The 57,523-nt window shown below is 65.9% G+C and carries 49 protein-coding genes (1 of these 49 cut by a window edge); 23 read left to right on the forward strand and 26 right to left on the reverse strand.

Annotation, left to right across the window (positions count from 1 at the left end; translation table 11 throughout):
* Positions 1–94: 94 nt before the first annotated feature.
* The 4 genes from HMI57_RS02480 (at position 95) to HMI57_RS02495 (ending at position 6,028) form a co-directional block, all read left to right on the forward strand.
* Positions 95–1,393: an extracellular solute-binding protein gene (locus HMI57_RS02480; RefSeq protein WP_171584335.1), complete on the forward strand. Its 1,299-nt coding sequence runs from the start codon at positions 95–97 to the stop codon at positions 1,391–1,393.
* An 84-nt stretch (positions 1,394–1,477) separates the two neighbouring features.
* Positions 1,478–2,791, forward strand: a complete 1,314-nt coding sequence (locus HMI57_RS02485) for an extracellular solute-binding protein (protein WP_171584336.1) — start codon at positions 1,478–1,480, stop codon at positions 2,789–2,791.
* A gap of 82 nt (positions 2,792–2,873) precedes the next feature.
* Positions 2,874–4,895 (forward strand): DUF6807 family protein, encoded by a 2,022-nt coding sequence (locus HMI57_RS02490; protein ID WP_171584337.1) that lies wholly within the window; start codon positions 2,874–2,876, stop codon positions 4,893–4,895.
* Positions 4,892–6,028: an aminopeptidase P family protein gene (locus HMI57_RS02495; protein ID WP_228720895.1), complete on the forward strand. Its 1,137-nt coding sequence runs from the start codon at positions 4,892–4,894 to the stop codon at positions 6,026–6,028. The genes HMI57_RS02490 and HMI57_RS02495 overlap by 4 nt, the downstream gene beginning before the upstream one ends.
* 80 nt (positions 6,029–6,108) lie before the next feature.
* Here the strand turns inward: HMI57_RS02495 and HMI57_RS02500 are convergent, their stop codons facing one another.
* The 5 genes from HMI57_RS02500 to HMI57_RS02520 are packed head-to-tail and all read right to left on the reverse strand — an operon-like array spanning position 6,109 to position 11,946.
* Entirely contained in the window at positions 6,109–7,557 is a 1,449-nt protein-coding gene (locus tag HMI57_RS02500; RefSeq protein ID WP_171584338.1) for an aldehyde dehydrogenase family protein, read from the reverse strand.
* Between the two features lie 57 nt (positions 7,558–7,614).
* Positions 7,615–8,682, reverse strand: coding sequence for a mandelate racemase/muconate lactonizing enzyme family protein (locus HMI57_RS02505; RefSeq protein WP_171584339.1), 1,068 nt, complete (start codon positions 8,680–8,682; stop codon positions 7,615–7,617).
* Positions 8,679–9,590, reverse strand: a complete 912-nt coding sequence (locus HMI57_RS02510) for a 5-dehydro-4-deoxyglucarate dehydratase (protein ID WP_171584340.1) — start codon at positions 9,588–9,590, stop codon at positions 8,679–8,681. Before HMI57_RS02510 ends, HMI57_RS02505 begins: the two co-directional genes overlap by 4 nt.
* Positions 9,587–10,591 (reverse strand): NAD(P)-dependent oxidoreductase, encoded by a 1,005-nt coding sequence (locus HMI57_RS02515; RefSeq protein ID WP_171584341.1) that lies wholly within the window; start codon positions 10,589–10,591, stop codon positions 9,587–9,589. The genes HMI57_RS02510 and HMI57_RS02515 overlap by 4 nt, the downstream gene beginning before the upstream one ends.
* The gene (locus tag HMI57_RS02520) at positions 10,588–11,946 is read right to left on the reverse strand and encodes a Gfo/Idh/MocA family oxidoreductase (RefSeq protein WP_171584666.1); all 1,359 of its coding nucleotides are present in this window, start codon (positions 11,944–11,946) and stop codon (positions 10,588–10,590) included. The genes HMI57_RS02515 and HMI57_RS02520 overlap by 4 nt, the downstream gene beginning before the upstream one ends.
* A gap of 220 nt (positions 11,947–12,166) precedes the next feature.
* Here HMI57_RS02520 and HMI57_RS02525 point away from each other — a divergent pair, with 220 nt between their 5' ends.
* The gene (locus HMI57_RS02525) at positions 12,167–13,183 is read left to right on the forward strand and encodes a LacI family DNA-binding transcriptional regulator (protein ID WP_171584342.1); all 1,017 of its coding nucleotides are present in this window, start codon (positions 12,167–12,169) and stop codon (positions 13,181–13,183) included.
* A 34-nt stretch (positions 13,184–13,217) separates the two neighbouring features.
* Here HMI57_RS02525 and HMI57_RS02530 read toward each other — a convergent pair whose 3' ends face one another.
* Positions 13,218–14,567, reverse strand: coding sequence for a glycoside-pentoside-hexuronide (GPH):cation symporter (locus HMI57_RS02530; protein WP_171584343.1), 1,350 nt, complete (start codon positions 14,565–14,567; stop codon positions 13,218–13,220).
* A 278-nt stretch (positions 14,568–14,845) separates the two neighbouring features.
* On the opposite strand from HMI57_RS02530, the gene HMI57_RS02535 reads away from it, so the two are divergent.
* The 3 genes from HMI57_RS02535 to HMI57_RS02545 are packed head-to-tail and all read left to right on the forward strand — an operon-like array spanning position 14,846 to position 18,143.
* On the forward strand, positions 14,846–16,012 hold the full coding sequence (locus tag HMI57_RS02535) for a Gfo/Idh/MocA family oxidoreductase (protein ID WP_171584344.1): 1,167 nt from the start codon (positions 14,846–14,848) through the stop codon (positions 16,010–16,012).
* Positions 16,009–17,223 (forward strand): DUF993 family protein, encoded by a 1,215-nt coding sequence (locus HMI57_RS02540; protein ID WP_171584345.1) that lies wholly within the window; start codon positions 16,009–16,011, stop codon positions 17,221–17,223. The genes HMI57_RS02535 and HMI57_RS02540 overlap by 4 nt, the downstream gene beginning before the upstream one ends.
* Positions 17,220–18,143 carry a TIM barrel protein gene (locus tag HMI57_RS02545; protein ID WP_171584346.1) on the forward strand — a complete coding sequence of 308 codons (924 nt, stop codon included), beginning with the start codon at positions 17,220–17,222 and terminating at the stop codon, positions 18,141–18,143. Before HMI57_RS02540 ends, HMI57_RS02545 begins: the two co-directional genes overlap by 4 nt.
* A 156-nt stretch (positions 18,144–18,299) precedes the next feature.
* On the opposite strand, the gene HMI57_RS02550 is transcribed toward HMI57_RS02545, so the two are convergent.
* Both HMI57_RS02550 and HMI57_RS19465 read right to left on the reverse strand, forming a co-directional pair.
* Complete coding sequence (locus tag HMI57_RS02550) at positions 18,300–18,938, reverse strand: alpha/beta hydrolase (protein WP_171584347.1); 639 nt, start codon at positions 18,936–18,938, stop codon at positions 18,300–18,302.
* Between the two features lie 9 nt (positions 18,939–18,947).
* Entirely contained in the window at positions 18,948–19,925 is a 978-nt protein-coding gene (locus HMI57_RS19465; RefSeq protein WP_171584348.1) for a ring-cleaving dioxygenase, read from the reverse strand.
* A gap of 372 nt (positions 19,926–20,297) precedes the next feature.
* On the opposite strand from HMI57_RS19465, the gene HMI57_RS02560 reads away from it, so the two are divergent.
* From HMI57_RS02560 to gcl, 4 genes are all read left to right on the forward strand, one after another.
* Positions 20,298–21,239, forward strand: a complete 942-nt coding sequence (locus HMI57_RS02560) for a type IV toxin-antitoxin system AbiEi family antitoxin domain-containing protein (protein ID WP_171584349.1) — start codon at positions 20,298–20,300, stop codon at positions 21,237–21,239.
* 217 nt (positions 21,240–21,456) lie between these two features.
* Entirely contained in the window at positions 21,457–22,251 is a 795-nt protein-coding gene (locus tag HMI57_RS02565) for a TIM barrel protein (RefSeq protein ID WP_171584350.1), read from the forward strand.
* 12 nt (positions 22,252–22,263) lie between these two features.
* Positions 22,264–23,139 (forward strand): 2-hydroxy-3-oxopropionate reductase, encoded by an 876-nt coding sequence (locus HMI57_RS02570; RefSeq protein WP_171584351.1) that lies wholly within the window; start codon positions 22,264–22,266, stop codon positions 23,137–23,139.
* Positions 23,140–23,168: 29 nt separating this feature from the next.
* Entirely contained in the window at positions 23,169–24,950 is a 1,782-nt protein-coding gene (gene gcl, locus HMI57_RS02575; protein ID WP_171584352.1) for a glyoxylate carboligase, read from the forward strand.
* A gap of 269 nt (positions 24,951–25,219) precedes the next feature.
* Here the strand turns inward: gcl and HMI57_RS02580 are convergent, their stop codons facing one another.
* The 5 genes from HMI57_RS02580 to HMI57_RS02600 are packed head-to-tail and all read right to left on the reverse strand — an operon-like array spanning position 25,220 to position 32,221.
* Positions 25,220–26,407 carry a CoA transferase gene (locus tag HMI57_RS02580; protein WP_171584353.1) on the reverse strand — a complete coding sequence of 396 codons (1,188 nt, stop codon included), beginning with the start codon at positions 26,405–26,407 and terminating at the stop codon, positions 25,220–25,222.
* Entirely contained in the window at positions 26,407–27,234 is an 828-nt protein-coding gene (locus tag HMI57_RS02585) for an enoyl-CoA hydratase-related protein (protein WP_171584354.1), read from the reverse strand. The genes HMI57_RS02580 and HMI57_RS02585 overlap by 1 nt, the downstream gene beginning before the upstream one ends.
* 44 nt (positions 27,235–27,278) lie before the next feature.
* Positions 27,279–28,040 carry a fumarylacetoacetate hydrolase family protein gene (locus HMI57_RS02590; RefSeq protein WP_171584355.1) on the reverse strand — a complete coding sequence of 254 codons (762 nt, stop codon included), beginning with the start codon at positions 28,038–28,040 and terminating at the stop codon, positions 27,279–27,281.
* Positions 28,018–30,981, reverse strand: a complete 2,964-nt coding sequence (locus tag HMI57_RS02595; protein ID WP_216607081.1) for an FAD-binding and (Fe-S)-binding domain-containing protein — start codon at positions 30,979–30,981, stop codon at positions 28,018–28,020. The genes HMI57_RS02590 and HMI57_RS02595 overlap by 23 nt, the downstream gene beginning before the upstream one ends.
* A gap of 58 nt (positions 30,982–31,039) precedes the next feature.
* Positions 31,040–32,221 (reverse strand): aminotransferase class V-fold PLP-dependent enzyme, encoded by a 1,182-nt coding sequence (locus HMI57_RS02600; RefSeq protein ID WP_171584356.1) that lies wholly within the window; start codon positions 32,219–32,221, stop codon positions 31,040–31,042.
* A gap of 310 nt (positions 32,222–32,531) precedes the next feature.
* Here HMI57_RS02600 and HMI57_RS02605 point away from each other — a divergent pair, with 310 nt between their 5' ends.
* The 4 genes from HMI57_RS02605 to HMI57_RS02620 all read left to right on the forward strand — a co-directional run bounded on the left by HMI57_RS02605 (position 32,532) and on the right by HMI57_RS02620 (position 37,527).
* A complete protein-coding gene (locus HMI57_RS02605; RefSeq protein WP_318779220.1) occupies positions 32,532–33,887 on the forward strand; it encodes an SLC13 family permease in 1,356 nt (451 codons plus the stop codon).
* A gap of 130 nt (positions 33,888–34,017) precedes the next feature.
* Positions 34,018–35,169, forward strand: a complete 1,152-nt coding sequence (locus tag HMI57_RS02610; protein ID WP_171584357.1) for a glycerate kinase — start codon at positions 34,018–34,020, stop codon at positions 35,167–35,169.
* A 52-nt stretch (positions 35,170–35,221) separates the two neighbouring features.
* Positions 35,222–36,571, forward strand: a complete 1,350-nt coding sequence (locus HMI57_RS02615; RefSeq protein WP_171584358.1) for a hypothetical protein — start codon at positions 35,222–35,224, stop codon at positions 36,569–36,571.
* Positions 36,572–36,681: 110 nt separating this feature from the next.
* Complete coding sequence (locus HMI57_RS02620) at positions 36,682–37,527, forward strand: CoA ester lyase (protein ID WP_171584359.1); 846 nt, start codon at positions 36,682–36,684, stop codon at positions 37,525–37,527.
* Positions 37,528–37,566: 39 nt separating this feature from the next.
* Here HMI57_RS02620 and HMI57_RS02625 read toward each other — a convergent pair whose 3' ends face one another.
* The 5 genes from HMI57_RS02625 to HMI57_RS02645 all read right to left on the reverse strand — a co-directional run bounded on the left by HMI57_RS02625 (position 37,567) and on the right by HMI57_RS02645 (position 41,514).
* On the reverse strand, positions 37,567–38,646 hold the full coding sequence (locus HMI57_RS02625; protein ID WP_171584360.1) for a tartrate dehydrogenase: 1,080 nt from the start codon (positions 38,644–38,646) through the stop codon (positions 37,567–37,569).
* A gap of 127 nt (positions 38,647–38,773) precedes the next feature.
* Positions 38,774–39,829, reverse strand: a complete 1,056-nt coding sequence (locus HMI57_RS02630; protein ID WP_171584669.1) for an acyl-CoA desaturase — start codon at positions 39,827–39,829, stop codon at positions 38,774–38,776.
* A 209-nt stretch (positions 39,830–40,038) separates the two neighbouring features.
* Positions 40,039–40,467, reverse strand: coding sequence for a hypothetical protein (locus HMI57_RS02635; protein ID WP_171584361.1), 429 nt, complete (start codon positions 40,465–40,467; stop codon positions 40,039–40,041).
* On the reverse strand, positions 40,457–40,648 hold the full coding sequence (locus HMI57_RS02640) for a helix-turn-helix transcriptional regulator (protein ID WP_171584362.1): 192 nt from the start codon (positions 40,646–40,648) through the stop codon (positions 40,457–40,459). The genes HMI57_RS02635 and HMI57_RS02640 overlap by 11 nt, the downstream gene beginning before the upstream one ends.
* A gap of 92 nt (positions 40,649–40,740) precedes the next feature.
* Positions 40,741–41,514 (reverse strand): IclR family transcriptional regulator C-terminal domain-containing protein, encoded by a 774-nt coding sequence (locus HMI57_RS02645; RefSeq protein ID WP_171584363.1) that lies wholly within the window; start codon positions 41,512–41,514, stop codon positions 40,741–40,743.
* Between the two features lie 167 nt (positions 41,515–41,681).
* On the opposite strand from HMI57_RS02645, the gene HMI57_RS02650 reads away from it, so the two are divergent.
* Positions 41,682–42,494 (forward strand): aspartate/glutamate racemase family protein, encoded by an 813-nt coding sequence (locus tag HMI57_RS02650; RefSeq protein WP_171584364.1) that lies wholly within the window; start codon positions 41,682–41,684, stop codon positions 42,492–42,494.
* A gap of 8 nt (positions 42,495–42,502) precedes the next feature.
* Positions 42,503–43,864 carry an SLC13 family permease gene (locus tag HMI57_RS02655; RefSeq protein ID WP_171584365.1) on the forward strand — a complete coding sequence of 454 codons (1,362 nt, stop codon included), beginning with the start codon at positions 42,503–42,505 and terminating at the stop codon, positions 43,862–43,864.
* Positions 43,865–43,904: 40 nt separating this feature from the next.
* On the opposite strand, the gene HMI57_RS02660 is transcribed toward HMI57_RS02655, so the two are convergent.
* Together HMI57_RS02660 and HMI57_RS02665 are read right to left on the reverse strand one after the other, a co-directional pair.
* The gene (locus HMI57_RS02660) at positions 43,905–44,519 is read right to left on the reverse strand and encodes a flavin reductase family protein (protein WP_171584366.1); all 615 of its coding nucleotides are present in this window, start codon (positions 44,517–44,519) and stop codon (positions 43,905–43,907) included.
* 10 nt (positions 44,520–44,529) lie between these two features.
* Positions 44,530–45,372, reverse strand: a complete 843-nt coding sequence (locus HMI57_RS02665; protein ID WP_171584367.1) for an SDR family oxidoreductase — start codon at positions 45,370–45,372, stop codon at positions 44,530–44,532.
* Positions 45,373–45,692: 320 nt separating this feature from the next.
* On the opposite strand from HMI57_RS02665, the gene HMI57_RS02670 reads away from it, so the two are divergent.
* Together HMI57_RS02670 and HMI57_RS02675 are read left to right on the forward strand one after the other, a co-directional pair.
* Complete coding sequence (locus HMI57_RS02670; RefSeq protein WP_171584368.1) at positions 45,693–46,604, forward strand: SDR family oxidoreductase; 912 nt, start codon at positions 45,693–45,695, stop codon at positions 46,602–46,604.
* Positions 46,605–46,727: 123 nt separating this feature from the next.
* Entirely contained in the window at positions 46,728–47,051 is a 324-nt protein-coding gene (locus tag HMI57_RS02675) for a metalloregulator ArsR/SmtB family transcription factor (RefSeq protein ID WP_171584369.1), read from the forward strand.
* A gap of 64 nt (positions 47,052–47,115) precedes the next feature.
* Here the strand turns inward: HMI57_RS02675 and HMI57_RS02680 are convergent, their stop codons facing one another.
* Positions 47,116–47,706: a vitamin K epoxide reductase family protein gene (locus HMI57_RS02680; protein ID WP_171584370.1), complete on the reverse strand. Its 591-nt coding sequence runs from the start codon at positions 47,704–47,706 to the stop codon at positions 47,116–47,118.
* Positions 47,707–47,815: 109 nt separating this feature from the next.
* Here HMI57_RS02680 and HMI57_RS02685 point away from each other — a divergent pair, with 109 nt between their 5' ends.
* A complete protein-coding gene (locus HMI57_RS02685; RefSeq protein WP_228720896.1) occupies positions 47,816–49,924 on the forward strand; it encodes a cytochrome c oxidase assembly protein in 2,109 nt (702 codons plus the stop codon).
* A 99-nt stretch (positions 49,925–50,023) separates the two neighbouring features.
* Here the strand turns inward: HMI57_RS02685 and HMI57_RS02690 are convergent, their stop codons facing one another.
* Positions 50,024–51,112 (reverse strand): YrzE family protein, encoded by a 1,089-nt coding sequence (locus HMI57_RS02690; RefSeq protein ID WP_346655115.1) that lies wholly within the window; start codon positions 51,110–51,112, stop codon positions 50,024–50,026.
* Between the two features lie 108 nt (positions 51,113–51,220).
* Here HMI57_RS02690 and HMI57_RS02695 point away from each other — a divergent pair, with 108 nt between their 5' ends.
* Entirely contained in the window at positions 51,221–51,721 is a 501-nt protein-coding gene (locus HMI57_RS02695) for a DUF456 domain-containing protein (RefSeq protein ID WP_171584371.1), read from the forward strand.
* Between the two features lie 49 nt (positions 51,722–51,770).
* On the forward strand, positions 51,771–53,408 hold the full coding sequence (locus tag HMI57_RS02700) for an amidohydrolase (RefSeq protein ID WP_171584372.1): 1,638 nt from the start codon (positions 51,771–51,773) through the stop codon (positions 53,406–53,408).
* A gap of 9 nt (positions 53,409–53,417) precedes the next feature.
* Here HMI57_RS02700 and HMI57_RS02705 read toward each other — a convergent pair whose 3' ends face one another.
* From HMI57_RS02705 to HMI57_RS02715, 4 genes are all read right to left on the reverse strand, one after another.
* Positions 53,418–55,208: a glycoside hydrolase family 15 protein gene (locus HMI57_RS02705; protein WP_171584373.1), complete on the reverse strand. Its 1,791-nt coding sequence runs from the start codon at positions 55,206–55,208 to the stop codon at positions 53,418–53,420.
* Positions 55,209–55,217: 9 nt separating this feature from the next.
* The gene (locus HMI57_RS19350; RefSeq protein WP_263971921.1) at positions 55,218–55,346 is read right to left on the reverse strand and encodes a hypothetical protein; all 129 of its coding nucleotides are present in this window, start codon (positions 55,344–55,346) and stop codon (positions 55,218–55,220) included.
* 101 nt (positions 55,347–55,447) lie between these two features.
* Positions 55,448–56,947: a peptidase S10 gene (locus HMI57_RS02710; protein ID WP_171584374.1), complete on the reverse strand. Its 1,500-nt coding sequence runs from the start codon at positions 56,945–56,947 to the stop codon at positions 55,448–55,450.
* Between the two features lie 182 nt (positions 56,948–57,129).
* Positions 57,130–57,523 carry the 3' end of a potassium transporter TrkG gene (locus HMI57_RS02715; RefSeq protein WP_228720897.1) on the reverse strand. The gene runs 965 nt beyond the window's last position, so the window shows 394 of its 1,359 coding nt (coding positions 966–1,359); its start codon lies off the right edge, out of view — the gene reads right to left on this strand; its stop codon occupies positions 57,130–57,132.

Here is a 57,523-nt window from a genome sequence, read left to right on the forward strand (position 1 = left end):
GAAATACCTCGTCAAAGGCATCGCCACCACCGGCGGCAAATAACCCCACCGCACGTCTTCAGGACTACCCGGCACGCAATGAAAGAAGCGTTCAATGAAGAATTTATCCACCCGTATCAGGACCGCCACCGCGGTCACCATGGTCGCAGGCCTCAGCCTCTCGCTCGCAGCCTGCGGTGGTAGCGGTGGCAGCGAAGGCGACGGAAACCTCAGGTTCTCCTGGTGGGGATCGGATCCCCGCCACGCAGTGAACGAGCAGATCATTGAGGACTACACCGCTGCCAACGAGGACGTCACTATCGAGGGCGAGTTCTCCGACTTCTCCGGCTACTGGGATCGCCTGGCCACCACCACCGCCGGCCGGGACGCGCCGGACGTCATCACGATGGACGAAAAGTACCTGCAGGAGTACGCGGGCCGCGGCGCCCTCGCGGATCTCTCCGAACTTCCTAACATCGATCTCTCCAAGTTCGACGAGGCCACCCTCGACCTGGGCCGGTTTGAAGACGGACTGTACGGCCTGAGCACCGGACGCAACGCCCTCACCGTTGTCGTCAACGCTGACCTCTTCGCCGAGGCGGGAGTGGAGATACCGGACGACACCACCTGGACCTGGGACGACTACTATCGGGTCTCCAAGGAAGTCTCCGAGAACCTTGACGGCGTCAGCGGCTCCGATTACGGCAATTCCGCCGACGGAAGCCTCCGGGTCTGGCTGCGCCAGCAGGGTGAGTCGCTCTACAACGAGACTAACGACGGCGTGGGCTACACCCCCGAGTCCGCCGAGGCGTGGTTTGAGCACCTGATCAAGGTGCGCGACGAGGCTGGCGGTGCCAGCCCCGCCGAGTGGACTGAAGCCCAGGCCGGAACCTTCGAAGGCCAGAGCTTCCCCACCAACAAGACCGCCATGAGCTGGTACTGGTCCAACCAGCTGGAGGTGCTGCGGACCTCTTCCGGCAGCGACATCAGGATGCTGCGCGCTCCCTCCATGACCGGCAACGAAGCCGACAACGGCATGTACTACAAGGCATCCATGTACTGGTCCATCTCCAGCCAGTCCGAGAACCAGGACGCCGCCGCCGACTTCGTGAACTACCTCGCCAACAACGAGGAGCCGGCCAAGAAGATGCTGGTCGACCGCGGCGTGCCAGTGAACCCGGACATGGCGGCTGCCGTCCGGCCGGAGCTCGGCGAGGCCGACCAGGCAGTGGTCGACTTCCTCGAGGAAATCGAACCCAACGTTGCCACCAGCCCCGCTCCCTCACCGGTCGGCGCGGGCGGCGTCCAGGACGTGATCCTGCGGTACGACTCGGAGGTCCTGTTCGGGGATATGACCCCCGCCGAGGCTGCCGAGCAGATGACCGCCGAGATCGAGGGTCTGATCCAGGGCTAGCCACGCCATCACCAGTACCACCCCGTTCCCATCCATACCCGAACCAGACCCAGCAGACGAACCGAAACGAAGAAGAGGAAATCAATGACGAAATTCTCCCGCACCACTAAAAGCCGTAGCGCAGTAGCGATGGCCATGGCACTCGGCCTGGGCCTGACCGCCTGCGGCGGGGGCAGCGACTCCGGATCGGATGCCTCCGGCGATGCGAGCTTGCGCTTCTCCTGGTGGGGTTCGGACCCCCGCCATGAGGCGAACGAGCAGCTGATCACCATGTTCGAGGAGAACAATGAGGGCGTCGACATCTCCGGCGAGTACGGCGACTTCGGGGGCTACTGGGACCGGCTGGCCACCACCACGGCTGGCGGTGACGCTCCCGACGTCATCACCATGGATGAGAAGTACCTGCAGGAGTACGCGGGCCGCGGTGCCCTGGCCAACCTGAACGACCTTCCCAACCTCGACCTCTCGAAGTTCGACGACTCGGCGCTGAGCCTGGGCCAGTACGAGGACGAGCTGTACGGCCTGAGCACGGGGCAGAATGCCTACGTGGTCATGGTGAACGAGGACCTTTTCGAGGAAGCGGGCGTGGAACTGCCGGATGACTCCACCTGGACCTGGGATGACTACTACAACATTTCCGCCGAACTGCAGGAGAAGCTTGGCGGGGACTCCCGCGGTACCGAGTTCGGGGCCCAGGATGTTGACCTGCGCATCTGGCTGCGCCAGCAGGGCGAGTCCCTCTACAACGAGGAGGAAGGCTCGGTGGGCTACAGCCCCGAGAACGTCACCTCCTGGTTCGAGCACCTGTTGACCGTGCGCGACGACGGTGGCGGCCCCACCGCCTCCGAGTTCACCGAGAACTCCTCGGGCACCTTTGAGGCAGGGGAGTTCCCCACCAACCGGGCGGGAATGGGTTGGTACTGGTCCAACCAGCTGGCTGCCCTGCGCACGGCATCGGACAGCAACATCAGCATGCTCCGCGTCCCCTCCGAGTCGGGCAACGCCGCCGAGAACGGCATGTACTTTAAGGCGTCAATGTACTGGTCCATTTCGGAACAGTCGGAGAACAAGGAAGCCGCTGCTGACTTCGTGAACTTCCTGGCCAACGACGCGGAGGCAGCGAAGGTGATGCTGGTCGACCGCGGCGTGCCGGTAAACCCGGACATGGCTGAAGCGATCACCCCCGAACTGGGTGAGGCAGACCAGTCGGTGGTCTCCTTCCTCGACGAGATCCGCCCGGATATGGCTGAAGCGCCACTGCCATCACCGGTTGGTACCGGTGGAGTGCAGGACGTGGTGGGACGCTACGTCTCCGAGGTGCTCTTCGAGCGTCTCACCCCTGAGCAGGCCACCGAGCAGATGACCAGCGAGATCGAAAACCTGATCAGCGCCGGCTAGGCACCCGCAACTGGGAGGGGACGGCACCACGCCGTCCCCTCCCAGTTGTTCCCTACCCCTTACCCACGAGAAGGATCCACCGATGCCACTGCCCGATTCACGCGTTGCGGCCACTCGCCAGACGGGCCACCTAGCCCCCGCCTCGACGGTCGCGTTGGTCGGCGTGCACGGTTACGGAGCACGCCACCTGGTCAACCTTGCGCGGCTGGAGGATGCGGGACAAACCCGGCTGGTCGCCGTGGCCGACCCGACACCCCCGGAGCCAGGATCGGTCGGCGCGGCGGTGGAGGTGCACTCCGACCTTGCCAGCCTGGCCGGATCGGGGGCCACGCCGGACGTCGTCGTGATCGCCACCCCCATCCAGTCCCATGCTCCGCTGGCTCGCACGGCTTTCACCCTGGGCAGCGATGTCTACCTGGAAAAGCCCCCGGTTGCCTCCATGGCACAGTTCGAGGAGCTGCTGGCCGAGGCGGCTACGGCTGGCGTCGCCGTCCAAACCGGCTTCCAGAGCCTCGGCTCGCTGGCACTGGACCGCATCGACGAGCTCCTGGCCTCCGGTGAAATCGGCACCGTGCGCGGCATCAGCGCCGAAGGCCGGTGGGTGCGGACCCGAGGCTATTTCAAGCGCTCCCGCTGGGCAGGAAAGCGGACCCTCGACGGGGTCGACGTGGTTGACGGCGTCGCCACGAACCCGCTGGCCCACGCAGTCGCCACGGCACTGCGCGTCGCCGGAGCACGAACCCGCGAGGACATCCTGTCGGTGGAAACCGACCTGTTCCGTGCCCACGACATCGAGAGCGACGACACCTCCTCGCTGCGGATCCGCACCAGCGCGGGCCTGACAGTGATGTGTGCCCTCACGCTGTGCGCCGCGACCCAGGAGCGGCCGAGCGTCACGGTCGAGGGGACCACGGGACGCATCGTCTTCTACTACACCGAGGACGAGCTGGCCATCACCACCACCGACGGGGACGAACGGGTGGAACACTTCGGCCGGACTGACCTTCTGGAGAACCTGCTGCGGCACAGGGCCACCGGGGAGACACTGCTCAGCCCACTCGAGGCCAGCGGCGCCTTCATGACGGTGATGGAAGCGATCCGCACGGCGGACGCACCCCGCGCCATCCCCGATGGGTATGTGACCTGGGAGGGGGACGGCGACGACGCCCACCCGGTCGTGCGCGACGTCGAAACCCTCATCCAGCGGGCACAAAAGGCCCAGGCGCTCTTCAGCGAGATTCTCCCCGACTGGGCCGGATCGGCTCCCTCCGGAAGCCTGCTGGTGAACGGGACAAATGTCGCCGACTACCGCGACGGCGCCAGCATCGCCCCCACTCTGGCACCGCGCCCCTACCTCCACCCGGTCCGCACCCTCAACGGAACGGTCGTCACCGACCACCTGCCGCTCGACCATGTGTGGCACCTAGGGGTCGGCGTCGCGATCCAGGACGTCAACGGCGTCAACTGCTGGGGTGGGCGCACCTACCGCAGGGAAGCCGGGCGATACATCTGGCGGGAGGACCACGGACGTATCCACGCCTCCAGCCAGGAGTTCACCGGCGCCTCCCTCCAGGAGAACCTGGTTTGGTCCGGGCCCGACGGCACCGCGCTACTGGACGAAACCCGCCGGTGGGAAGGGGCCCCCGTCAACGACACCACCTGGCTGCTCTCGCTCTCCTTCACCCTGGCCGCACGGGACGCCCGCGTCGACCTGGGTAGCCCCGGGTCCAACGGCCGTGCAGGCGGCGGGTACGGAGGATTCTTCTGGCGGCTCCCCGCTGCAGCAGAGCCGGAGATCCGGACCGAGGACGCAGCCGGAGAGGCAGGGGTGCACGGCTCCACCTCACCCTGGCTGTCCTTCAGCGCACAGTTCAGCGGAAGCGAGGCCACCCTGGTGTTCCTCGCCGCCCCCGAGGCCCCCGACCCCTGGTTCGTCAGGTCCGAGGGGTACCCAGGGGTGGGGCTGTCGCTTGCCTGGGAGACCCCGTTGACCGTTGCCCCGGGTACCCCCGTGACCCGCACCGTCAGGGTGCTGGTAGCCGACGGCAGGCTTGACGTCGCTCAGATCACCTCCCTCACTGGCGCGATCGTGGACCTCCCATGACCGGGGAGATGCTGGTCGGCGATCTCACCCGGCCCGTGCCGGCGGACGCCGCCTTCGCCGCCCCGACGCCTGAGGACTGCGCGACGGAACGGGCCCTGAAGCGCGAGCGGGTGCTGGCCGTCCTGGACCGCTCCGGGCGCGACGCGGTGCTGCTGACCTCCACTACGGCGCTGACCTGGTACCTGGGCGGGAGCCGGGTCCACATCAGCCTGGCCGGAGATCCGGTGGCCGCGGTCCTGGTGACCGGAGACGGCGATCACCTGGTGACCTTCACCAACGAGTTTGAACGGTTGCGTTCCGAGGAACTCCCACCAGGCCTGACCCTCCACCAGGTGCCCTGGCATCAGCAGCTGCACGAGGTCGGCCGCTGGTTCGGGCCCGGGGTGGCGCCTGCGGCCGAGGCGGAGTTGGCGCGCGACCTGCGGGACGCCCGCCGGAGCCTGCTCCCGGTGGAACTGTCCCGGTACCGGGCGCTAAACCGCGAAGTGGCAGCTATCCTGACCGATGTCCTGATGACGGTTTCGCCGGAGAGCACCGAACGGCAGGTTACAGCGACCCTGGCGGAACGGGTGACCAATATCGGGGCCGAACCCCTGGTCCTGCTCTGCAACGGCAGCAGCCGGTCAACGTTCAGGCATCCACTGCCAACCGCGGCGCCACTCGGTGCCGGGGCGATGGTGGTGGTCTGCGCCCGCCGGCACGGGATGGTTGCGAATGCCACCCGCTGGGTCCGGTTCGGTGCGGCCACCGCATCAGCGCTCGACGCCGAACGGCGCATCGCGCTGGTGGAAGAGGACATCTTCACCGCGACAGTCCCCGGCGCACGCCTGAACGGAATTATCGACCAACTGCGCGAATCCTATGAACGGCACGGCTTCGGTCCCGACCAGTGGCTGATGCACCACCAGGGCGGACCGGCTGGCTACGCGGGGCGCGATCCCCGGGCTACCCCAGTCACCGACGATGAGGTGGTGGCCAACCAGTCGTTCACCTGGAACCCGTCGGCGCCCGGCGTGAAAATCGAGGATACCGTGCTGCTCGGTGACGCCGGGATCGAAGTCCTGAGCGTTGATCAGCGCTGGCCGGTCGAAAGGGTGGGAAACCTCGACCGCCCCACAACTCTTCAGTTGTAGGGCGGCTGGGGATAGGAAGAAGCTGAGCACCTCTCGGCGCGGGCTGTACCTCTATATCTGTCTAGATAGAGGTACAGTGCCTAACTCGTCGTGAGCGTTCCGTCGACGCGGCGGGGGATGCCCAGGGGATTCGCCTCACGCAGCGCCGGGTGGAGGACCGCCTCGGGCGCATCCTGATAGGCGACCGGCCGCAGAAACCGCCGCACCGCCGTCGCCCCCACCGAGGTGAACAGGGAGGTGGTGGCAGGCCACGGTCCACCGTGTTGCTGCGCCCAGTTCACCGCAACACCGGTGGGCCACCCGTTGAATAGCACCCGCCCGGCCAGTCCTGACAGCTGGGTCACCAGCTCCGTGACCTCTTCATCGGCCTCTGCATGAATGGTCCCGGTCAGGCTACCGGGCACTTTCGCCAGTACTGCTGCGAGTTCGTCCTGATCGGTGTACTCGATCAGCACGGTGGTGGGACCGAAGCATTCCTCAAGGATGCTGTCGGGATTCGCCAGGACAGCCGAGGCACTGGTGGAGAAGACCACCGGGGCGGCGCCGTCGCTGGCGGCCTCCTGGGCGATTTCGCCGCTCAGGACGTCGACACCTGGTTGTTCGGCCAGCTGGCGGAGCCCGTCCGGGTACGCCTCAGCGATCCGCGTGGTGAGCATGGGTGCTCCGCCCTTGCCGGCAGCGGCAGTGACAACCTGGTCAGGGAAACCGGTGCCGGCGGGGATGAACACCAGACCGGGTTTCGTGCAGAACTGGCCAGCGCCCATCGTGAAGGAAGCCACCAGACCCTCGGCGAGTTCGGTGCTGCGGGCAGCGGCGGCGGCCGCAGTGACGACCACCGGGTTCAGGCTGCCCAGCTCGCCGTAGAACGGGATGGGGTCGGGGCGTGACACCGCCAGATCAAACAGGGCCCGCCCTCCCGGGATCGAACCCGTGAACCCGACAGCCTTGATGGCCGGATGCTGCACCAGCTCGGTGCCGGCGCTTCGCCCGCTGATCAGCGCGAAGATGCCGCGGGGGGCTCCGGCCTTATCGAGGGCTTCGGTGACGATCTCGGCGGTGCGCTCGGACAACTTCAGGTGCCCCGAGTGCGCCTTGACGATGACCGAGCAACCGACAGCGAGTGCTGACGCCGTGTCACCGCCGGCTACGGAGAACGCAAAGGGGAAGTTGGAGGCAGAAAATACCCCGACCGGTCCCAGCGGGCGCAGGATCCGCCGCAGGTCCGGCTTGGGTGGGGTAGCGGAGGGAACCGCATGGTCGATGATCGCCTCCAGGTAGGAGCCCTCGGTGATCACGTCGGCGAAGAGGCGCAACTGCCCGGTGGTACGACCCACTTCCCCCTTCAGCCGGACGGGGCCAAGGTGGGTTTCGGTGTCCGCGAGGGCTACCAGTTCGTCGGTGTTCGCGTCGAGCGCGTCGGCGACCGCGACAAGCCAGGCGGCGCGTTCACCGTCAGTGGCTGCTGCGGCCTGGGTGGCCGCTGCGGTGGCCGCCTTGGTGAGTTCATTGAGTTCGGAGGTGGTAGTCACGCTGTGTTCCTCTTCCAGTAGGTGGGAAAACGGTCGTCGGTGGTGCTGACCGGTGGTTTAGGGAGCGAAGTCGAGGCCGAGGCCGGGCTGCGCCGTGGTGGTGAGCAGTCCGCGCTGGATGGAGATCGGGCTGGGTCCGGTAAGGACCCCGAGGCTCTCGAACGAGGCGTCCTCGACGTCTTCCACCCAGGTCGGTTCGGCTAGGGTGAGGGCCAACTGTCCTGACAGTTCAGGCAGTAGGTGCGGAGTGACCTTGATGCTGTGCGCCCGGGCCAGTTCAACGATCCGGCGGAACGGGGTGATCCCGCCCACCCGCACCACATTGGGTTGGATGATGTCGACGGCGTCCGCGGCGATGAAGTCGCTGAAGCGGTAGATGGTGTGGACGTTCTCGCCCAGGGCGATCGGAACCCGTGACTGCTTCCGCAGCCGGGTGTACGCGCCCAGGTCGTCGGCGCGAAGGGGCTCCTCAAGCCACTCCAGGTCGAACTGCTCGAGAGCATCGATGGCGCGCAGCGTGGTGGGCAGGTCCCAGCGCTGGTTGGCGTCGATCATGAGTTTGCGGTCCCGACCGAGTACCTCACGGACTGCTGCAACCCGTTCCATGTCTTCGCGGATATCTGGTTTGCCGACCTTGATCTTCACCGCCGTCTTGCCGCTGGCAACCCAGCGCTTCACCTGCGCCACCAGGTCCTCCTGGGAGTAATGCAGGTTCACCCCTGACCCGTAGACCTGAACGGAGTCCTGGCGTTGCCCCAGCAGATCGGTCAGCGAGGAGTGCTGTTCCTTGGCCGTCAGGTCCCACAGGGCGAGGTCGAGGCCGGCCATGGCGATGGTGGTCAGGCCACCGCCGCCAGCTTCGTGAAGCCACTTCCAGAGCTGATCCCAGACCAGCTCGGGTTTGGCCTCCAGCCCGATCGCGAAGGGAGCAATGTCATGATCCAGCAGTGACTGGACCGCGTGGGCGCCGATGGTCGGGGTCCACGCGAACCCGGAGCCGGTCCGTCCCTCGTCGGTGCTTACCTCGGTGGCCACCACGTTGACCACCGGAACGTCCGGACCCCAGGGACGGGTCAGGTCGATGGTGTGCAGGCGGGTGGTCAGCGCAGTGATGCGGGCGCTCATGCGTGGGCGGACGCCAAAGTATGGCCAATCTCGAGGATGCGCTTGAGCTCCATGAGCTGGTTTTCGGTAGGGTCAACCAGGGGCGGCCGGACCGACCCGTAGGCGTGCCCTTCCAATCCGAGGCCCGCCTTGATCAGTGACACGCCGAATCCGGGAGTCTGGTCGCGGAGACGCACCAGCGGCTCATAGAAGTCGGTGAGCAGCTGGTGGCGGCGATCCTCGTTGTTGTCGATGTAGGCCCGGTAGTACGCGTTGGCGATGTCCGGCGCCATGGCGAACGCTGCCGAGGAGTACAGGGGTATGCCAAGACCCCGGTAGGCACCCTGGGTCAGCTCGGCGGTCAGCAGCCCGTTGAAAAACAGGAAGTCGCTGCGCCCGGAGGCCCTGATGGCCGAGACGATCTCCTGGGCCACGCCGACGTCGCCCACCCCGTCCTTGAATCCGATCACCTTGGGGTTGGCCGCGAGGTGGGTCATGGCGGCGGCAGTGAACCTGGCGTTCGCCCGGTGGTACACGATCACCGGCAGGCTGGTGGCAGCCGCAATGGTCTCAATGTAGGCGATCAGCCCAGCGATGGGCCCATTGACCAGGTAGGGCGGCAGCACCAGGAGGGCATCCGCGCCCGCCTCCTCGGCGGCCCGGGCCGTGGCCAGTGCGTGGCCGAGGGGCCCACCCGTGCCTGCGACGACCGGGACGGCACCCGCCACCACCTCAACGGTGGCGCGGACGACGTCGCGCACTTCTTCCAGGCTGAGGGAGTGGAACTCGCCGGTGCCGCAGGCGGGGAAAACACCGCCCGGGTTGTGTTGCATCCGCGACCCGACGTGCTCCTTCAGCGAGTCGAGGTCAACCGTGTTGTCCGGGGAGAACGGGGTGACTGGGAAAAAGAGGACGCCGTCGAATTTCATGGGTTTACCTGGTTTCCGCGCGAGGCTGTCGCCAGCTCGGCTGGCGTGTCGGTGGTGGGGTTCTCTGGTGGGTGCTGGCCGTCCGCCGTCGCCGTGCTCAGTTCCGAGCGCCAGCTGCGGCGCGGTTCCCAGCCGAGGAGGCGTTGCGCCTTCTCGATCGAGAACGCGGGAGAGGTCCCAGTGAGCGATTCGGTGAGTGACCCGCTGCCGGCCACGAATCGTGGCAGGAGGTCGGCCAGCGGTTCGGTGGCGAGGGCATCGGCCGCGCCCACGAAGAAGGTCTGCCCGTTGGGAATGGTGTCCATCTTCTGGAGCAGGATATCCAGGAAGTCCGAGACATCGCGGGCATCGACATAGTTGAATAGGGCCGGGGCGGCGAGGGCCGCGTCGGCGAGCCGTTCGGTCACCGTGTGGCCCTGCTGCGTGGGTGCGCCGTCCCATTCTTCGGGGGAGATGACGAAGCAGGGGCGGAACGCCGCGTACCTGCTACGGTCGCCGTGGGAAAGGGTGAACATCTCCATGACCTGCTCCGCGAGGTACTTGGACAGGGCGTACGCGTTCCACGGCCGGGGCGGGGTCGCCTCGCTGAGCGGAAACTCCTCGGGAAGCCACCCGGAAGGGGCGCCGTAGCCGAGCACCGTCGGGGAACTGGCGGTAATGATCTTCCGGACGCCCAGTTCGGTGGCAGCCTGGAGCACCGTAAAGGCCAACCGGCTGTTGGTGTGGAAGATGACCTCTTCGGGAGCGCTGAAGGGGACGGCGATGGCCGCCAGGTGGATGACCGCGTCCGGACGGTGGGCCTCGATGACCCGGCGGGGTTCGCCGTCGGCCAGCAAGTCCGCGCGTTCCTGGATCACGCCAGCGGGGAAGGCATCCTCGGGCGCGAGATCGCGGTCCACGGAGACGACCGCGTACCCGGCGTTCGCCAGGCCGGCCACCACGCTGCGGCCCAGCCGCCCGGCCCCTCCGGTGACGAGAACCGTCGATGCTGCGCCGCTCACGGCGTCCGCCGCAGGTCCATGCCGAGCCCCAGCTCGGGAATCCGGACGGGCAGCGACGTGGCGAGGGATTCATTGCCCGCGATGCCGACGGCGACGGCGCTGAGGCCATCGATGTACCCGGACGGGCGGCCCAGCGGATCCTCCCCGGGGCCGTTGAACAGGTCGGAGAGCAGCAGCCGGTCCCCGCCCCCGTGGGCACCTTCCCCGTTGTGGATGGTGACCTCGGTGGCCGGTTCCCAGTGCCGCTGGACGATCAGGCGTTCACCGTTGCGGCGCACCTGGTCGTCCTCGCTGACCGGGGTGGCGCTGGGGTCGACGACGTTCTTCTTGTCGGAGCTACCCGACACGGCTGCCCGTTCGACCACTTCCAGTTCGGCGCGACCCTCGGTGCCATTCACCGACACCCGGTAACCCTCCCAGGGGCTGTGCGCGTTGAGCGAGTAGGACAGAGTGGGCCCCCGCTGGTAGTCGACGACGAGGGCAAGGTTGTCCTCGATGGTGATGCCGCTGGTGAAGACATCCTGGTCGCGCCGGTACCCGTCATGGTGTTCGTTCTTCAGGTAGAGGGCTTCGAGCCGGGGGTCGTCGCGGAGATCCAGGGCGAACGGGTCGGTGGCTGCGCCGTCGTGAGTGCCCCTGTCCTTGCGTTCGCCAAGGCCTCGCTCGGTGGCGTTCTGGTCACCGTAGAACCGGAGGGCACCGGAGGCATACACGCGCTCCGGCACGTCGTCGATCCACCAGTTGACGAGGTCGAAGTGGTGCGATGCCTTGTGGATCAGCAGGCCACCGGACTTTTCCTTCTCCCGGTGCCAGCGGCGGAAATAGTCGGCGCCGTGGACGGTGTCGAGCATCCAGCTGAAGTCCACTGAGGTGATGGTGCCCAGGGCGCCACTCTGGATGACTTCCTTAAGGGCGCTGTTGCGGGGGGAATAGCGGTAGTTAAAGGTGACGACCACGCTGCGCCCGGTCTGTTCAACGGCCCGGGTGATCCGCTGGCACCCTTCCGCGTTGATGGTCAGGGGCTTCTCGACGACGACATCGGCCCCGGCCTCCAGCACCTCAACGATGTAGTCGGCGTGGGTGTAGTCGGGGGTGGTGACAATGACCCGCTGGACTGAGTTGTCCCTGACGAACGCGGTGAGGTTCTCCGGCTGGAAGGTGGGGATCGAGGAGTCAGGGGATTGCGTCAGTTCGCGGATCACGCCCTGGTAGTGCTCCACCCGTCCGGGGTTCGTGTCGCTGAGGCCCACAAGAGTGGCCACGTCCGCGTGGGTCTCAAGGATGGCCTGGATGTACATTTCCGAGCGGGCCCCCGTGCCGATCAGCGCGAAGCGGGTCCGGCGGTCGGCGGGCATCTGGGCGCCCAGCGGGGATGAATCGGGCGAAGTTTCAACTGTGTCGACGTTGGTCACAGGATATCCCTTTCCAGGAACGGGTCTGGGATCCGCGTGATCCCACGAGCGGCTTTGCGAGAAAACGTTTTCTGAAAGCGTTATATGATTTGTATCAACTCAGGGTGATTCCGTCAACAGGGCGTACGCCACAGCACTATCCGATGGGGTGTCAACAGGTTTGATGGCTAAGCGATCCACTACACGGCGCACCGGCATTGCTGACGTGGCCAAACACGCGGGTGTCTCGCATGCCACCGTGTCCCGGGTGATGAACGGCAACTTCACAGTGGATCCCGTGATCGCCCAGCGCGTGAGGGATTCGGCCGCCGAGCTGAAGTACTACCCCAATTCGGTGGGACGATCGCTGGCGCTGGGGAAGACCGACACCATTGGTGTGGTGGTACCCGATCTGGGGAACCCCACCTTCCAGGCCATGCTCCGGGGCGTCAGCCGGGCAGCGGCCAAGGATGGGTACCGCGTGCTCATCGCCGACTCCTCCGAGGTGCTCAGCGAAGAGGCCATCCTGGCAGCCGAGGCGCGACGGCGGTGCGACGGCGTCGTCCTCTGCGCGCCGCGAATGAGCGACGCCGAACTGCAGGACCTCGCCTCCTCGCTGCACCCGCTGGTGCTGATCAACCGCACCATCGAAATCGAGAACACACCGTCCCTATCGGCGGACTACGGCCAGGGCATCCAGGAGCTAGCGTCCTACCTGGTGGGACTCGGGCATCGGCGGCTCGCCTTCCTGTCCGGACCCGAGCAGAGTGCATCCAACCGGTTGCGGGTCGACGGGTTGGCCAAATTCATGGCGGAGCATCCCGAGGTGGAGCTTCAGACGCTCGCCGGCGGCGTGAGTTTCGCCGAGGGCCATGAATCGGTGGATCGCATCCTCGCCTCCGGGGCGACGGCGGTCCTTGCGTTCAACGACCTGGTGGCGATGGGACTGCTCAGTGGACTGCACGAGCATGGAGTGGCCGTGCCGGGTGAAATCTCGGTGACGGGCTTCGATGATATTCCCTTCGCCCGGTACACCACGCCGCCCCTGACGACCGCTGCGGTTCCAATTACCGAACTCGGTGAGGCCGCCTGGGAGCGGATGCGGTCGGTGCTGCAGGAGGATGAACAGGTAAGCCTGGGTACCATCTTCTCCCCGCAGGTCGTGGTCCGGGGCAGTACCGGTCCAGTCCCCCGGTCGTAGCTGTCCGGTCAGCGGCCCGTGACGCCCCTGACTGTCAGGCGGCTGGTCTGCTGCCGATGGTGGCGACCAGTTCGGCGTGGGTGCGGTCCGTGAGCCGGTACCAGAACATCACTGCGACGGCCACCAGGATGGTGATCGCCGGTGCCAGACCCGCCGCGACCCGGATGCCGAACATCGCCGCCTCGGGCTGCTGAACCGCGCCTGACTGGTAGCCGCCCCAGGCCAGGGCGAAGGCGGCCAGGGCGCCGCCAAAGGCCATCCCCATCTTCCGGGTCGACGACAGCAGGGAGTAGTTGATGCCGTCGGAGCGTACGCCGGTTTTCCACTCCCCGTATTCCACCGTGTCAGCGATCAGCGCCCACACCATGATGCTGACGCTGGCCGCTCCGGCGAGGGCCAGGAAGATGCCCAGCAGTGCAACCCAGACCAGCTCCGTCGGTGCCGCAAAGACCAGGACGCCCCCGACGGCGCTGGTGAGTCCACCGGCGATGTAGATGCTGCGCTTACCGAAGCGGTGCACCAGGCGGGGAGCCGTCGCCGCAAGCGCCAGGGTGATCAGCACCTGTGCGAGCGCCACTATCGGAAAGAGGTCCAACCGTTGCAGCACGTCCCGCAGGTAGAAGAGCTTGGCGGTGTTGGTGACGACATTGGACGTCATGAAGAGCAGCGAACTGATGCAAAGCACCAGCAAGGGAGTGTTGCCTTTCAGCGCCGCCCCCGCCTGTCGGAGCGAGAGCCTGGGGGATGCCTGATGGACCTGTTCCCGGGTGGATAGCGCGCAAAAGAGGTACAGTCCCGTACCCGCAACGGCGAAGCCGACGGTCAGCGTGGTGAAGATGGCCTGCAGGTCGGCGTCGGCGCTCAGGAGCGGTGCCACGAACACCCCCAGGATGGATGAGGTGGCGAGTCCACCGATAGTGCGGGCGCTGGCCAGCCGGGCACGGCTGCGGGGGTTGCGGGTCATGGCGCCCACAAGGGCGCCGTAGGGCACATTGACAAGGCTGTAGGCCAGGCAGAAGGCGAAGTAGGTGACGTAGGCGTAGATGATCTTCCCGGCGGGGTCCAGCCCCGGGACGTGGAACATTGCCACGCACAGCGTGAGCGGGACCGCCCCGAACAGCAGGAACGGCCTGAACTTGCCGAGCCTGCGATGGTAGTTCCGGTCCGCTGCCCGTCCAGCGAAGATGTCCGTGACGGCGTTGAACAGACCCGCAAGGAGCAGGACGGTGCCGGCGGCTGCGGCGGGGATCCCGGCGACGTCGGTGTAGTAGACCAGCAGGAACATGCCGATGGTGGTGAACGCCATGCTGTTGGCCATGTCCCCCGCTCCATACCCCGCGATGGCGATGGGCCGGGGCTCGGGTCCAGCGGTGGGTTGGTTCATAGCGCTCCGGGGCCTTTCTGGGAATGAGCAGCCGGACGCGAGCGCTATGATGGGACGCAGGTTCCGAGAAAGCGTTTTCTTGGAAGGTATCAGTCGGTTAGCGCACGGGTCAATGCGGGCGCACTAATGGGCCGGCGTCGCGTGCGTCGGTGCTGATGGAAATGATCCGCGTCACATCCAACCGTTGACGCCCCGGAATTCCCTCGCTAAAGTGGAAAGCGCTTTCCAATACTTTCCTGTACCACCGTCAGTCCTCGCACCACACCGGGAGATCATCCATGACCACCACACGCACCCTCCGTATCGCCATGAACGGCATCACCGGCCGGATGGGGTACCGCCAGCACCTGCTCCGCTCAATCCTGCCCATCCGCGAAGCCGGAGGAGTGCTGCTGGCAGATGGGAGCCGGGTGCAGGTGGAACCCATCCTGGTGGGCCGCAGCGAATCGAAGATTCGGGACCTGGCCCAGCAGCACAAGGTGGAGCACTGGACCACCGATCTGGACGGCATCATCAATGACCCGACCGTCGATATTGTCTTCGACGCCTCGATGACCTCGCTGCGGGCAGCAACCCTGAAGAAGGCCATGGCGGCGGGCAAGCACATCTACACCGAGAAGCCCACCGCCGAAACCCTTGAGGAAGCCGTCGAACTGGCCCGGATTGCCCGCGACTCGGGCGTCACCGCCGGAGTGGTGCATGACAAGCTCTACCTGCCGGGCCTGGTGAAACTGCGCCGGTTGGTGGACGAAGGATTCTTCGGCCGCATCCTTTCCCTGCGGGGCGAGTTTGGCTACTGGGTCTTCGAGGGTGAGATCCAGCCGGCGCAGCGCCCCTCCTGGAACTACCGCAAGGAGGACGGCGGCGGCATGACCACCGACATGTTCTGCCACTGGAACTACGTGCTGGAGGGCATCATCGGTGAGGTCCGCAGCGTCAATGCCAAGACTGCCACCCACATCCCTACCCGCTGGGACGAGCAGGGCAAGGAATATCAGGCCACCGCCGATGACTCCGCCTACGGCATCTTCGAATTGGAAACACCTGCCGGCGACAGCGTCATCGCCCAGATCAACTCCTCCTGGGCCGTCCGCGTCTACCGTGACGAACTGGTCGAGTTTCAGATCGACGGCACCCACGGTTCGGCAGTCGCCGGCCTCAACAAGTGTGTCGCCCAGCAGCGCGCCCATACCCCGAAGCCGGTCTGGAACCCCGACCTGCCGGTCACCGACTCGTTCCGCGACCAGTGGCAGGAAGTCCCAGCGAACGCCGAACTGGACAACGGGTTCAAGCTGCAGTGGGAAGAGTTCCTGCGGGACGTAGCCGCTGGGCGCGAACACCGTTTCGGGCTGCTCTCGGCCGCCCGCGGGGTGCAGCTGGCCGAGTTGGGTCTGCAGTCGTCGGCAGAGCGTCGCACCCTGGACATCCCGGAGATCGTACTGTGACCGCCCTACACCTCCCCTCCCGGGACGGAACCTTCAACCGGCACGAGCTCCGGGAAGCGACGTCGTGGCCCCGGCCGACGGCGTCACTGACCTCCCGCCACGTCTACGCGGCAGCCCACGTGATTCCGGTAGTGACCGCCGACAACACCCCCGGCGCACCAGCGGTGCTCGACTGGGACCACACCCTGGCTTACCGCAGGGAACTGTGGTCCTACGGCCTCGGTGTGGCTGACGCGATGGACACGGCGCAGCGCGGCATGGGCCTGGACTGGCCAGCCACCCAGGAACTGATCCGACGCTCGGGGGCGGAGGCCGCCGTCGTCGTCAATTCCAGCGATCCAGCTACCCGCGGGAAGTCGGTGCGCGATCTGCTCGCCTGCGGTGCGGGCACCGACCAGCTGGACCTGGCGGGGCTGCCCGCTGGCCGTGCGGGCCTGGATGCGGTCATTGAGGCGTACCGGGAGCAGGTGAAGGTGGTCTCGGATGCGGGCGCGAAGGTGATCCTGATGGCCTCGCGCGCGCTGGCCGCGGTGGCCGACGGCCCTGACGACTACCAGTACGTGTACGGCACGCTGCTCGCCGAGGCTGATCAGCCGGTCATCCTGCACTGGCTGGGGACCATGTTTGACCCCGCTCTCGCCGGGTACTGGGGGAGCGACGACGTCGCGGCGGCTACGCAGACCTTCCGCGACATCATCGCGGCGAACACGTCGGCGGTGGACGGCGTGAAGGTGTCCCTGCTCGACGCGGCACACGAGGTGGCCCTGCGGGCCGTGCTTCCGGCGAGTGTCCGGCTCTACACCGGTGATGACTTCAACTATCCGGAGCTGATCCACGGCGACGACACGCATCACTCGGACGCCCTGCTGGGCATCTTCGCGGCGATCTACCCGGCGGGCTCGGCCGCGCTGCAGGCCTACGACGCCGGCGACCCGGACCGGGGACGGGAGATCCTCGACTCCACCCGGGAGCTCGGCAAGCACATCTTCAGCGCGCCGACGCTCTACTACAAGACTGGGGTGGCGTTCCTGTCCTGGCTCAACGGCAAACAGCCGGGGTTCCAGATGGTGGGTGGCCTGCATTCCGGGCGGTCGGTGCTGCATCTGAGCGAGACCTTTGAACTGGCCGACGCCGCCGGTCTGCTGACCGATCCGGAGCTCGCAGCCCACCGCTTCAGCCAGCTGCTCGGCGCCTACGGAGTGAACGCGTGAGCGCCGCCGACTTCAGCCGCCTGTCGATCAACACGGCCACCACTAAAAGCCTGACCCTCGAGGAAGCGGTCCGGGTCTACGCCGACGCCGGCCTGCAGCACCTCGGCGTGTGGCGGGACCGGGTCGCCGAAGCCGGACTGGACAACGCGGTGCGGCTGGTGCGGGACGCCGGCCTGCAGGTGTCCAGCCTATGCCGGGGCGGTTTCCTCACCGCGTCCGACGCCGAAGGCCAGCAGCGCGCGCTCGCCGACAACACCGAGGCGATCCGTGAGGCTGCCGCGCTCGGCACGCGCGAACTGATCATGGTGGTGGGTGGCCTTCCCGCGGCCAGCGCACTGATCGGGGGACCCGCCGTCGACCCGTCAGCGCCCGGAGCGAAGGACGTTGCCGCCGCCCGACGACGGGTGGCCGACCGGCTCGCCGAACTGGTGCCAGTCGCGCAGCAGCACGGAGTGCGTCTGGTGCTCGAACCGCTGCACCCGATGTACGCGGCGGACCGCGCGGTGCTCTCCACTCTGGGGCAGGCCCTTGACCTGGCCGCACCGTTCCCCGCCGACACCGTCGGTGTGGTGGTGGATACGTTCCACGTCTGGTGGGATCCATCGCTGGAAGCATCGATCAGCCGGGCTGGCGCGGAGGGTCGGCTCGCCTCCTACCAGGTGTGCGACTTCAACCTGCCCATTGCCGCCGATGCGCTGCTGTCCCGCGGCTACATGGGAGACGGCTTCGTCGACTTCGCCACGATCGGGCGCTGGGTGGCCGACGCCGGGTACACCGGCCCGGTGGAGGTGGAGATCTTCAACCAGGGCATCTGGGACACCCCGGGCGCCGACGCCGTCGAGACGGTGAAGGCCCGCTGGGCTGAACACGTGCTGCCGCACCTTGCCTCGGCGCCTCTGCCCGCGGACGCGCGCGCCTGACAGCGTTCAGCTACTGACGCGGGAACTCGCCGCGTGGCCGCTGCATGGGGGACAGCGGCCACGCGGCACCACTCCACCGGCCACGAAGGTCAGCGGGTGGATGGAGGTTGCTTACGGCGTGTTTCCTTGCGGCGCGGTTGCGTACGGCGTGTCTGTTTACCGGGCGGCGGGAGCCGTGCGGGAACCAATCCACGTTGCCGCAGCATCCACCTCGGTGGGGTGCACGCCATGCCCGCCCTCGCGGACGGCCTGGTGGACGTCGGAGCCTGCGTTGTCGAGCACCGACTTCAGCTGCGTCACGCTGGTCAGCGGCGCCATGGCGTCCGCCTCCCCGTTGAAGAGTGCGACGGCGGTGCCCGACAGGTCGCCGTCGAACGAGCGGTCACCGAGCGGATACATCCCGGAGAAGGCGACCACGTCGGTCAGCGCCTGGGGGTGCAACAGGACGGTGGCCAGGGCGATGTTCGCGCCATTGGAGAACCCGACCGCGATGACCTTCCGCTCGCCCAGACCGTAGTTCCCGCGGGCCCACTCGATGAAATCGGCGAGCTGACCGGCGCGGCGGACGACGTCGTCGACGTCGAACTTGCCCTCGCCGAACCGGCGGAACCACCGGTTCATACCCTGTTCCTGCACCGGACCCCGTGGGGCGAGGTAGCCCGCCTGGGGTGCCAGGCGCTGGGCCAGCTGCAGCAGGTCATGCTCGGTGCCACCGGTCCCATGGAGCAGCAGGAGGACGGGGCTGTCGGGCGTTCCCGCATCGTAGAGGTGCGGCCACTGGTCAACATTGGTCATCTGATGCTCCTAGCTCAGGAAGGTGGCGATGGACGGATTGTTCTCATCGGGCACGTTGATCTTGGCGACGGCGTGCGAGATGGCATCCCGGTTGGGCTCCAGCCATGGTGGCAGCTTCAGGGAGCGCCCCAGCTCGAGCAAGGGCTCGTCGATGTCGAAGCCCGGGGTATCCGTGGCGATTTCCAGTAGGGTGCCGCCTGGCTCCCTGAAGTAGATCGAGGTGAAGTACTGGCGGTCGAGGATGGCCGTGACCGCGTAGCCGCGCTCCGCCAGTTCCTGGCGCCAAAGTTCCTGGGTGGCCTGGTCGGGCACCCGGAAGGCGATGTGGTGGACGGTTCCGCCAGCCACGAGGCCCCGCTCGCCGCGGCGGTCGGTGACCAGGTCGACAACGGTGCCGGGCTCGCCGTCGTGAGTGCTGAGGCGGTACCGCCCGTCGGTTTCGCTGAGGATCTTCATGCCCAGGTCCCGGGTAAAGGTTTCCAGGCTCGCAGTGGGGTCCTCGACGGTCAGCACCGATGAGTGCTGGCCGCGGACGGCGTACTCGGCGGGGACGGAGGCGGAGTCCCACGGGTTGCGCGGGTCAGTGAGCGACGAGGCCACCAGGTCGATCTGCAGGCCGTCGGGATCGCGGAGCGACAGACGCTCTTCCTCTGAGGATGCCCGGGCGATCGATGACTCGACGCCGATGGCCTTGAAGTGGTCCTGCCACCAGCCGAGGGTGCCCTGCGGGACGGAGAACGCGGTGGTGGTGGACTGTCCAGTGCCGACCTTGCCGCTCCGGATGCCCTGCCAGGGGAAAAAAGTCAGGAGGGAGCCGGGGCTGCCAGCTTCGTCGCCGTAGTAGAGGTGATACGTGCCCGGATCGTCGAAGTTCACTGTCTTCTTGACGAGTCGCAGGCCCAGGCCCTTGATGTAGAAGTCGATGTTCTTCTGGGGGTCGCCCGCAATTGCGGTGACGTGGTGGAGCCCTTCAGTTTGTGCGGTCACACTTCCTCCTCGTTAGTTCCAGCGGTGGACGCCGGCATGTAGATGCAAACGCATGGACCACTCTAATTGTTCCCGGCGTGTTTGGGGAGTCCCCAGTGGGTTCCACGTAAAACCGGCCCCCGGAGCAAGACCCGCCGATTGCAAGCGGCGGACCTTGCTGTTGGGGCCGGTTTTGGCTCTGGCTGTGCCGGCGCACACGTATTGATCTGGCTGTGTCGGCGCAGACGTGCCTAGGCCGGCAAGGGGCGCCAGGCGGGAGCGCGCTGGCACCGACGTGCTGACCGGGTCCCGCCGGAACGGACTCCGGCGGGTTGTCCACATAGCCGGATAGACCCATGGAGATGTGGGTTTCGGCTGGGCATCCTAGTTGCCATGACGACCTTGGAGTGGCTGGAGCGAGAAGAGCTATGGCTAACAGGTGAACTCCGTGACCGGGGGTTCACCACCGCCGCTATCGCCGCTCTAGTGAGGCGAGGAGAGTTGGTTCGGGTCCGGCGCGGCTGTTACCAGTCCATTGAACGGTGGAAGACGTTGACCACGGATGGCCAGCAACTGCTCCGGGTGGTTGCTCATAGCGCGGTTGGCGCATCTCTGGGCAACGAGGCCCCGGTCTATAGCCACACCTCTGCGGCTCGTCTCCACGGGTTGTACCTGCTGAATCCCGATCCGCTGATTCACATCACCCAATGGTCGAATGCTTCACCGACGAGCCATGCCCGGGATGTTCGTAAGCATCAGGGGTGGTTGGCGGCCCCGGAGGTGACCCAGAAGCTCGGCCTGCTCGTCACCTCGTTGGAACGTACGGTGGTGGACTGTTCGCGGATCTTCCAGTATCGGCAGGGACTTGTCACAGCTGAGCACGCCCTTAGTCTGGGAGCCAACATCGCGGTGATGAAGCGCATCGTTGAAGGCCTCGCTAATCACAAAGGCATCGGGAATGCGCGGAGGGTGGTAGCGAACGCGAGCCACCTTTCGGAGTCTCCGGGCGAGACCCTCACGCTGGATGTCATGCGATCCCTGCGGATTCCGATGCCTGAACAGCAGGTCTGTGTCACCAGTAGGCTGGGTGACCACCGGCTGGACTTCGCCTGGCGGGACTTGCGCGCTGCCATGGAATTCGATGGCCGCGTCAAATACTTCAACTACCAGCCCACGTCACAAGTCCTCTTTGAAGAGCGTCGACGTGAGAAGGCACTGGTCGAACTCGGGTGGACCATCCTGAGGATCGAATGGGCTGACCTGTTCAAGGAAGCAGAACTTAGGGAGCGGATCCTGAACCACCTTCGGAGGGCCGCTGCTCGCCGGGCAGCCTAGCTCTGAAACTTTGTCCTCCATTGATGCGCTGCTAGTCCGCCGCCGCTATAGAAACGGCCCCGAGGGCAAGATCCGCCGGTTGCAAGCGGCGGATCTTGCTGTTGGGGCCGTAACTGTGAAGAAACTGGTTGACGGACATCCTTAACCAGCTTTACTATTTCATCAGACAGAAGAAACCTTCCATAATACGGAATGACAACCGAACTTGGGGATCCTCATGACCTACACCGTGAACTGTTCAATCCTCCTCACCGAGTTGCCGCTGCTGGAGCGTCCGGCGGCGGCAAAAGCGGCCGGCTTCGACGCGGTCGAGTTCTGGTGGCCCTTCCCCACCTCGACGCCGTCGGCCGCAGAGGTCGAGGAGTTCGAGAACGCCATTACCAGTGCTGGCGTCCAGCTGACCGGCCTGAACTTCAACGCGGGAGACATGCCCGGCGGGGATCGCGGCCTGGTGTCCTGGTCAGACCGCAGTGAGGAGTTCCGGGCGAACCTGCCCGTCGTCGTCGGGATTGGGAAGCGGCTGGGCTGTACGTCGTTCAATGCCCTGTACGGCAACCGGGTGGACGGCGTCAGTCCGGAGGAGCAGGACGCGCTCGCCGTCGACAACCTGGTGCTCGCCGCGGAAGCGGTCGCCGCGATCGGCGGAACCGTGCTGCTGGAACCGGTCAGCGGCGCCGACCGGTACCCGCTCAAGATCGCCCAGGATGCCCTGGACGTCATCGCCCGGGTCCACGCCCGCGGTGCCAGGAACATCTTGCTCCTCGCCGATTTCTACCACCTGTCAGTGAACGGCGACGACGTCGGGGCCGTCATCGAGGCCCACGCGCAGGACTTTGGGCACATCCAGATTGCCGACGCACCGGGCCGCGGCGCTCCCGGCAGCGGAAACCTCCCCCTGACGGACTGGATCGACCGCAGCCGCGCGCTCGGCTACCAGGGCCCGATCGGCCTCGAATATAAGACCCCCGCCGACCAGGCATTTTCCTGGGCCACCACGACAGCCAGCAAGTAAAGGACCAGCACAATGACACACGTTGCAGTCATCGGACTCGGCATAATGGGGCTCCCCATGGCCATCAACCTCGTCTCCGCCGGCCACACGGTCACCGGGTACAACCGCAGCCAGGGCCGGATCGACAAGCTCACCGCCGAGGGCGGTCGCGGCGCCTCCAGCATCGCCGATGCGGTGGCCGAGGCCGACGTCGTCATCACCATGGTGCCGGATTCCCCGGATGTGGAGGAGGTCGTCGGTGGTGCTGACGGCGTGTTTGCGAACGCCAGGAGTGGAGCCCTGTGGATCGATGCCAGCAGCATCCGGCCCGACGTCGCCGCCCGCCTCGCCGACGAGGCCAGGGCTGGCGGTCTCCGGCCCCTCGATGCACCGGTCTCCGGCGGTGAGCAGGGCGCCATTGATGGAGTCCTGTCCATCATGGTCGGCGGCGACGCCGCCGACTTTGAGGCCGCGCAGGACGTTTTCGCCGCCGTCGGGAAAACCATCGTGCACGTGGGTCCGTCCGGGTCAGGTCAGACCGTCAAGGCCGCCAACCAGCTGATCGTCGCCGTCAATATCGGCGTCCTCGCCGAAGCCATCACCTTCCTCGAGGCGTACGGCGTGGACACCGCAGCCGCCCTGAAAGTGCTCGGCGGCGGGTTGGCGGGCTCCAAGGTGCTGGACCAGAAGGGTCAGAAGATGCTCGACCGCAACTTCGACCCCGGGTTCCGGCTCGCACTGCACCACAAAGACCTCGGCATTGTCACCTCAGCTGCCCGTGAAGCCGGCGTCGCCACCCCGCTGGGTGCCCTCGCCGCGCAACTGGTTGCCTCGCTCGTCACCACGGGCGACGGCGGCCTGGACCACTCAGGCCTGTTCAAGCTGATCAATCAGCTGTCCGGCAAATAGACAGTATGTAGACAGAAGAAGGACTTCCCATGCCACGAATGCGCGCCGTCGATGCCGCCATTGCCATCCTCGAACGGGAGGGTGCCACCACGGCGTTTGGCCTGCCGGGTGCCGCCATCAACCCGTTCTATTCAGCGATGCGCGCCCACGGCGGCATCCGTCACATCCTCGCCCGGCACGTCGAGGGCGCGTCCCACATGGCCGAGGGGTTCACCCGGGCGAAGGAGGGCAACATCGGCATCTGCGTCGGCACGTCAGGGCCAGCCGGAACTGACATGATCACCGGCCTGTACTCGGCGTGGGCTGACTCGATTCCCATCCTTTGCATCACCGGTCAGGCCCCGGTGGCGAAGCTGCACAAGGAGGACTTCCAGGCGGTCGATATCGCCAGCATCGCAGGGCCGGTCACCAAGATGGCCGTCACGGTGATGGAGGCTGGCCAGGTTCCCGGGACCTTCCAGAAGGCGTTCCACGAGATGCGGTCGGGCCGTCCGGGACCGGTGCTGATCGATCTGCCGATCGACGTGCAGCAGACCATGATCGAGTTCGACCCGGAGACCTACGAGCCGCTCCAGGTCCACAAGCCGGAAGCGTCCCGTCGGCAGCTCGAAAAGGTGCTGGACATGCTCGGGGCCTCCGAGCGACCGCTGATCATCGCCGGCGGAGGGATCATCAACTCCAACGCGTCAGCGGACCTGGTGGAGCTGGCCGAACTGCTGAACATCCCCGTCATTCCCACACTGATGGGCTGGGGCTCCATCCCAGACGACCACGATCTGATGGCCGGCATGGTGGGACTGCAAACCTCGCACCGCTACGGCAACGCAACGCTATTGGAGTCCGACGTCGTCGTCGGGATCGGCAACCGGTGGGCCAACCGCCACACCGGAGCCCTCGACGTGTATACAAAGGACCGGAAGTTTATTCACATCGATATCGAACCCACCCAGATTGGCCGGGTCTTTGCGCCGGACTTCGGCATTGTCTCCGACGCAGGAGCGGCCCTCCGTGGCCTGGTGGCGTTGGCGAGGGAGCGGAAGGCCCAGCAGGGTCTGCCCGACTGGAACGCCTGGGTGAAGAACTGCGCGCAGCGAAAGTCAACGCTGCAGCGCAAGACCAACTTCACCCAGATCCCGGTCAAACCCCAGCGGGTGTACCAGGAGATGAACCTGGCGTTCGGTCGGGACACCCGGTACGTGTCGACGATCGGCCTGTCGCAGATTGCCGGCGCCCAGTTCCTGCACGTGTACGAGCCCCGCAACTGGATCAACTGCGGGCAGGCCGGGCCGCTGGGGTGGACCCTGCCCGCGGCACTCGGCGCGGTCCAGGCCGATCCGGCGACGCCCGTGGTGGCGCTGTCCGGGGACTACGACTTCCAGTTCATGATCGAGGAGCTCGCCGTCGGCGCCCAGTTCCAGCTGCCCTACATCCACGTGGTGGTCAACAACTCCTACCTGGGCCTGATCCGGCAGGCGCAGCGCGGTTTCGAGATGGATTATCACGTGTCCCTGGCGTTCGAGAATGTGAACGCCCCGGAACTGGAGGGCTACGGGGTGGACCACATCAAAGTGGCCGAGGGGCTGGGCTGCAAGGCCATCAGGGTCCGCGAAGCCGATGACCTGCAGGCGGCCTTCGACAAGGCGCGGGCCCTGATGAGCGAGTTCCGGGTACCGGTGGTGGTGGAGGTGATCCTGGAGCGGGTGACCAACATTGCGATGGGTGCCGCCGGGATCGACGCGATCAACGAGTTCGAGGACCTCGCCGAAACTGCTGCGGACGCCCCGACGTCGGTTCCCTCCCTGACGCTCTAGGCACTCCGGCGCCGAGTGGTTAGCTCTGGCGGGCCCGACGGCGATCGGGTCTCCACAGCTAACCCCTCGGCGACGGCGGGCGGGCAAGGGTGGCCCGACGGTGAGCACTTTGCGCACGTGTGGCGGGTGGCTGAGCGCTCGCGCAACGGCGTCGCAGTCGTTTGTACAGCTGTGGCGGGTACGGGACGCTTATACCCGCCACAGCTGCACAAAAGGTCGGCCGCGCGAGCGAGCAAAGGCTGCGCAGGCCCCAGCAAGCGATAACAGCCCTAGCCCTGGATGACGATGCCCCGGTCAATGTAGTCCAGCACCTGGTCGTCAGTGAAGCCGTACTCCTTGAGGATGTCGCTGCTGTGCTGGCCGAGGACCGGTGGGGCCAGGCGCAGCCAATCGTCGTCGCCGGTGTTCGCGGGGCGGCCGAGGACCTGAATGTCCCCGAGTTCCCGGTGCTTTACCGTCCCGGAGAGGTGCAGTTCCTCGGAGACCGGGTGGGTGAAGGCCTCGTCCATGGTCAGCACCGGGCCGCAGGGGACACCGCTGTCGTTGATGATGGAGATCCATTCGGCGGAGGTGCGATCGGCCAGCCTCTCCTCGAAGATTGCGCGCAGCTGGGCCTTGTTGGCCATCCGCACGGCGTTGGAATCGAACAGCGGACTCTCGGCGATCTCGGACAGCCCCAGGGCATCGCAGAGTTTGCGCCACATCCGTTCGTTGCCGGAGGCGATGGTGATGAAGCTGTCCTGGGTGGCGAAGGTGCCCTGCGGGAAAAGCAGGGGATGGTCGTTGCCCTCCCGGGTGGGGACGATGCCCAGGCTGAGGAACTTCTGCGCCTGGTAGGTCATCATGAAGTTCATGGACTGCATCAGGGAGGTCTGGACCACCCCGCCGACGCCGGTCCGCGACCGTTCCATGAGCTTGGAGACAATCGCGAAGCCGGCCACCAGCCCGGTGGTCGAGTCGGCGATGGGCACACCAACCCGCATCGGGCCGGTCTCCTGGGTCCCGGTGACGCTCATCAGCCCGCTCATGCCCTGGGCATTCTGATCGAAGCCGGCCATCGAGGATCCCACCGGTCCGTTGCCGAAGCCGGAGATGGAACAGTAGACCAGTCCCGGGTTGACCTCGGCAAGCTGCTCGGCACCGATCCCCATGGCGGTGGTGGTTCCCGGTTTGAAGTTCTCGATCAGCACGTCGGCTGTGGAAGCGATCCGGGTCAGTGCGTCTTTGCCTTCAGCGGTGCGCAAATCCATGGCGAGCGACATCTTGTTCCGGTTCGCCGACATGAAGTACACGCTGTGGCCGTCCTGGTACGGGCCGGACTGCCGGGACGGATCGCCCAGCGGCACCGACTCCACCTTGATTACGTCAGCGCCCTGGTCTGCGAGCATCATGCTGGCGGTGGGGCCAGCAATGTAGCGGGACAGGTCGAGGACGGTGACGCCGTCGAGCGTTCCCACTAGTGCACCCGCTGGCTGAAGTCGGGCCGCCGTTTCTCGAGGAACGCGGCGACGCCCTCCTTGAGGTCGGCGCCGTCGTAGGTAGCGACGGTGAGTGCCTGCAGCTTCTCGGCGTCGGAGTCGTTGACAGTCGCAGCGATGTCAGTGACCACCTTCGCTGCCCGCATGGTGGTGGCCGACGACGCCACGATCGTCTCGACGAGCGAGGCCACCCGCGCGCTCAGCTCTGCGGCGGGCACCACCTCATCCAGCAGGCCCAGCTGCAGTGACGATGGGGAGTCGAAGAGCTCACCGCTGAACAGCACCCGCTTCAGGCCGTTGACCCCGATGTGGCGCACCAGCATCCGCGATTCGGTGAGCCCCAGGATGACACCCAGTTTCCCGATCGGAATACCGATCTTCACCCGGTCGGAGCCGATCCGCAGGTCGCACGCGTTGGAGACTTCACAGCCGCCCCCCACTGCGAAGCCGTGGATCATGGCGATCGTGGGAACCTCGAGGTCCGCCACCGCCTGCAGGGTGCGGGACAACTGGCTGTTGTACCCGGAAGCAGTGGAGGCGTCCATTCGCTGGGAGGGGAACTCCGAAATGTCAGCCCCGGCCGCGAACGCGTCGGTTCCGGCACCCCGGAGCACCACTGCCCGCAGGGTGGCGTCCTGGCCGAGCTCGGTGAACAGCAGCTCCAGTTGCCGCCACATCTTAATGGTGAGGGCGTTCCGTGCGGCCTCGTTGGAGATCACGACCACCGCGACGCCGGCGTCCACGGTGCATTCGATGGATCCGCCGGATGACCCGGTGGGTGCTGAGTCGATCAGGTCCTGATACATAACTTCTCCTCGGTTGGCCGCACGGGAGCGCGGGACTCGGCTGGTTAGGCGCGCTCTTTCACTGGGTTGCTCAGCGCGCCGATGGCGTCGATGCTGATGGTGACGTCGTCGCCCACCTGCATCGGGCCGACGCCGGCAGGGCTCGCGGTGAGCACCACATCACCGGGCTGCAGGGTGATGAACTTCGTGATCCAGGCGAGCAGTTCGGCGACGCCGAACACCATGTCATCGGTCCCGCAGTCCTGGACCACGGTGCCGTTGACGGTGGTGGTGATCCGCAGCGCCTGCGGGTCGGTGATGCTGGTTTCGATCCAGGGGCCCATCGGGCAGAACGTGTCGATGCTCTTGGCGCGCGTCCACTGCCCGTCGGCGCGGAAATCGCTCGCCGTCACATCGTTGGCGATGGTATACCCGAGGACGTAGTCGGCGTAGTTCTCCACCGTGACATCCCGCGCGGTCTTCCCGATGACGACGGCGAGCTCACCCTCGAACTCGAGGCGGTTCAGGTCGCGGGGGTACTCGATCGCGTCGCCGGGTCCGGACAGGGTGTTCAGCCCCTTGAGGAACATCACCGGCTGGGTGGGCACCGGCATGTTCATCTCGGCGAGCTGGCTGCGGTAGTTGCCACCGGCGCAGACAATGTTCGACGGCGTACACGGGTTGAGCAGCGTGACCTCCGATCGCGCGGCGACGCGTGCACCCTGCGTCGCCTCGGTGAGGCTCCCCTCCAGGGCGTGGACGTCGTCGCCGTTGAGCACCCCGTACTGGGGAGCTCCGTCTGACTCAGCGAACCGGATTATCTGCATTGCGTTCCTTTCCATTGCTGGCAACTAGTGCCTCTTGAATAAGTTCGAGTGGGTGCCAGGCTGACCGCTCGGTGCCGTGGAAGATCTGCTCCCGGCAGGAGGTGCCTGTGGCCGCGATGACCGTCATCTCGTCCTCCGCCTCGATGGCAGGGAACAGCCTGTCGCTGCCCACCTTCATCGAGATGTCGTAGTGCTCCTTCTCGTAGCCGAAGGACCCGGCCATGCCGCAGCAGCCCGCATCCAGATCCAGCACCTGGACGCCCGGGATCTTCTTCAGCAGGGCCACGGTGGCGGCAGTTCCGACCTCGGCCTTCTGGTGGCAGTGACCCTGGTAGAGGATCTTGCGGCCGGCCAGCCACGAATCGGGGGAGAGCACCAGGCGTCCCTCATCGATGGCGACGGCGAGAAGTTCCTCCACCTGCTGGACCCGGGCAGCCACCAGTTTCACGTTGGGGTCATCCGGCAGCATGGTGGTGTGCTCGTCGCGTAGCGTGTAAAGGCAGGACGGCTCGCAACCGACGATGGGGGAGTTCAACACCGTGTTCTCGGTGAGGTCCTTGGCCATCGCCTTCGCCTTCGCCGTTGCCTCGTCGATCATGCCCTTGGACAACGCCGACCGGCCACAGCACCCGCTGCTCGCCAGTTGCACGTCCCAGCCGGAATCCTGCAGCAGCCGGATGGCCGCCTGGCCGATGTGAGGTTCGGAGAAGGAGGTGAAGGAGTCGGCCATGAAGTTGACCGTTCCCTGGGTGACCGGGGTGGTCGATGTCGCGCCGTTCTTCCGGTACCAGCGGATCAGGTTCATGAACCTGAACGTCGGCAGGGGCCGCTGGTGGGCAATTCCGATAGTACGCTCCATCACCTTGCGCAGCACCGGAATCTTGCCGGGGATGTTTGAGAGCGGCGCGAAGGTGGAGCCGATCCGGTTCAGGAACCGGATGTTGCCAAAGATCTGGGACCTGACCGGCGTGCCGTGCTCCTCGTTGTAGTGGTAAAGCGTCTCACTCTTGAGCTTGGCCATGTCCACCCCAAGCGGGCACTCGGCCTTGCACGCCTTGCACATCAGGCACAGGTCAAGCACCTCGTGCAGCCGTTCACCGGCCAGGGCAGCTTTCGGATCCGGCTCGGAGAGAGCCTTCACCAGGGCGTTGGCCCGGCCGCGGGTGGAGTCCTCCTCTTCCCGGGTGGCGATGTAGGACGGGCACATGGCGCCGGTGGTGCTCTTGCGGCACAGGCCAATGTTCATGCAGCGGTCCGCTGCGCCGCGCATTCCGTCGACCACCGAGAAGTCCAGCTTGGTCCGGAAGCCGACAGCCTCAGGCAGCTGGGCATCACGCAGATTCTCGGTCATCTTGGGGGCGTCGACGATCTTGCCCGGGTTCATGATGTTGTTCGGGTCGAAGATCCGTTTCACGTGCCGCATGGCCTCGTAGAGGTCGTCGCCGAAGATTTCCCGGTTGAACTCGCTGCGGGCCAGTCCGTCGCCGTGCTCGCTGGAGTTGACCCCGCCGAACTCCTTGACCAGGTCCTTGATCTTCTCCGCAACGGAGCGCATCCGCACGATCTCGTCCGGTTTGGACAGGTCAACGAACGGGCGGATGTGCAGGCAGCCCACCGAGCAGTGCCCGTAGAAGCCGGCCTTCATCTTGTGGTCATCGAGGATCTCGGCGAACCGTGCGGTGTACGCGGCGAGCCGCTCCGGGGGGACGGCCGTGTCTTCGACGAAAGCCAGCGGGCGGTTGGAGCCGTCGCTTGCCGCCATCAACAGGCCGAGGCTGGACTTGCGGACCTTCAGCAGCGACTTCTGCTGCTCGGCGGTCACGAGCCGGAGGGTGTGATAGCCGTGGCCCTTCTCCTCCCACACGGCGATGAGGGCGTCGAGCCGTGTCATCAGTGCGTCCAGGTCATCACCGGCGAAGGAGACGAACAAGAGGGCGGCGGGGTCCCCGACCAGGGTGGACCCCAGGTCGGCGTACTCGATCTTCTGGCGGGAGAGGTCGAGGATGGTCTTGTCCATCAACTCCACCTGCGCCGGTTCGCAGGACAGCGAATCCTGGGTGGCCTCAATGGCCTGCTGGGTGGTTTCGAAGTGTCCCACCGCGTAGACGGTATGCCGGGGCTTGGGTACCAGATCCACTTCGGCGTGGGTGGCGATGGCGAGGGTGCCCTCAGATCCGACGATGAACTTCGCCAGGTCGAAGGCTGTCTCGTCGGCCAGCCGGTCCAGGCGGTACCCGGAGGCGCGGCGCCAGAACGGCGGGAAGCCGGTGGCAATCGCTTCGGCGTTGTCCTCCAGGAGTTGGGGCAGTTCCCGGTACAGCGAACCCTCCAGCGTCGGAGCTGCTGCGCGGCGGTGGATTTCCTTCTCATCGACCGGTTCGAACCGGGCGGTCGATCCGTCGGCGAGGACGACGTCGAGCGCCCGAATGTGGTCGATGGTCATCCCGTACCGCAGCGAGCCGCTGCCGGCCGAGTTGTTGCCGAGCATCCCGCCGATGGTGGCGCGGTTGCTGGTGGAGGTGTCCGGGCCGAACATCAGGCCAAACGGTGCGGCCGCCTGGTTCAGTTCATCCTGCACCACTCCCACTTCCACTCGGGCGGTCCGCGCCTCGGGGTCAATGTCGAGGATCCGGTGCATGTGCCGGGAGAAGTCGAGGATGATGCCCGCGCCGACGGTCTGCCCCGCGAGGCTCGTTGCCGCCCCGCGTGGGGTGACCTGTACCCCGTGCTCGGCGGCGATCCGGACCGTGGCGGCGACGTCGTCGGCGTTCAGCGGGTACACCACCCCGAGCGGGTAGATGGTGTACATGCTGGCGTCGCGGGAGAACAGGTGACGGCTGTAGTCGTCGAAGGCGACTTCGCCCTGCACCGCCTTCTCCAGTTTCTCCGCGAACCCCGCCGGAATATCGGTCGCCTCGGGAGGCGTCTGCACAATCGTCACGGTTTTCTCCCCACGGTCATGGTTGTTTCCTCGTTGCAGTGGCCAGTCACCGGCCCGATCAGCCCTGTTCGAGGACGGTAAGGGCGGCCTGGATGCCGTCCTGTTTGATGGGCACCCCGGCCAGGTTCAGTCCCATCTGCACCCCGCCGAGCGTTCCCACCAGGGTGAGGTCCTCGAACGCACCCAGATGGCCGATCCTGAAGACCTTGCCCGCGAGCTTGCTCAAACCGGCGCCCAGCGACATGTCGAACCGGTCCAGGATGATGGCCCGGATCTCGTCGGCGTCGAAGCCATCGGGCACGACGACGGCGGTCAGCGCGCCCGAGTGCTCGCGATCGTCCTGGCACAGCACTTCCAGACCCCAGGCCTCGACGGCGGCACGGGTGGCGCGGGAGTACCGCTGGTGCCGGGCGAAAACATTCTCGAGACCCTCGTCCTCAAGCATCTGCAGGGCCACCTTGAGCCCGTAGAGGAGGTTGGTGGCTGGGGTGTAGGGCCAGAACCCGTTGGCGTTGGCCGCGAGGATGGGCTTCCAGTCCCAGTAGGACTTGGGCAGGGTGGACGACTCGTAGGCTTCGAGGGCCTTGTCGCTGACGGCGTTGAAGCTCAGCCCCGGCGGCAGCATCAGGCCCTTCTGCGAGCCGGAGACGGTGACATCGACACCCCACTCGTCATGCCGGTAGTCGACGGCGCCGAGGGAGGAGATGGTGTCGACCAGCAGGAGCGCCGGGTGGTCGGTGGAGTTCATTGCGGTCCGAACGTCGCCGATGCGGCTGGTGACGCCGGTGGAGGTTTCGTTGTGCACGCAGCAGACGGCCTTTATGGTCCGCTCGGTGTCGGCGGCGAGGAGTTCGGCAACCTTGTCCGTGTCGATCCCGTGGCGCCAGTCGCCTGGAACGAATTCAACCTCGAGGCCGAGCTCGGTGGCCATCTTCTGCCACAGGGTGGCGAAGTGCCCGGTTTCGAAGCACAGGACCTTGTCGCCGGGGCTAAGCGTGTTTACCAGGGCGGCTTCCCAGGCGCCGGTTCCGGACGCGGGGTAGATGATCACGGGATTGGTGGTGCCGAAGACGGGCTTGATGGCCTCGATCAGGTGCTTGCCGAGTTCCTGGAAGGTGGGGCCGCGGTGGTCAATGGTGGGCGCCGACATGGCGTGCAGCACCTCGATCGGACAGTTGGTGGGGCCCGGGATTTGCAGGAAGTGCCGGCCGCTTACGTGTGTCCTCTTTGACTCCGCCATGATGAGTGTCCTTTTCGCCTGGTGACTCTTCAGACTGTGCGTCCGCTAACGTCACCATTTATCCGTTACGTGGAAATTAGTTACCACATGGTGAACGCTAGCACCCGCTGTCGGAACCGTCCACCTTCGCCAGGGTGGCCCGCAAGAGGGATGCCCGAAAGGGTTGACGAGACGCGCGTCACACGGCAGGATTCACCCATATGGTAATTGATTTTCGAATGGTGGAATCATTTACCACCTAGCTTCACACCCGCAGGGCGGCGGATCGACAGGTTGAGTCGAGGCGAGCTGCCCGATCTCGACATTGGAGATGAACTTGTCAATTGAACTGATTTCCATCCTGGTGCTGGCGGCATTGTTTCTTATTGCCACCGTGCGGCCAGTCCACATGGGGGCGCTCGCCTTCGTGGCAGCCTTCGTTGTCGGCACCATGGTCATCGGCGAGGACGTTGATACAGTCCTCAGCGGGTTCCCGGCCGACCTCTTCGTCATCCTCGTGGGTGTCACCTACCTGTTCGCGATCGCCAAGGCCAACGGGACCATCGACTGGGTCATCGATAAATCGGTGAAGTCAGTGGGCGGCCGGATCGCCCTGATCCCGTGGGTCATGTTCGGCGTCACGGGCGCAATTACCGCCGTGGGTGCAGTGGTTCCCGCCGCCGTGGCCATCATCGCTCCCATCGCCATCGGCTTCGGTATCCGCTACAAGATTCGCCCCATCCTGATGGGCCTGATGGTCATCAACGGTGCGACTGCTGGCGGATTCTCCCCCTTGAGCGTGTTCGGCAGCATCGTCAACGGCGTCGTCGAACGCAACGACCTGCCGGGCAGTCCCCTCGGACTCTTCCTCGCCTCACTGGTCTTCAACGTGATCCTTGGATTCGTGGTCTTCTTCCTCTTCGGCGGACGCCAGCTCATCGGTCAGCGCGATACCGGTGGCCAGGCCGATGGCGGCGCTGGCGGTTCCTCGAATCATCCCGGCGGCGGATCCAAGACCGGCCGCGCCAGCACCACTTCCGTGCAGACCATTCCCCCGGTCGTCCAGAACACGAACCCGGTCGAGTCCATCCCGCTGAACCGCAACCGGATCATGACCCTCGGCGGCATCGTCCTGCTGGCCGTGTTGGTGCTGGGCTTCGGGTTTGACGTCGGCTTCACCGCCATCACCGTCGCCGTTATCCTCTCGCTGTTCTCCCCGGAAGCGAACAAGGGTGCCGTTGCCGCAGTGGCCTGGCCCACGGTGCTGCTGCTCTGCGGCATTGTCACCTATGTCGGCTTGATGGAACGCAACGGGACCATCGACTGGCTCGGTAATGGTGTTGCCGGTATCGGCGCTCCGCTGCTGGCCGCGATCCTGATCTGCTTCATCGGTGCGATCGTCTCCGCCTTCGCTTCCACCACCGGCATCCTCGGTGCGCTGATCCCGCTGGCCGTGCCGTTCCTGCTCAACGGTGAGGTGAGCGCCATTCCGATGATCATCGCGCTCTCCATCTCCTCCTCGGTGGTTGACTCCAGCCCGTTCTCCACCAGTGGTGCGCTGATCGTGGCCAACACCCCCGAAGAGGAGCGGGACAAGGTGTTCCGCCAGCTGATGATCTGGGGTGGTTCGATGGTTGTGATCGCGCCCATCGCCACCTGGCTGATCTTCATCGTGCCAGGCTGGTAAGTCCCGCCAGAATGATGGGACCCAGGGAGGGAGGCGGCCGAGCCCAGGCCGCCTCCCTCCCTGCCTTTAAGTCACCTGTCCCCACGACATACACCGGCCGCCTCCACGCCACCAGTGATGTAATGGCACTATGCGCATCGTGATTGCACCTGACAAGTTCAAGGGCTCGCTATCCGCCCCCGAGGTTGCCGAGTCCGTGGCTGCCGGGTTGCGGGCGGCAGCCGGACCGGACACCGTTCTCACCATCGACCACGTGCCAGCCGCCGACGGCGGGGAGGGCACCCTCGACGCCGCAGTGGCCGCCGGATTCACCCTCCACCTCACCACCGTCACCGGGCCGACCGGTGAACCACTGAAGGCGCCGATTGCGGTCCGCGGCCAGCAGGCGGTCATCGAGATGGCTCTCGCCTCCGGCCTCGCCGTGTTGCCGGGGGGCACCCTCGACGCACGCGGCGCCACCAGCCGCGGGACCGGAGAGCTGATCAGATTCGCCCTCGACCGCGGCTGCACCGACATCGTGCTCGGGGTGGGCGGTAGCGCCAACACGGACGGCGGGTCTGGCGTCCTGACCGGCCTGGGAGCCAGGCTGCTCGACGACGACGGCGTTGACCTTCCGCACGGCGGTGCGGCTCTCGCCGGGCTTGCCCGGATCGATTTGGCCGGTCTTGATCCCCGGCTGGAGGCCGCCTCCATCACCCTGGCATCCGACGTCGACAACCCGCTGCTGGGCCCCATGGGGGCAGCAGCGGTGTTCGGGCCGCAGAAGGGCGCGGCCCCGGCGGATGTCGAGGAACTCGACGCGGCGCTGACCCGGTTCGTCAGTGTCCTCGCGGCCGCGGCGGGACCGGGGGTAACGGACATGGTGACGGCACCCGGCGCTGGTGCGGCCGGCGGGGTCGGCTACGCTGCGCTCGCCGTCCTGAACGCGCGGCGCCGGCCAGGAATCGACGTCGTCCTGGAACTTACCGGGTTGGCCGCAAAGCTGCGCGGCGCGGACCTGGTGATTACCGGCGAGGGCAGCCTCGATGAACAGAGCCTGGGCGGCAAGACGCCGATGGGAGTGGCGAATGCCGCTGCGGCGGCCAATGTCCGTGCCGTGGCCGTCTGCGGACGCACTGTCCTGAGTCCCGAGCAGCTCACGACGGCGGGATTCGAGCGCACGTTCGCCCTGACCGACCTGGAGCCCGACGTCGAGCGGTGCATTGCCAACGCGGCGACCCTGCTGGAGCAGGTGGGCCGGGACATCGCCGACCATGTGGGGATCACGGCCCGCTCCCGGTAAGAGGTCATCACTCTAATTGCTAATGAGAAGCATTTGCATTTAGAGTGTGGGCATGTCGAATATCAAACCCACCTTTGCCCTCTCCGCGGCGGTCGCCGCTGCCCTCCTGCTCTCAGCCTGCTCCACCGCCGACCCTGCCGGTTCCGGGGACCTCCCAGCCACCGCCGCAGCGTCGGCCGCCGATGACGCGACTGACACCGATGGGGCAGGCCGGACGGAAGTTGCTGCGCTAAGCCCCCGCGCGGTCCTCACCTATGACGGTGGAGTGATGACCGTCGACACCGCATCAGGCGAGGTGCTCGCCACCACGGAGATGGAGGGCTTCCTCCGGCTGAACAACGCTGGCGACGGCAGGCATGTCATGGTCAGCTCGAGCGACGGCTTTAGCCTTTTCGACACCGGGCTGATCGCCGAAGGACACGGCGACCACAACCACTACTTCGTCAGCGACCCGGTGCTCACCGACGAAACCGTGGATGCCCCGGAGCCGGGCCACGTGGTGGTCCACCACGGGAAAACAGCCTTGTTCTCGGACGGGACGGGAGCCATCACCGTCATGGATTCCGAAGCGCTCAGCGATAGTGAAATCAAGGACGACGAGGTCCAGGAATACTCGACCGACACCGCGCACCATGGTGTCGCGGTGCCTCTCAGCGGCGGGGACCTGCTGTTGACGCAGGGCACCGCCGACGCCCGCAATACCGTGCAGGTGCTTGCCCCGGAGGGTGAGGTTATCGCTGAAACCACCGACTGCCCGGGCGTGCATGGTGAGACTGCGGCCCAGCCGACGGCCGACGGCGACGTCGTGGTGCTCGGCTGCGAGAACGGGCCGGTCGTGTACCGGGATGGCGGGTTCCACAAGGTCGCCGTCGAGGAGGACTACCAGCGCTCGGGCAACCTGTTTGGCCACCACGCGTCGTCCATAGTGCTCGCCGACTACAAGACCGACCCCGATGCCAGCCTGGAACGCCCCACGCGCATCGGACTGATCGACACCCTCGCTGACTCCGTCACCACCGTCGACCTGGGCTCCGCATACTGGTTCCGTTCCCTCGCTCGCGGTGCGGATGGCGAGGCCCTGGTCCTGACCTACGACGGACAGCTGAACGTCCTCGACGAGGAAACCGGTGAGGTCCTCCACCAGATCGACGTCGTCGAGCCGTGGGAGGAGCCAACCGAGTGGCAGCTCCCAGCCCCCCTCGTCAAGGTGGGTGCTGACGGCTTCGCCTACTTGACCGACGCCGCCACCGCGCAACTCCACGTTGTGGACATTGCCGCGGGGACCGTCCGGGACAGCTTCGACCTGCCCGAAACACCGACCGAACTCGCGATCGTCACCGGCGAACCGGAATCCCCAGGCCACGACGACGACCACGACGACGACGACGGTGACGACCACTAGGCGCGCAGGCCGGGGGATCTGAAGGATCGGGGGCCTAATTGTTCGTAGTGTTTACGTCGCCTACGGTGCTGCGGTGGAATATGGCTCCGACGGTTCAGTAGTGTTCTGGTATGGCTTCCTTAAGAAACAGCCGCGCTGCTGCGCTCCCTGCCAAGCTTTCCCGCTCCTGGCTGCTTGCATCAGCAGCGTCCGAGTCCAACTTCGCGCCCGCCCTTACCTCGGAGGCAGATTCGGTGGTCTTCGATATGGAGGACGCTGTCCCGGCGGACGACAAGGAGGCGGCGCGCGAGCGGGTGGTCGAGGCGCTCTCCACCGGTATGACCGCGTGGGTCCGCGTCAACGGCATTGAAACCGACTTCTGGGCCGACGACCTCGCGGCGCTGTCCAAGGCGCCCGGGCTCCGCGGGGTGATGCTGGCGATGACTGAGAAGCCCGAACAGGTCACCCACACCGCCATGCGGCTGCAGGCTGGCACCCCGGTGCTCGCGCTGATTGAGTCAGCGCTGGGCATCGAGAACGCCACGGCTATTGCCAGCGCTCCGGGCACCTTCCGGCTGGCATTCGGCGTCGGCGATTTCCGTCGGGATACCGGTGCCTCCGACGAGCCGATGGCGCTCGCCTACGCCCGGGCGAAACTGGTGGTGGCATCACGGGTGGGTCAACTGCCGGGTCCGATCGACGGCCCCACCGTCGGAGCCCTGGGCGATACCCTGCTCGAGGCCTGCAAGGTCACGGCGTCCATGGGAATGACCGGGAAGCTGTGCCTTCTGCCGGATGCCACCGACACGATCAACAAGGGCCTGTCACCGAGTGACTCGGAGATCATGTGGGCCCACGAGCTGCTGAGCGCGCACGCCGCCGGCGCGGTGGTGGGAGACGGATCGTACCTGCCGCGGTTGGCCCGGGCGCAGAAAATCTCGTCCCTGGCCGACTCGTACGGATTGTGGAACGCCTAGCCCGGACGGGGTAACCGTCCGGACCAGGCGTTCGGGTGATCAGGCTGGGGCAGCGGCGTTGAACGCGTTGATCAGCGCCTCTGACACCTCTTCAGTGCTGGCCGATCCGCCAAGGTCCGGGGTGCGCACCTCGGTCTCTTCGAGGACGTGTCCCATGGCCGCCATGATGGCCTCGCCCGCATCCTGGTGGCCCAGGTGGTCGAGCATCATTGACGCGGCCCAGACCTGACCGAGGGGATTCGCCTTGCCCTGTCCGGCGATGTCCGGCGCGGAGCCGTGCACCGGCTCGAACATGGAGGGGAACTCCTTCTCCGGGTTCAGGTTCGCGGACGGGGCGATGCCGATGCTTCCGATGATGGCCGCGCCCAGGTCCGTCAGGATGTCACCGAACAGGTTCGAGGCGACGACGACGTCGAACCGTGCGGGGTCCAGCACAAACAGGGCTGCCAGCGCATCGATGTGATACTCGGAGATCTCCAGGTTGGGATGCTCGGCGCCGAGTTCCCGGAAGATCTCGTCCCAGAACGGCATGGTGTGGATGATCCCGTTGGACTTCGTGGCCGACGCAAGTTTTCCCTCGCGCTGTTCCGCCAGGCCAATGGCGTAACGCATGGCGCGCTCCACTCCGAACCGGGAGAAAACAGACTCCTGAATGGCGATTTCCTGCGGGCTTCCGCGGTACAGGCGCCCACCGCTCTCGGAGTACTCCCCCTCGTTGTTCTCCCGTACCACCAGGAAGTCGATGCCCCCGGCGGGCACCTTGCGCAGCGGGCTCTCGATCCCGGGAAGCAGCTTGATCGGGCGCAGGTTGATGTACTGCTGGAAGGCGCGCCGGATGGGGATCAGCAGCCCCCACAGGGACACGTGGTCGGGCACCCCGGGGTAGCCGACGGCGCCGAGCAGGATCTGATCGCACTCGGCCAGCTGGGCCAGTCCGGTCTCTGGCATCATGGCGCCCGTGCGCGCATAGTATTCGCAGCCCCACTCGAGTTCCTCCCACTCGAAGGAGAATCCATACCGCGCTCCGGCAACTTCCAGCAGCCGCTGGGCGGGGGGCATTACTTCGGTGCCAATGCCATCACCAGCGATGACTGCGATGTGATAATTCGGGAGAGTCATGAGTGTGTGTCCTTCATTTCAGGAGAATGATCCGGCAAGAGGTCAATAAAACGATCCTGTCATAAAGAACGACGGCGGCCCCCACCAGGTGTTGGTGGAGGCCGCCGTCGCGCAGGGGAAGTGCCGGCTACTGGTGCCGGTATTTGTTGACCATGGGGCAGTCGAAGGGGTCCCGTGCGGCCAGGCCTACCCGGTTGAGGTAGGACACCACGGCTCCGTAGGAGGCGGCGACGCCGACCTCGGTGTAGGGCACTTTGAGGCGTTCGCAGTGTTCGCGGACGATCAGGGCCGCCTTCCGCAGGTGTGGGCGGGGCATGTCCGGGAACAGGTGGTGCTCGATCTGGAAGTTCAGGCCTCCGAAGGCGTTGTTCACGAAGTTCCCGCCACGGATGTTCCGTGAGGTGAGGACCTGTTTCTGGAAGAAGTCGAGCTTGCTGTTCTTCGGGATGATCGGCATGCCCTTGTGGTTGGGGGCGAATGAGGCGCCCATGTAGATGCCGAAGACGGCCATCTGGACGCCGATGAAGGCGAAGGCCATGCCGACGGGGAGGAACCAGAAGAGGATGCCGAGATAGGCGCCGAAGCGCATGGCCAGCAGGGCAAGTTCGATCCAGCGGCCCTGTACCGCGCCGGGACGGAAGAGGGTTGCGATGGACTTGGCGTGCAGGTTGATGCCCTCGAAGGTGAGCAGGGGGAAGAACAGGTATCCCTGGCGCCGGGTGATCCAGGCGTGGAGTCCCTTGGCCTTCGCGGCGTCTTCTTCGATGAAAGAGATGGTGTCGATCTCGATGTCGGGGTCTTTGCCTACCACGTTGGGGTCGTTGTGGTGGCGGGTGTGTTTGTTCATCCACCACTGGTAGCTGATGCCGACGACACCGGCAGCGAGGATGCGCCCCGACCAGTCATTCGCGCCGCGGGTCTTGAAGATCTGCCGGTGGGAGGCCTCGTGGGCCAGGAAGGCGATCTGCGTGAAGACGATGCCCAGCACACCGGCGATCAGCAGCTGGAACCAGGTGTCACCGAGGAGGGCGAATCCGGTCCAGGCCGCACCCATCGTCAGGGCGAGGGCGGCGAAGACCGCCACGTAGAAACGGCGTCGCCGGTTCAACAAACCTTCCTTGCGGACCTGCTTGAGGAGGGTGGAGTAGGAGGCGACGATGTCGTTGGGCTTGGAAACCCGCACGCTGCGACCGGAGGTTGCGGTAGTCAATAAGTGTCCCTGCGTAGGATGCTGCTTCACAGCAGACGGAGGGATTGCTAAACCCGCGGTTACCTTGAGTTTACGCGGGTTAGCTGGATGCCGCCTGCAAGTATGCACCCGACGGCATGGGTGGCGGTGAACCGATGCCCCGGGCCCCGTCGGTCCACTTGGGCCGCTTCACCTGTGCCGGTTCAACTCTTCCGGTTGATCACCGCGAACGCTACGGCTCCGACGAGGATCTCCGTGATGAGAAGCAGCGCGAGGACCATCTCCACCGCAGCCCCCAGTCCAATGGCAATCGCCGCGACGGCGGTGAGTGGGAAAGAGAGCAGACCCAGGACCGCGAGCGAGCGTGTCAGCACCGCGTCGTCCCGCTCGTCGCCGGTCTGGGTCCAGGCGCGTTCGAAGCTGGTAGTGGAGTCGGGTCTTCTGGTGATGCGCCAGAGCCCGACCAGGGCCGCCGCCAGGCCCACGGCGCCGCCCGTCAGCAACCCGGTGCCCATGTTCCCGGGACCATATTCCTGCAGGAGTAGTCCGGTAGCTATCAGTGCGGTCAGACCAACCAGCACCAGGCCGAGGGCGAGGGCCTTCTGCTTTGAGGTGTACGCATCAGTCCACATGGAAAATCTCCTCAACAGTGCTGTGAAAATGGCGGGCGATGGCAATAGCCAAGGGTAGGGACGGGTCGTAGCGGCCGGTCTCGATTGAATTGATCGTCTGCCGCGACACGTTCAGGACCTCGCCCAGCTCACGTTGGGAGATATTCGCTGCGCGCCGCAGTGCGGTGAGATCGTTTCTCATTGAAACCCGAAATGGTCAAGGACGCTTGTCATGTAGACAAGTGTGCTTGACTAGTCACGACGTGTCAAGGGTGCTTTACTTCGGGCGGAACGTCAGTGTCGCGGCTGACCCAATGCGTGGCTTGCTTGGTCCGCGGCATCCTTGACGATGGGGCCGAGGCGCCCGACGTCGTCGGCGCCGACCCGCTGGGTGGGAAATCCGAGGCCGAGTACCGCTGCCAGCTCGCCGGTGTGGCGAAAGACCGGCGCGGCGATGGAGCCGACATCACCGTGTCGCTCTCCGAATGCGGCGAAGTATCCCTGATCGCGGGCCTCGGCCACCTGCCGGTCGAGCATCGCCAGGCTGTCGGGGGTGCTGGGCGTGAACCTGGTGAGCGGGGATTCCGTCAGGGCCTCACGTGCCCGCGGATCGTACGCGAGGAAAATTTTGCCGGGAGCGCCGGCGTGGATTGGCATCACCATCCCGACGGCGAAGGGTCGGATCACCACATGGCGCGTCTCGGCCACGGCCACGATGGTGCGGAAGGCGCCGTCGCGTACGTAGAGGCATGCTGTCTCCCCGGTCTCGTCCCGGAGGTTTTGGAGAATCGGTTTGACCAGCTGAACCAGATCCATTCCGGACGTACCGGTGCTGGCCCAGCGAACCATGCGGATGCCGATGCGGTAGCGATCGCCGTCCCGGTCCAGGTAGCCCTCCCGAACCATGTTCTGCACCAGCCGCTGGCAGGTACTGGACGGAAGGCCGGTGGCGCGGGCGAGCTGCTGCAGCGTGGGCTCGGGGTTGTCAGGAGTGAAGCAATCGAGAATCTGACTCACCTTGCGCAGCACCAGGATGGGGGCTGCGCCGCTTGCCTGTTCGGCTGTCACTTACGCCGTCCTCACGTCATCAGTCTCCGAGCTTTTCGGGTCCGTGCAATCTTAGTGGGGTCTCGCGACTTCGGACATTTCTATTGACATTCACCTGGCCAACCCACAATATGGGTTACGAACTCACGATATGAGTTAGATCACCCACAACGATGTGAAGGACAAACATGTCTTCCCCAGCCGAATATTGCGAAACCTCCCCGTCCGCTGCCTCCGAGGGCTCCTCCAGGATCGGGCTGATCGTCCCCAGCTCGAACACCACCATGGAGACCGAGCTGCCGGAACTCTTCCGCCGACAGTCCGAAGCAACCGGCCACCGGTACACGTTCCATTCAGCCCGGGCCGGAATGAAGAAGGTCAACCGTGAGGAACTCGCGGCGATGGTAGGGAAGGCGGCCGACTGCGCCGAAGCGGTGTCCGACGCCGACGTCGACGTCATTGCCTATGCCTGCCTGGTCGCGGTGATGGCGCAGGGCCCCAACGCCCACGTTGAATCCGAGGCCACAATCGCCGGCGCCGCCGAGAAGAACGGCCACCCCGCCGAGGTCACCAGCAGTGCTGGCGCCCTCGTGCGGACCCTTCAGGAGATGGGCGCGAAGCGGATCGCCATGGTGACCCCCTACGTTCCCGCGCTGACCCAGCTGGTTGCCGAGTACATCGAGGGCGCAGGCATCGAGGTGGTGGACTCCGTGAGCCTCTCGGTGGACAACAACCTCGAGGTCGGCCGGCTTGACCCCCAGCAGCTTCCGGGGATCGCCGAGAAGCTCAACCGCGATGGGGTGGACGCCGTGATTCTGTCGGCCTGCGTGCAAATGCCATCCCTCGCAGCAGTCCAGACGGCCGAAGACCAGCTAGGGGTCCCCGTGATCACCGCAGCTGTCGCCACTACCTACGAGATCCTCAAGGCACTGGGCCACACTCCTGCCATCACGGGGGCAGGGCGCCTCCTCGCGGGCGACCTCGTGTCGATCCAGAAGTAGGACCGGTCATGACACCGTCACTCATCGCGTTCCTCGTTCTGATCGGCGCCTTTGCCTGGGGTTCCTTCACCAAGGTCAACGCCGGCCTGATCGCCCTGGTCGCCGCCTTCGTTGTCGGCACCACCCTTGCCGGCCTCCCCATCGCCGACGTGATCGGCGCCTTCCCCTCCGGGCTGTTCTTCATCCTGGTCGGGGCCACCCTGCTGTTTGCGATCGTCCGCGTCAACGGAACCATCGACCTGATGGCCTACTGGTGCGAACGCCTGGCAGGTGACCGCAGGCTCCTCGTGCCGGTCCTGATGTTCCTGCTCACCGCGCTGCTCGCCTCCGCCGGTGCGTTCACTCCGGCGGCCATTGCCATCGTCGCCCCGGTAGCACTGGCACTCGGTGCTCGTTTCGGGATCAGCGCCCTCGCCATGGGACTCGTCGTCGTGCAGGGCGCCAACGCTGGCGCTTTCTCACCGGTCAACCCCTTCGGAGTGCTGTCGAACCAGATGCTGGACAGCGCTGGTGCCTCCAGCGACTCCTGGAAGCTCTACCTCTATTGCTTCCTCTTCAACGCCCTCCTCGCGGTCCTGGCCTACGCCCTGATCCAGACCATCGTGAAACGCCGTGCGTCGAAGCACCCCGCCGACTCGTCCGCCGATCCGGCAGCGACTTCCCGTGATGACACGCCGGGCCAGGATGGGCTGGACGTCGACGGCGGCGCCGCCGGCTCCGGTGGGACGCTGACCGCCACCCGGACCACCGCCGACCCGATCACCCGGGTGGACGTCACTCCGATGCGGGTGATCACCCTGCTCGGTCTGGTCGCACTGCTGGTGCTCACCACTGTCTTCGCGATCGACGTCGGCGTGGCCTCCCTCACCATTGCCCTCATCCTGATCGCGATCAATTCAGGCGTCCAGAAACCCGCTGTGGAGGCCATGCCGTGGAGTGCCATCATCCTGGTCACCGGCATCGTCACCTACGTGGGGATGCTGGAAGCGATGGGTGCACTAGACGAGTTGCAGGCTGGCATTGAAAGCCTGGGCAACGGATCCATCGCCGCCCTGGTAACCGGGTACGTCGTCGCTCTCGTATCGGCCTTCGCCTCCACCACCGGCACGCTCGGCGTGATCAGCCCGGTGGTCACACCGATCGCGCTGGATCCGCTCCTGACGCCAATCGGCGTGGTCACCGCCATCTCCATTAGTTCATCGGTGGTGGACGTGAGCCCCATGTCCACCAGCGGCGCCCTGCTGATGGCCAGTGCGCAGCCCAAGGATGAGCGGATGTTCTTCAGGGCCTTGCTGCTCTGGGCGATCGCGATGATCGGTATTGTGCCGGTTGCTGTCTGGTTCTTCTTTGTCCAGCTGGGCATCGGCTAACCAGCCGCAGGCCTGACCAGGGCGCTTCCGCGGTACCCGTTTAGCCGCGGAAGTGCCCTGGCCATTCATCCACCGGGATGCGTTTGATCGTCTGGATCGCCCCGGTGGTCCCCCACTCGTCCCGTCCCAGCCGGGACAGGGGTTTGAGGCGGTCCATCAGCGGATGGGTGCCATCAAGGACCTCGGTCGACACTGCGGCGTGGGTGACCTCGCCGAACACCACGAAACAATCCCCGATGGGGAGCACCTGATGGAGTTTGCACTCCAGGGCGACCGGCGACTCCAGGACGCGCGGGGTGGCAATGGTGAGGCTCGGCTCGCGGGTGAGACCCGCGGCATCGAACTCGCTGACATCGCGGTCGAAGTTCGTGGCTGTCGCATTGATCTGTTCGAACAACGGCTCGGGAGCAAGGTTCACCACAAACTCGCCGGTCTCCTCGATGTTGCGCAACGTGTCCTTGCGGCCCACCGAGGTGAACTGGACGATCGGCGGGTTCACCGACGCGATGGTGAAGAACGAGTGCGGTGCCAGGTTGTCGTCGCCTGCCGCCGACCGGGAGGACACCCAGGCGATCGGCCGTGGCACCACCGTCGAGGTCAGGAGGCGGTAGAAGTCCCGGTTCGAGGTTGAGTCCCTACTGAAGTCTTTGCGCATATGCCTGAGCCTAGCGGCCCGGATGGAGAACGCTGGCGAGATCCCGGGCTGGTCGCCCGGTGAGATCCTGCACCGTCGGCGTCACCCTGGACAGCCCGCCCTCAGCGATCGCCGTGTAGGTGCTGACCCAGGCATCCAGCTGCCAGCCGGGCACACCAAAGTGCTGCCGCGATGCGTACGCCTCCTCCACCGATTCGGCCTGATAGCTGACGTCCCGGCCGGTCTCCGCCGTGATGATGGCGGCATCCTCTGTGAGGGTGAGGGAGTCGGGGCCGGTGAGCTCGTAGGTTTTTCCCTCGTGCGCCGCGGGGTCCCTGAGGATTACCGCTGCCACCTGAGCGACGTCGTCTCTGGCCACCGCTGCCAGCCGGCCGGTGCCCGCCGGACCGCGGATCACCCCTGCGTCGTCGGCGAAGTACTGCAGCACGTCCAGGTAGAGGTTGTTGCGGAGGAAGGTGTAGGCCATCCCGGAGTTGCGGAGGTACTCCTCGGTAGCCCAGTGGTCGCGCCCCAGGGTGAACGTGGCGTCCGGGGCCGCGCCGAAGAAGGAGGTGTACACAACATGCTGGACGCCTGCCTCCCTGGCCGCGTCAACGAAAGTGAGGTGCTGGTCCACGCGGTCCTCAGCTTCACCTGCCGACACCATGAAGAGCGTGTGAACCCCTTCAAGGGCTGTGACAGCTGCGGGCCTGTCGGCGTAGCTGCACTGGACGGCCGTCGCCTCCGGCAGTGCTGGCGCGCGGCCCAGGTCCCTGACGGGGAGGCGAAGCGGCAGCCCGTCCGCCGAGAGTAGACGTGCCGTGGAGCCGCCCAGGGCCCCCGTTGATCCAGTTACCGCCACAAGATTGTTCATACCCATCTGCAGCGTGGCGGGGAGGGGAATTATTTCCGCCGAAGAGGGGCGTTTCGTCGGGCTCGCCTAGACTGGGGAACCATGCGCTTCATCAACAAATACCGTGTGCCCATCGTCTGGCTCCTCATCATCGCCCTGGTGGCAAGCATCGGCGCGGGTTTCTTCGCCCAGATCTTTTAGTTGCCCAGCGCCACCTTGTTTCGGACAGCCCTCACGTCATAGAATAGTCAGTAGGCTTAGCTTTCAGGGGTTGTGACATCTCATCCACACCCCGGCTGGTCTACACAGACCGTACATTCGCACGGCAAGTGAGGAAATAGATGACTGACAAGACTTTGACCACCGACCAGTACACCTTCCAGGATCCGGTAACGCGGTTCCCGAGCATCTCGGCACCGAAGCAGGATCAGCCCGAGCCCGGGCTGGATCGGGACCTCGAACCACAGACCGACCGCGGCGAAACGTCATACCGCGGAACCGGACGGCTCAAGGGTCGGAAGGCCCTGATCACCGGAGCGGACTCCGGTATTGGAGCAGCAGTTGCGATTGCCTTCGCGCGTGAAGGCGCGGATGTGGCGCTGTCCTACCTCCCCGAAGAAGAACCGGATGCAATCGAGATTGCCCGCATCATCGAAGAGGCCGGCCAGAAGGCCGTCAAGCTTCCCGGTGACTTGACCGACGCAGCATTCTGCCGGTCACTCGTGAACGATGCCGCCGAGCAGCTCGGTGGTCTGGACATCCTGGTCAACAATGCCGGGAAGCAGATCGCCGTCGAGAGCCTTGAGGATCTCACCGACGAGCAGCTGGATGAGACCTTCAAGACCAACATCTACTCGTTCTTCTGGATTACCCGCGAGGCACTGAAGCACCTGAAGCCCGGGTCGAGCATCGTGAACTCCACCTCGATCCAGGCCTACAGCCCCTCCTCCACGCTGTTGGACTACGCGAGCACCAAAGCGGCCATCAACAACTTCACCAAGGGTTTGGCCGAGCAGCTGGCGCCCAAAGGTATCCGGGTGAATGCGGTCGCACCTGGCCCCATCTGGACACCACTGCAGGTTTCGGACGGGCAGCCGAAGGACAAGCTGCCCGAGTTTGGCAAGGACACGCCACTGGGCCGTGCTGGCCAGCCTACCGAACTGGCCCCGGCCTACGTCTTCCTGGCGTCGTCGGAGTCCAGCTACGTGGTCGGCGAAACGCTCAACGTCAACGGCGGAAAGCCTTCGCCGTAACCCTTAGCCACCCCTTGTCGATGCCGACCATCCCCGCCGTAAGCCCGAGAAATCGTGCTGCTGGCGGGGATGAGCGCTATATAAGGCTAGACATATATAAGCACTCTTTGATAGGTTCTGCTTATGCATGCGTTTGATGTCCTGGGGGACCCCGTCCGCCGCCGAATTCTGGAGCTGCTCCTCGGCGAGGAGTGGTCTGCCGGCGATATTGCCCGGGTGATCCGAACCGAGTTCGGGATTTCCCAGCCAGCCGTTTCGCAGCACCTCCGTGTGCTGCGGGAAGCAGGGTTTGCGCGGGTGCGGGGTGATGGCACCCGCCGCCTGTACGCAGTCGAAGCTGGCCCGCTGCAGGACGTCGACCAGTGGCTGGAGCCTTTCCGCGCGTTCTGGACCGGCCGGCTCGATGCCATCGGGACGGAACTGGCGCGCGCACGCCGCCGTAACTGACCAGCCTGGCGGGAGCTGTCGACCGCTCCCTTGCACTTCCGGAATGGCATCATGCGCCGGATGGCTAGGCGAACACCCCCACAAAGCGGAAGAACACGCTGGCGGCCGTGATGATCAGCAGCAGCGCCGCCGTCGTGCCGGTCCACCCGCTGAGGAAACCGTGGAGTCGCTCACCTGCGGGCAACACGCCACGAAGAACGTTGCGTGAAGTGAGGAACGTGGTGAGGACGATCATGGCCGCCCACACCACCATGCAGTAAATGCAGAGGATGCCGATCGCGAACAGCGCCTGGCTCCACAGCCAGATGGTGAAGACCATCCCCGCCACGACGCCAACCTGGAGGGAACGCCAGTACCATTTAGCGACGGTGGCCCCCGCGAGGAGCATCGCCCCCGTGGTGATCACCACACTGAACGCGACGATGCCCAGCAGGGGGTTGGGGAAGCCGAACAGGCTGGCCTGCCAGGTCCTGAAGACCTCACCACACGAAACGAAGGCGTTGACATCGCAGCTGGTGACGTAGTTGGGGTCGGCGTACACGGCGAGCCGTTCGAGGACCAGTTGCCCGGACGCAAGCCACCCCACCAGTCCTGTGATGACCATAAGCCACCCAAACGGCCGGTCATGGGCGAAACGAGGGGTACGGCTGTCCATGGTTCCATCCTCAACTGATCGGCAGCCGGGCGCAAAAGCGGACAGAAACCTCCCGGGCAATACTTCTACGTCATGTAGAAGTAGCTAGACTGAGTATCCAGGAGGATCTATGACCGGCATAACGCATTCGGGGCCCACGGCGCCTCAGGGGGAACCAGTTTCGTCGGGCCCAGACACCGACCCGGCACATGAGTCAGGCACGGATCGGTCGCCGGAAACGGGCATCCCCGAACGCAGTATTGTCCGGGTGGTGCTCGGGATTGCTCTGCCCGTCAGCCTGGCCGTTGCCATCCTGGCGATGTACTTCAGCGAGGCCCTGACGACGTACCGGACCACGATGGCGGATCCGGGCGACTTCGTGGTGCATGCGCGTCCGGCGGCACGCGTTGTCCAGGACTTGAGCGCCGCCCTGACCATCGGCTTCCTGGTGCTCTGCGCCGGTCTGCTCCCGGCGTCCGGCCGCGACAAGTCAATCATCGGGTTCGCCCAGTGGAAGGCCCTGCGCTGGGCGGGTTGGTCCGCGGGGGTCTGGTTCGTGTCGTCGGTCGCCTCGCTGGCGCTGATCGCCGCCGATACGGCAGGGCAGTCGATGCTCAGCCCCGGTTTCTTCTCCATCTTCCTGTTCTTCGCTACCGAACTGGAGCTGGGTCAGATCCTGCTGGTGGCGTTGATGGCCGTTCTCATCCTGGTGGTCATGCTGCCGATGGTCCGGTCCACCACCGGCGCCGGTATCGCGCTGGGCATTGCCATGCTGGGAATCCTGCCGTTGGCCCTGGCCGGGCACGCCGCCGGGTCCGATGATCACGGCAACGCGGTGAACTCGCTCGCCCTCCACCTCATCGGTGTCTGCGTGTGGGTGGGTGGCCTCGCGGCCGTGCTGCTGCTGGGATCCCAGCTGGGCAAGGACACCGGCCGGGTTCTTCGTCGCTATTCCGCGCTGGCCGTTTGGGCCTTCGGGGCAGTGGCGTTCTCCGGCATCATCAACGCCAGCCTCCGGCTCGGGTCTTTCGCCGACCTGGCCACGCCCTACGGGATCCTCGTCCTGGTGAAGGTCAGCAGCCTCACGGCGCTGGGCCTTGCCGGGTGGTATCAACGCCGCAGAATACTGCCCCGGCTGGACCGCAACCCCGAGGACCGGCGGGCATTCACCATCTTCGGCGTATCCGAGGCCGCGCTGATGATCGTCACGATCGGGGTGTCCGCTGGCCTCGCGGCGAGCCCGCCGCCGGTCCCGCAGGGGTCGATTGCCGACGTCGACCTGCGCCGGTCCCTCCTGGGCTATCCCTTCCCGGAGCCACTCACCGTCTCTAGCTTCATGACGTCGTGGCACCCCGATTGGACCATCGGGCTCCTGATCCTCGTTGCCGGGGGTGCCTACCTTGCCGCTGTCGTCAAGATCCGGCGCCGGGGCGACGCCTGGTCCATTCCACGCACCCTGGCGTTCCTCGCGGGCTGTGCGCTGCTGATTTGGCTTACCAGTGGCGGTCCCGCCGTGTACGGGAGGACCAGCTTCTCTGGGCACATGATCCAGCACATGGGCCTCATGATGTACGCGCCCGTCCTCTTTGTCCTCGGCGCCCCCATCCTTCTGCTGCTGAAGGCAACCCGGCCGCGCACCGACGGCAGCCGGGGACTCCGGGAGTGGGTGCTCTGGCTCTTCCGCTCACGGTTCAGCCGCTTCCTGACCCGCCCGCCAGTCGCCGGTCTGATCTTCGTGGGCAGCATGGTGGGGTTCTACTACTCGCCGATCTTCGACCTGGCGCTGTCTACCCACGTGGGGCACGTGTTCATGATCGTGCACTTCCTCATTACCGGGTACCTCTTTGCCTGGGTGCTGATTGGGATCGACCCGGGGCCGGCCCGGTCACCCTACCCGTTCAGGCTCATCATTCTGCTGGCGACCATGGCCTTCCACGCCTTCTTCGGGCTTTCCCTCCTGGGCGGCACGGAGATTCTGGCACCGAGCTGGTGGGCCAGCCTGCAGCTCACCGATTCCGCGGCGCTGCTCGCTGACCAGCAGCGGGGCGGTGCGATCGCCTGGGGGATTGGGGAGATCCCCACCGTCCTCCTTGCCCTGGGGGTCGCCATGGCCTGGCGGAAGGACGACGAGCGCACCGCGGTCCGCGAGGACCGCGCCGCCGACCGGGACGACGACGCCAAGCTCACCGCCTACAACCAGCACCTCGAGAGCCTGCAACGGCGGTCGTCCGGACGGTGACCCCGCCGTTCGTCCGTCGCGGGACTGGCGCCGCCCACAGCTGCGCCCCGCCTGCCGGGTGACAGACGGGGCGCAGGGACAACGCTGTGCTGCTGTTCGCTAGCGGGTGGTGGTGTTTTCGTAGTCCGCCCGGTCGATCCGGCGGTGGTACCGCATGCCGGTGAGGCCACCGAGGACCGCACCGATGAGGGCTGCCGCGATGGCCACGACGACGGCGATGATCCCCGTCGTGGTCAGGTTCCCCTCATTGAGCGGGATGCGGGGGAAGCTGTTGAGGTTCGCCAGGATGTCGAACTGACTACCGAAGATCAGGCCGAGAATCGCCACGAGAACCGCAATGATGAGCGCCCACAGCCAGACGGCGACTCCCTGCTTCGCGCCGTTGAACCGGGCCATCCTGCCCGCTACATATCCGCCGGCGAAGTACGAGAGGAGCAGGATCACCAGGAGCACGATCGCCCCGGTAATGCCGACCGTCTGCGGATCGGCGGCGACCTGGTCTGCCGCGTCGGTGAGATCGGTGTTGGTGGACAACCCGAAGACTGCGCCGGCGGCGGCGACGAAGGCCGTCAGCAGGACGGCCATTCCGGTGGCGGTCAGCCAGCCGAAGAACGCCGAGCCAAACTTCATGCCGCCGAAGGTGTCCTTCTCGTGCTGCAGAAGTGCGGCGCGTTCGGCTGATGCTGGTAGGGCGGGACGATCATCCTGTGCGTCCCGGTAGCGGGCGTCGTCGGGATCAGCGGTGTGGCTCACCGGCTGCGCGGTCACCGGCTGGGTCCTGGTCGAGGGTGACGCCGCGGCGCCAGCACCCGCACCTGTCGCGACCGCTCCGGCCATGCCGTCGGGCTGGGTCCGGTGCTCCCGGGTGCGATCGCTGTCGGTGGTCCGGTGCACCTCGGTGGGCTGTCCGTCGCCGTAGTGCTGTTCCTTGGTCACCGCGGCGTTGTTGCCTTCATTGGCAGGGTCGCTGGCGCTGCTGCGGGGGGTGACGTGGGTGTGCGCCTGGGTAGCGTCGGGGTCGTTCTCGCTGGAGGGGGTGACGTGGCTGTATGCCTGGGTGGCATCGCCGTCGTCGGGCGTTGACGAGCGTGGATCACGCCGATCCGATGGTCCGTCAGCATGCTTGGGGGTGGTGTCGCGGGGAGTTGTACTGTCGGACGGGTCGTTCTCGGATCCTGGCGTGCTCATCGTGCCTCCTGCTATCGGGCCCTAGGGCTTTATCAGTAACCTTAGTGATGCCGTGGGGCCTGAACAAGCGTGGACCGGAGCGGTGCCTGGCAGTGAGAGACTTTCCCTATGGAATTTCAGATCCTGATGACCGTGCTGAGCGGCCTGCTGATCGTGGTGGGCGTCGCCGGTGTCATTGTGCCCATCCTGCCGGGTAGCATCCTGATCATCGGCTCGCTCCTGATGTGGGCACTAGTGGTTTCCAGCACCGCTGGCTGGGTGGCCTTTGGGGTTGGTGCGGTACTTGCCGTCGCCGGGTTGCTCGCCGGGGCCGTTCTGACCGGCCGGAAACTGCAACAGCGCCAGATCCCCGGCCGCTCAGTGGTGGTGGGACTGGTCACCGGGGTGATCGGCATGTTCCTGATCCCGGTGGTCGGCCTGTTCGTCGGGTTTGCGGCGGGACTGTTCGCCAGCGAGTTCGCCCGCCAGCGCCAGTTTGCCCCCGCCCTCTCCTCCAGCGGGGCAGCGCTGAAAGCCACAGGAATCGGCATCCTCGTTGAGCTGGGCCTCGCGTTGCTCGCAGGAAGCGTCTGGGTGATCGGCGTCTGGGTGCACTTCGCCACCGTGTAGTGCCCGCCCTCAGAACTCACCGATTTTATTCACCGGCCCGGAGCGAACCATGCAGCTCGATCTCATCCTCACGAACTCCCGGATCATCACCATGGATCCCACCCGCCCGACAGCGCACAGCCTCGGCATCCTCAACGGGAGGATTGTTGGGCTCGACGACGACCTCGCAGGGCTTGCGGCCCGGGACGTCATCGACCTGCATGGGAAGGTCCTCATCCCGGGCCTGAATGACGCTCACTGCCACACGGCGTGGTTCGGCCTCACCCTCGGCGAGGTGGACCTGTCCCCGCTGACCGAACTCGACCAGGTCTATGCCCTGTTGCACGCGTCCGCTGAGACCCGCCCCGTGGGCGACGACGACGGCGGCTGGCTGGTTGCCAGCGGTTTCGATCACCACCGGTTTGGCGGCCGGTTTCCCGACCGTGCAGCCCTGGACAGGGTGGCAGCCGGACGGCCACTCTTTATCAGGCGGACCTCGGGCCACGGAGGTATCGCCAATACCGAGGCCCTGCGCCGTGCCGGCGTGCTGGCACCGGGGTTCTCTGACCCGGTGGGTGGCAGGGTGGTCCGGGACGAGTCGGGTGAGCCGACCGGTCTGCTGCAGGAAACGGCTCAGGCATTGGTGCTCGACCTGCTCCGCCCTTACCCAAGGCATACGCTCGTCGCTGCAATTGACCGGGCGACCGCCCGGTACGCGCGGGAAGGCATCACCAGTTTCACCGATGCCGGGGTTGGTGGGGGCTGGATTGGGCACGCGCCGGACGAGTTGGGCGCATTCCAGGACGCCCGGGCAGCGGGAAAACTCCATGCCAGGGCCCAGCTGATGCCAGCGATCGAAACGCTGGAGTCCGCTTCAGGTGCCGGCCTGGGGCTGGGGATGTACAGCGGGTTCGGGGACGATGTCCTTTCCCTGGGGCCGGCGAAGATCTTCCTGGATGGCGCCCTGTCAAGTGAGACCGCTGCCCAGACCGAGCCCTACGCCACCGGATCCTTAAACCAGGGGTACCTGCTGGACGAACCGGCAGCCCTGCAACGGCAGATGGTGGATGCGCATCGGGCCGGCTGGTCGATCGCCGCCCACGCCATCGGTGACGCTGCTATCGACCTCGCGATCGACACCTTCGCCCACCTTCGTGCGCAGGGGCGCGTCGGACTCGACGGACCGGCCCGGTTGCCGCACCGGATTGAGCATGCGGCGGTCGTCAGGCCGGACCAGTTGGCAGCGCTGGCCGCACTGGGCGTCGCGGTAGCGCCGCAGGCGTCCTTCTTCCACCCGATCGGGGACGCAATGGCCCGCTCGCTCGGGCCGCTCAGGTCTGCGTTCACTTACCGGGCGAAGTCATTCCTCGAGGCGGGGATCCGGTTGGCCGGGAGCTCGGACCGGCCGTGCGCGGACGGCACGGCGTTGCGCTCCATCCAGGCGTATGTCGACCGGCTGACGTCCAGCGGCGCCGTCTTTGGGTCCGAGCACGAGAGGCTCAGCGCCGAGGAAGCCCTCCGGATTCATACCGTCGGATCCGCGGATGCCACCGGGTTCGGCCGGGAGAAGGGGATGTTGGCCGCCGGAATGCTCGCCGACTGTGCGGTGCTGGCCGAGTCACCGCTGGAGGTGCCCACCCACCAGATTGCCGACATCGAGGTAGTGGCAACCCTGATGGGTGGGCGGTTCACCCACGACCAGCTGTGAGACAGGACGTTAGTCGCCGTCGGCCAGGGACAGGGCTGCGGTAATGAGTGCGAGGTGGCTCAACCCCTGGGGGAGGTTGCCCATGAACTCGTGGCGCTCGTCGCCGTCGATCATCTCGGCGAGCAGGCCGACGTCGTTCGCCAGTGGCAGTAACTCCTCCATCTGGGACTTTGCCTCGTCAGCACGGCCAACCTGGGCAAGTGCCGCGACCATCCAGTAGGCGCAGGCGACAAACGTGGATTCTTCCTGCTGCATACCGCTATACCGGTAGAGCAGGGGGCCGGCGCCTAGCTCATCGCGAAGCGCGTCAATGGTAGAGGACATCCGGGGGCCGCGTTCGTACCCGCTGATCGCGTGGAGCAGGATTGATGCGTCCAGTTCCTCCGAGCCGGGATACCAGACGTAGCTCTGGCGCTCCTCCGACCAACAATTCTCTTCCACCCAATCGCGGATCCGATCGCGTTCAGCGCGCCACCGCTCGGCCGGTCGCTGCAGTTGGCCGGCCTCGGACAGTTTCACCGCGCTGTCCAGGGCGTGCCAGCACCCGAGCTTGGAGGTGGTGTAGTGCCGCTCCTCCGGGAGCTCCCAGATCCCGGCGTCACGCTGCTGCCAGGTGTCGCACGCCTGGTCGGCGATGTCAGCGAGCTGGCGGGAGGTGGTGGGGTCAAGCACGTGCCCTGCTTCGACGTACAACCGCACGATGTCGAAGAGGTCGCCGAAGACGCCCAGTTGGAGTTGGCCCGCGGCGGGGTTGCCGTCGACGACGGGGCCGATTCCGCGCCAGCCGGGAAGGTCGGGGGTACGGGTGCCCTGCGGTGTGTCCCCGTTGAGGCGGGTGAAGACCTGCATGTCGCGGCCCTGGGTGCGCAGGTTCTTCAGCATCCAGGACACGGCCGCGTGCACCTCTTCGCGCACCCCGGTCCGCACGAGGGCGTGGAGAGTGTAGGCCGTGTCGCGTAGCCAGGTGTACCGGTAATCCCAGTTCTTGCCGCCGGCCCTGCTCTCGGGGAGCGAGGTGGTGGCCGCGGCGGCGATCGATCCGGACGGGCTATGGATCAGCAGCTTCAGGGTGAGCGCGCTGCGCAGCACCTCGTCGGCGTAGGGGCCGTCGTAGCTGAACTCCCTGGACCAGGTCTGCCAGTTGGCGATGGTCCGGTCCACACCGGCGTCCACCGACTGCGGATCGGGGAGTGGGAGCGGTTCGTCGTGGGTGGAGACGATGCCCACGAGGTGCCGGGAGCCGGGGCTGGTGGTCAGGGTGCCAGAGATTGCCTGGCCCTCGATCGACACCTCACCCTCGTTGATCCCGCGCACACCCAGAGCGGTGCCATTGATGCGGAGGATCGCGCCGTGGTCACTGGATTGCACCCAGGGAGAGGCGGTCTGGAAGCAGTTGCCCGGGCGGATGGCCCAGCGCATGGGGACGTGACCGGTGAGGCCATCGATCCGTCGGGCCAGCTCACCCCAGGGGAGCCTGCCCGCCACGCCGGTGTTCAGCGAGTCGGTGACCCGCGCCGTACCGGACGAGGTGGTGTACGTGGTGGTCAGCACGTTGGTGCCTTCGACGTAGGCGCGCTCTGTGGTGAACGGTTCGGAGGGGCACAGTTCCAGCGCGCCGCCGTCGTCGGCGTCCAGCAGGCGCGCGAAAGGCGGCGCGGAGTCGAGATCCGGGGTGGGATACCAATCGATGGAGCCGTCATGTGCGATCAGCGCGACCGTTCGGCCGTCGCCGATCGCCGCATAGGATCGCAGGTCGACGTAGCCGTCTTGACGGTCGGCTAACTCGTTGTGGTCCGTCACGAACCGGGGTTAGCGGCCGTGCTTCTTGTCGTACCGGGTCTTGTTGGCGCGGGTGTTCTGGTTGTTGCCACGTCGTTTGTTCAACAGCTTGGAGGCAATGACGGGGACCAAAGTCCACAGGATTCTCTTCAGCAGCACGACGTGTTCCTTATCTTTTGGGTGTTCGCGGCTTTCCGCGGGAAACCTAAGCTTACTTAGAGTTCAGCCGGAAAGAAACTTCGGGCGACGCTGTGGGGCGCCTAGTCCGTGTGGGTCACGAAGTCCTTAAGTGCTGCCAGCTGGGCCAAACGGCACTCGGGCTTGAGGTACATCATGTGCCCGGCCTCGTGATAGTGGTGGGTGAAGCGGGCCCTCATCTGGTCGGTCATCGTCATGTGGGCGAAGACGTATTCGGCGGCGAAGTGAGGGGTGGCGCCGTCCTGGTACCCGTAGTCGACGTGGACGCGGAGCGTGGGGTTGTGCACCAGCAGGCGCTCGAGGGTCTGGCTGACGTCGACGGGCGCGCCCTCGAACGTCTTGTAGCTCCATGGGTGGACCCGCGCGGTGAGCACCTCGTACGGCAGGTCGTTTTCGTAGCCCAACTCGGCACGGACGTAATGGTTCATTGCTGCCGCGTAGGGGCCGGTGATCGCCCGGATGCTGGGGTCGTCGGTCATCGCCGAGTTCTGCAGGCTGACCGGCTGCGCCGTGAACCGCCCGTCGATCCGGCCGACCGCGAGTCCGTCTTTCCGGAGCAGCTCGGCGGCGAATTCACCGTACTGCCAGCGTAGGTTGGTGCGCCGGATGAACCCCTCGTCGAGGGTGGTGATCGCGGCGAGCCGCGCGACGACGTCGTCGTACTCCTCGGGGGTGAGGCGGCTGCCCTGGGTGAGGGCGTACCCATAGTCCTTGGCAGCGAAGGTTTCGGCTTCACTGACGACGTCGGCCAGTTCGCGGCCGGGGTGGCGGCCGTGGAAGTGGGCGATCGCGGCATAGGTAGGGATGTGCAGGGCGTAGGGCAGGTCACTGCCGGGGAAGAACCGCAGCGTGGACATGTTCAGGACCGTCGAAATAAGCCCCAGCCCGTTGACGGCCATGCCGTAGGCGTCGAACAGGCGGCCGGCGACGGCGACAGCGCGCAGGGTCCCGTAGGATTCGCCGACCAGGTACTTGGGGGAGAGCCAGCGGTTGTTGCGGGTGGTCCAGAGGCGGATAACCTCGGCCACCAGATCGCGGTCCTCGATGAAGGCGTGGAACTCGTCCGACTTCTCGCCCTCGACCACCCGGGAGAAGCCGGTGTTGACGGGGTCGATCATCACAAGGTCGCTGTGCTCAAGGAGGGTTTCCGGGTTGTCCACCAGGCCGTAGGGCGCTGGCGTCAGGGCGCCGGTGTCGCCGGAATCCACCCGGCGTGGACCGAGGAGGCCCAGGTGGAGCCAGATTGAGGCTGAGCCGGGACCGCCGTTGAACGCGAAGGTGACGGGACGTTCGGGCGGTGCAGTGCCGCCGTCGGGCGCTGAGTCCTCTGCGTCCTTTGTGTAGGCGACGATGAAAATCTCGGCCTTGGGCTTGAACCCGTCGGACTTGCCGTCCTTGGTTTCCTCACGGCGCAGGACCAGCCGGCCGGTGGTGCTGGTGTACTTCAGGCCCGAGGCAGTGGTGTGCTGCCGGGTGGCAAAGTCGTCGGTGACTTCTTTGACCTCGTTGACCTTCTCGGTTGTGGAGTCGGCGTTCTGGGGTTCTGTGGTTTCGTCAGCCATGGCTAGAGCCTACCGGTAGTTCCCCGAGGCAACCAGTCGGGGTGGGTGGTGTGTCCGGGGCGGAATGCGGCGACGTCGTTTTTTTGGTTTGGTGAGCAACCTGGACATCGGAGAGCAGGATCTCGCTCACCGATGTCCAGGTTGACCCCTCCGGTCCAGGTTGCTCACCATCATGAAGACTCCTAGCCGATGATGGGACGTTCCTCAGGGAGCCGGTAGAGAATGGGGCGCGAGGTGAGGGCGAGGGCCGAGGCTACGGTGATGGTGCCGATGCGGCCCATGAACATCAGCGCCATCAGCACCAGTTCCGCGCCGGTGGACAGTTCATAGGTGATGCCCGTGCTGAGCCCGACGGTCGCGAAGGCCGAGATGGCTTCGAAAAGGGCCGCTTCCAGGCCGTAATCGGTGAAGGCGAGCAGCAGGACGGTTCCGAGCAGGACGGCCGCGATGCCCAGCAGCGCGACCGACAACGCCTGGCGTTGCACGGAGGAACTGACGGAGCGGCGCCCAACGGTCACCTGTTCGCGCCCGCGGATTTCGTTCCAGATGGCGAAGGCGAGGATCAAGAAGGTGGTG

Source organism: Arthrobacter sp. 260, assembly GCF_013116745.1.
In the GTDB taxonomy this organism is placed as follows: Bacteria; Actinomycetota; Actinomycetes; order Actinomycetales; family Micrococcaceae; genus Arthrobacter_D.

Coding starts and splice junctions, on each gene's coding strand:
- HMI57_RS02480 (WP_171584335.1), top strand. CDS start 95: ATGAAGAATTTATCCACCCGTATCAGGACCGCCACCGCGGTCACCATG.
- HMI57_RS02485 (WP_171584336.1), top strand. CDS start 1,478: ATGACGAAATTCTCCCGCACCACTAAAAGCCGTAGCGCAGTAGCGATG.
- HMI57_RS02490 (WP_171584337.1), top strand. CDS start 2,874: ATGCCACTGCCCGATTCACGCGTTGCGGCCACTCGCCAGACGGGCCAC.
- HMI57_RS02495 (WP_228720895.1), top strand. CDS start 4,892: ATGACCGGGGAGATGCTGGTCGGCGATCTCACCCGGCCCGTGCCGGCG.
- HMI57_RS02505 (WP_171584339.1), bottom strand. CDS start 8,682: ATGAGCGCCCGCATCACTGCGCTGACCACCCGCCTGCACACCATCGAC.
- HMI57_RS02510 (WP_171584340.1), bottom strand. CDS start 9,590: ATGAAATTCGACGGCGTCCTCTTTTTCCCAGTCACCCCGTTCTCCCCG.
- HMI57_RS02520 (WP_171584666.1), bottom strand. CDS start 11,946: ATGCCCGCCGACCGCCGGACCCGCTTCGCGCTGATCGGCACGGGGGCC.
- HMI57_RS02525 (WP_171584342.1), top strand. CDS start 12,167: ATGGCTAAGCGATCCACTACACGGCGCACCGGCATTGCTGACGTGGCC.
- HMI57_RS02530 (WP_171584343.1), bottom strand. CDS start 14,567: ATGAACCAACCCACCGCTGGACCCGAGCCCCGGCCCATCGCCATCGCG.
- HMI57_RS02535 (WP_171584344.1), top strand. CDS start 14,846: ATGACCACCACACGCACCCTCCGTATCGCCATGAACGGCATCACCGGC.
- HMI57_RS02550 (WP_171584347.1), bottom strand. CDS start 18,938: ATGACCAATGTTGACCAGTGGCCGCACCTCTACGATGCGGGAACGCCC.
- HMI57_RS02560 (WP_171584349.1), top strand. CDS start 20,298: ATGACGACCTTGGAGTGGCTGGAGCGAGAAGAGCTATGGCTAACAGGT.
- HMI57_RS02565 (WP_171584350.1), top strand. CDS start 21,457: ATGACCTACACCGTGAACTGTTCAATCCTCCTCACCGAGTTGCCGCTG.
- HMI57_RS02570 (WP_171584351.1), top strand. CDS start 22,264: ATGACACACGTTGCAGTCATCGGACTCGGCATAATGGGGCTCCCCATG.
- gcl (WP_171584352.1), top strand. CDS start 23,169: ATGCCACGAATGCGCGCCGTCGATGCCGCCATTGCCATCCTCGAACGG.
- HMI57_RS02585 (WP_171584354.1), bottom strand. CDS start 27,234: ATGTATCAGGACCTGATCGACTCAGCACCCACCGGGTCATCCGGCGGA.
- HMI57_RS02590 (WP_171584355.1), bottom strand. CDS start 28,040: ATGCAGATAATCCGGTTCGCTGAGTCAGACGGAGCTCCCCAGTACGGG.
- HMI57_RS02600 (WP_171584356.1), bottom strand. CDS start 32,221: ATGGCGGAGTCAAAGAGGACACACGTAAGCGGCCGGCACTTCCTGCAA.
- HMI57_RS02605 (WP_318779220.1), top strand. CDS start 32,532: ATGAACTTGTCAATTGAACTGATTTCCATCCTGGTGCTGGCGGCATTG.
- HMI57_RS02610 (WP_171584357.1), top strand. CDS start 34,018: ATGCGCATCGTGATTGCACCTGACAAGTTCAAGGGCTCGCTATCCGCC.
- HMI57_RS02615 (WP_171584358.1), top strand. CDS start 35,222: ATGTCGAATATCAAACCCACCTTTGCCCTCTCCGCGGCGGTCGCCGCT.
- HMI57_RS02620 (WP_171584359.1), top strand. CDS start 36,682: ATGGCTTCCTTAAGAAACAGCCGCGCTGCTGCGCTCCCTGCCAAGCTT.
- HMI57_RS02625 (WP_171584360.1), bottom strand. CDS start 38,646: ATGACTCTCCCGAATTATCACATCGCAGTCATCGCTGGTGATGGCATT.
- HMI57_RS02635 (WP_171584361.1), bottom strand. CDS start 40,467: ATGTGGACTGATGCGTACACCTCAAAGCAGAAGGCCCTCGCCCTCGGC.
- HMI57_RS02640 (WP_171584362.1), bottom strand. CDS start 40,648: ATGAGAAACGATCTCACCGCACTGCGGCGCGCAGCGAATATCTCCCAA.
- HMI57_RS02650 (WP_171584364.1), top strand. CDS start 41,682: ATGTCTTCCCCAGCCGAATATTGCGAAACCTCCCCGTCCGCTGCCTCC.
- HMI57_RS02655 (WP_171584365.1), top strand. CDS start 42,503: ATGACACCGTCACTCATCGCGTTCCTCGTTCTGATCGGCGCCTTTGCC.
- HMI57_RS02660 (WP_171584366.1), bottom strand. CDS start 44,519: ATGCGCAAAGACTTCAGTAGGGACTCAACCTCGAACCGGGACTTCTAC.
- HMI57_RS02665 (WP_171584367.1), bottom strand. CDS start 45,372: ATGAACAATCTTGTGGCGGTAACTGGATCAACGGGGGCCCTGGGCGGC.
- HMI57_RS02670 (WP_171584368.1), top strand. CDS start 45,693: ATGACTGACAAGACTTTGACCACCGACCAGTACACCTTCCAGGATCCG.
- HMI57_RS02675 (WP_171584369.1), top strand. CDS start 46,728: ATGCATGCGTTTGATGTCCTGGGGGACCCCGTCCGCCGCCGAATTCTG.
- HMI57_RS02680 (WP_171584370.1), bottom strand. CDS start 47,706: ATGGACAGCCGTACCCCTCGTTTCGCCCATGACCGGCCGTTTGGGTGG.
- HMI57_RS02685 (WP_228720896.1), top strand. CDS start 47,816: ATGACCGGCATAACGCATTCGGGGCCCACGGCGCCTCAGGGGGAACCA.
- HMI57_RS02690 (WP_346655115.1), bottom strand. CDS start 51,112: ATGAGCACGCCAGGATCCGAGAACGACCCGTCCGACAGTACAACTCCC.
- HMI57_RS02695 (WP_171584371.1), top strand. CDS start 51,221: ATGGAATTTCAGATCCTGATGACCGTGCTGAGCGGCCTGCTGATCGTG.
- HMI57_RS02700 (WP_171584372.1), top strand. CDS start 51,771: ATGCAGCTCGATCTCATCCTCACGAACTCCCGGATCATCACCATGGAT.
- HMI57_RS02710 (WP_171584374.1), bottom strand. CDS start 56,947: ATGGCTGACGAAACCACAGAACCCCAGAACGCCGACTCCACAACCGAG.